At 54.7% G+C, this 57671-nt stretch carries 56 protein-coding genes, 2 tRNA genes, 2 rRNA genes, 1 pseudogene and 1 riboswitch (1 of these 62 running past the window's edge); of the genes and pseudogenes, 21 read left to right on the top strand and 40 right to left on the bottom strand.

All coding sequences use genetic code 11. The features are described from left to right. The 6 genes from H650_RS14880 to btuB all read right to left on the bottom strand — a co-directional run. A 23S ribosomal RNA gene (locus H650_RS14880) occupies window positions 1–51 on the bottom strand (it extends 2856 nt beyond the left edge of the window). A gap of 178 nt (window positions 52–229) precedes the next feature. Next, window positions 230–305 (bottom strand) — tRNA-Ala (locus H650_RS14875). Window positions 306–415: 110 nt separating this feature from the next. Next, a tRNA-Ile gene (locus tag H650_RS14870) sits at window positions 416–492 on the bottom strand. A 70-nt stretch (window positions 493–562) separates the two neighbouring features. Further along, window positions 563–2102, bottom strand: a 16S ribosomal RNA gene (locus tag H650_RS14865). The 16S and 23S rRNA genes sit together here with 2 tRNA genes alongside, the layout of an rRNA operon. A 359-nt stretch (window positions 2103–2461) precedes the next feature. Beyond that, entirely contained in the window at window positions 2462–3313 is an 852-nt protein-coding gene (murI, locus tag H650_RS14860; protein WP_044489540.1) for a glutamate racemase, read from the bottom strand. Continuing rightward, window positions 3258–5108 (bottom strand): TonB-dependent vitamin B12 receptor BtuB, encoded by a 1851-nt coding sequence (btuB, locus tag H650_RS14855; RefSeq protein WP_020455981.1) that lies wholly within the window; start codon window positions 5106–5108, stop codon window positions 3258–3260. The genes murI and btuB overlap by 56 nt, the downstream gene beginning before the upstream one ends. A 65-nt stretch (window positions 5109–5173) precedes the next feature. After that, a riboswitch (cobalamin riboswitch) is annotated at window positions 5174–5345 on the bottom strand. Window positions 5346–5462: 117 nt separating this feature from the next. Between btuB and trmA the strand changes: the two genes are divergently transcribed. After that, window positions 5463–6569, top strand: coding sequence for a tRNA (uridine(54)-C5)-methyltransferase TrmA (gene trmA, locus H650_RS14850; protein ID WP_020455980.1), 1107 nt, complete (start codon window positions 5463–5465; stop codon window positions 6567–6569). Window positions 6570–6835: 266 nt separating this feature from the next. Here trmA and H650_RS14845 read toward each other — a convergent pair whose 3' ends face one another. From H650_RS14845 to fabR, 3 genes are all read right to left on the bottom strand, one after another. Continuing rightward, entirely contained in the window at window positions 6836–7285 is a 450-nt protein-coding gene (locus H650_RS14845; RefSeq protein WP_020455979.1) for a cupin domain-containing protein, read from the bottom strand. 242 nt (window positions 7286–7527) lie between these two features. Beyond that, window positions 7528–7887: a YijD family membrane protein gene (locus H650_RS14840; protein ID WP_020455977.1), complete on the bottom strand. Its 360-nt coding sequence runs from the start codon at window positions 7885–7887 to the stop codon at window positions 7528–7530. A 3-nt stretch (window positions 7888–7890) separates the two neighbouring features. Next, entirely contained in the window at window positions 7891–8535 is a 645-nt protein-coding gene (gene fabR, locus H650_RS14835; RefSeq protein ID WP_017459617.1) for an HTH-type transcriptional repressor FabR, read from the bottom strand. 196 nt (window positions 8536–8731) lie between these two features. Between fabR and sthA the strand changes: the two genes are divergently transcribed. Continuing rightward, window positions 8732–10132, top strand: coding sequence for a Si-specific NAD(P)(+) transhydrogenase (sthA, locus tag H650_RS14830; protein ID WP_044489539.1), 1401 nt, complete (start codon window positions 8732–8734; stop codon window positions 10130–10132). Here the strand turns inward: sthA and oxyR are convergent. The 4 genes from oxyR to argC all read right to left on the bottom strand — a co-directional run bounded on the left by oxyR (window position 10115) and on the right by argC (window position 14543). Then, on the bottom strand, window positions 10115–11032 hold the full coding sequence (oxyR, locus tag H650_RS14825; RefSeq protein ID WP_017459619.1) for a DNA-binding transcriptional regulator OxyR: 918 nt from the start codon (window positions 11030–11032) through the stop codon (window positions 10115–10117). The two genes, sthA and oxyR, sit on opposite strands and share 18 nt — an antisense overlap. Before the next feature lie 261 nt (window positions 11033–11293). Continuing rightward, window positions 11294–12667, bottom strand: coding sequence for an argininosuccinate lyase (gene argH, locus H650_RS14820; protein ID WP_020455973.1), 1374 nt, complete (start codon window positions 12665–12667; stop codon window positions 11294–11296). Between the two features lie 74 nt (window positions 12668–12741). Beyond that, window positions 12742–13518 (bottom strand): acetylglutamate kinase, encoded by a 777-nt coding sequence (argB, locus tag H650_RS14815; protein WP_020455972.1) that lies wholly within the window; start codon window positions 13516–13518, stop codon window positions 12742–12744. Window positions 13519–13538: 20 nt separating this feature from the next. After that, window positions 13539–14543, bottom strand: coding sequence for an N-acetyl-gamma-glutamyl-phosphate reductase (argC, locus tag H650_RS14810; RefSeq protein WP_020455971.1), 1005 nt, complete (start codon window positions 14541–14543; stop codon window positions 13539–13541). 169 nt (window positions 14544–14712) lie between these two features. On the opposite strand from argC, the gene argE reads away from it, so the two are divergent. The 5 genes from argE to gldA all read left to right on the top strand — a co-directional run bounded on the left by argE (window position 14713) and on the right by gldA (window position 21722). Then, entirely contained in the window at window positions 14713–15864 is a 1152-nt protein-coding gene (gene argE / locus H650_RS14805) for an acetylornithine deacetylase (protein ID WP_020455970.1), read from the top strand. 262 nt (window positions 15865–16126) lie between these two features. Beyond that, a complete protein-coding gene (gene ppc, locus H650_RS14800; protein WP_020455969.1) occupies window positions 16127–18778 on the top strand; it encodes a phosphoenolpyruvate carboxylase in 2652 nt (883 codons plus the stop codon). 92 nt (window positions 18779–18870) lie between these two features. After that, window positions 18871–19731, top strand: a complete 861-nt coding sequence (locus H650_RS14795; protein ID WP_020455968.1) for an AraC family transcriptional regulator — start codon at window positions 18871–18873, stop codon at window positions 19729–19731. A gap of 213 nt (window positions 19732–19944) precedes the next feature. After that, window positions 19945–20607: a fructose-6-phosphate aldolase gene (gene fsa, locus H650_RS14790; RefSeq protein ID WP_020455967.1), complete on the top strand. Its 663-nt coding sequence runs from the start codon at window positions 19945–19947 to the stop codon at window positions 20605–20607. Between the two features lie 11 nt (window positions 20608–20618). Further along, on the top strand, window positions 20619–21722 hold the full coding sequence (gene gldA, locus H650_RS14785; RefSeq protein ID WP_020455966.1) for a bifunctional L-1,2-propanediol dehydrogenase/glycerol dehydrogenase: 1104 nt from the start codon (window positions 20619–20621) through the stop codon (window positions 21720–21722). A 214-nt stretch (window positions 21723–21936) separates the two neighbouring features. Here the strand turns inward: gldA and metF are convergent, their stop codons facing one another. The 3 genes from metF to metB form a co-directional block, all read right to left on the bottom strand. Continuing rightward, window positions 21937–22827, bottom strand: a complete 891-nt coding sequence (gene metF, locus H650_RS14780; protein ID WP_017459628.1) for a methylenetetrahydrofolate reductase — start codon at window positions 22825–22827, stop codon at window positions 21937–21939. Window positions 22828–23034: 207 nt separating this feature from the next. After that, complete coding sequence (locus H650_RS14775) at window positions 23035–25467, bottom strand: bifunctional aspartate kinase/homoserine dehydrogenase II (protein WP_020455965.1); 2433 nt, start codon at window positions 25465–25467, stop codon at window positions 23035–23037. Between the two features lie 2 nt (window positions 25468–25469). Beyond that, entirely contained in the window at window positions 25470–26630 is a 1161-nt protein-coding gene (metB, locus tag H650_RS14770) for a cystathionine gamma-synthase (RefSeq protein ID WP_020455964.1), read from the bottom strand. Between the two features lie 262 nt (window positions 26631–26892). Here metB and metJ point away from each other — a divergent pair, with 262 nt between their 5' ends. After that, window positions 26893–27210 (top strand): met regulon transcriptional regulator MetJ, encoded by a 318-nt coding sequence (gene metJ / locus H650_RS14765; RefSeq protein ID WP_007369220.1) that lies wholly within the window; start codon window positions 26893–26895, stop codon window positions 27208–27210. A gap of 313 nt (window positions 27211–27523) precedes the next feature. Here metJ and rpmE read toward each other — a convergent pair whose 3' ends face one another. Then, entirely contained in the window at window positions 27524–27736 is a 213-nt protein-coding gene (rpmE, locus tag H650_RS14760) for a 50S ribosomal protein L31 (RefSeq protein ID WP_007369223.1), read from the bottom strand. A 207-nt stretch (window positions 27737–27943) separates the two neighbouring features. Between rpmE and priA the strand changes: the two genes are divergently transcribed. The 7 genes from priA (at window position 27944) to rraA (ending at window position 35932) form a co-directional block, all read left to right on the top strand. Beyond that, window positions 27944–30136, top strand: coding sequence for a primosomal protein N' (gene priA, locus H650_RS14755; protein WP_020455962.1), 2193 nt, complete (start codon window positions 27944–27946; stop codon window positions 30134–30136). Window positions 30137–30260: 124 nt separating this feature from the next. Continuing rightward, window positions 30261–31286 carry a DNA-binding transcriptional regulator CytR gene (gene cytR / locus H650_RS14750; protein WP_020455961.1) on the top strand — a complete coding sequence of 342 codons (1026 nt, stop codon included), beginning with the start codon at window positions 30261–30263 and terminating at the stop codon, window positions 31284–31286. Window positions 31287–31380: 94 nt separating this feature from the next. Continuing rightward, window positions 31381–32394, top strand: coding sequence for a cell division protein FtsN (gene ftsN, locus H650_RS14745; RefSeq protein WP_071925248.1), 1014 nt, complete (start codon window positions 31381–31383; stop codon window positions 32392–32394). A gap of 92 nt (window positions 32395–32486) precedes the next feature. Beyond that, window positions 32487–33017 (top strand): ATP-dependent protease subunit HslV, encoded by a 531-nt coding sequence (hslV, locus tag H650_RS14740; protein ID WP_020455959.1) that lies wholly within the window; start codon window positions 32487–32489, stop codon window positions 33015–33017. A 9-nt stretch (window positions 33018–33026) separates the two neighbouring features. After that, the gene (gene hslU, locus H650_RS14735) at window positions 33027–34358 is read left to right on the top strand and encodes an ATP-dependent protease ATPase subunit HslU (protein WP_020455958.1); all 1332 of its coding nucleotides are present in this window, start codon (window positions 33027–33029) and stop codon (window positions 34356–34358) included. A 66-nt stretch (window positions 34359–34424) separates the two neighbouring features. Further along, window positions 34425–35354, top strand: a complete 930-nt coding sequence (gene menA / locus H650_RS14730) for a 1,4-dihydroxy-2-naphthoate polyprenyltransferase (protein WP_020455957.1) — start codon at window positions 34425–34427, stop codon at window positions 35352–35354. A 92-nt stretch (window positions 35355–35446) separates the two neighbouring features. Next, window positions 35447–35932 (top strand): ribonuclease E activity regulator RraA, encoded by a 486-nt coding sequence (gene rraA, locus H650_RS14725; RefSeq protein ID WP_020455956.1) that lies wholly within the window; start codon window positions 35447–35449, stop codon window positions 35930–35932. A 172-nt stretch (window positions 35933–36104) separates the two neighbouring features. Here the strand turns inward: rraA and zapB are convergent, their stop codons facing one another. Next, on the bottom strand, window positions 36105–36350 hold the full coding sequence (gene zapB, locus H650_RS14720; protein ID WP_086873298.1) for a septal ring assembly protein ZapB: 246 nt from the start codon (window positions 36348–36350) through the stop codon (window positions 36105–36107). A 495-nt stretch (window positions 36351–36845) separates the two neighbouring features. Here zapB and H650_RS14715 point away from each other — a divergent pair, with 495 nt between their 5' ends. The 4 genes from H650_RS14715 (at window position 36846) to fpr (ending at window position 41184) form a co-directional block, all read left to right on the top strand. After that, the gene (locus tag H650_RS14715) at window positions 36846–37694 is read left to right on the top strand and encodes an MIP/aquaporin family protein (protein WP_017459641.1); all 849 of its coding nucleotides are present in this window, start codon (window positions 36846–36848) and stop codon (window positions 37692–37694) included. Window positions 37695–37715: 21 nt separating this feature from the next. Then, window positions 37716–39224 (top strand): glycerol kinase GlpK, encoded by a 1509-nt coding sequence (glpK, locus tag H650_RS14710; RefSeq protein WP_020455954.1) that lies wholly within the window; start codon window positions 37716–37718, stop codon window positions 39222–39224. Between the two features lie 106 nt (window positions 39225–39330). Continuing rightward, window positions 39331–40341 (top strand): class II fructose-bisphosphatase, encoded by a 1011-nt coding sequence (glpX, locus tag H650_RS14705; protein WP_017459643.1) that lies wholly within the window; start codon window positions 39331–39333, stop codon window positions 40339–40341. Window positions 40342–40437: 96 nt separating this feature from the next. Beyond that, window positions 40438–41184: a ferredoxin--NADP(+) reductase gene (fpr, locus tag H650_RS14700; RefSeq protein WP_020455953.1), complete on the top strand. Its 747-nt coding sequence runs from the start codon at window positions 40438–40440 to the stop codon at window positions 41182–41184. Here the strand turns inward: fpr and H650_RS14695 are convergent, their stop codons facing one another. Beyond that, entirely contained in the window at window positions 41185–41604 is a 420-nt protein-coding gene (locus H650_RS14695; RefSeq protein WP_020455952.1) for a DUF805 domain-containing protein, read from the bottom strand. Window positions 41605–41717: 113 nt separating this feature from the next. On the opposite strand from H650_RS14695, the gene H650_RS14690 reads away from it, so the two are divergent. After that, the gene (locus H650_RS14690) at window positions 41718–42317 is read left to right on the top strand and encodes a YiiQ family protein (RefSeq protein WP_020455951.1); all 600 of its coding nucleotides are present in this window, start codon (window positions 41718–41720) and stop codon (window positions 42315–42317) included. A 107-nt stretch (window positions 42318–42424) separates the two neighbouring features. After that, window positions 42425–43192 carry a triose-phosphate isomerase gene (gene tpiA, locus H650_RS14685; protein ID WP_017459647.1) on the top strand — a complete coding sequence of 256 codons (768 nt, stop codon included), beginning with the start codon at window positions 42425–42427 and terminating at the stop codon, window positions 43190–43192. A 40-nt stretch (window positions 43193–43232) separates the two neighbouring features. On the opposite strand, the gene H650_RS14680 is transcribed toward tpiA, so the two are convergent. The 21 genes and pseudogenes from H650_RS14680 to H650_RS24680 form a co-directional block, all read right to left on the bottom strand. Next, a complete protein-coding gene (locus tag H650_RS14680; protein WP_020455949.1) occupies window positions 43233–44537 on the bottom strand; it encodes an SLC13 family permease in 1305 nt (434 codons plus the stop codon). Between the two features lie 73 nt (window positions 44538–44610). Then, window positions 44611–45369: a CDP-diacylglycerol diphosphatase gene (locus H650_RS14675; RefSeq protein ID WP_020455948.1), complete on the bottom strand. Its 759-nt coding sequence runs from the start codon at window positions 45367–45369 to the stop codon at window positions 44611–44613. Between the two features lie 121 nt (window positions 45370–45490). Next, window positions 45491–46480, bottom strand: coding sequence for a sulfate ABC transporter substrate-binding protein (locus tag H650_RS14670; RefSeq protein WP_020455947.1), 990 nt, complete (start codon window positions 46478–46480; stop codon window positions 45491–45493). Between the two features lie 147 nt (window positions 46481–46627). After that, window positions 46628–47590 carry a 6-phosphofructokinase gene (pfkA, locus tag H650_RS14665; RefSeq protein WP_017459651.1) on the bottom strand — a complete coding sequence of 321 codons (963 nt, stop codon included), beginning with the start codon at window positions 47588–47590 and terminating at the stop codon, window positions 46628–46630. A gap of 202 nt (window positions 47591–47792) precedes the next feature. Further along, a complete protein-coding gene (gene fieF, locus H650_RS14660) occupies window positions 47793–48677 on the bottom strand; it encodes a CDF family cation-efflux transporter FieF (RefSeq protein ID WP_020455946.1) in 885 nt (294 codons plus the stop codon). Between the two features lie 246 nt (window positions 48678–48923). Further along, window positions 48924–49544 (bottom strand): type VI secretion system-associated protein TagO, encoded by a 621-nt coding sequence (locus H650_RS14655; RefSeq protein ID WP_020455945.1) that lies wholly within the window; start codon window positions 49542–49544, stop codon window positions 48924–48926. Window positions 49545–49554: 10 nt separating this feature from the next. After that, entirely contained in the window at window positions 49555–49887 is a 333-nt protein-coding gene (locus H650_RS14650) for a TFIIB-type zinc ribbon-containing protein (protein ID WP_044489538.1), read from the bottom strand. Between the two features lie 98 nt (window positions 49888–49985). Then, entirely contained in the window at window positions 49986–50225 is a 240-nt protein-coding gene (locus H650_RS24700; protein ID WP_071925247.1) for an Ogr/Delta-like zinc finger protein, read from the bottom strand. A 294-nt stretch (window positions 50226–50519) separates the two neighbouring features. After that, window positions 50520–50705 carry a hypothetical protein gene (locus H650_RS14645; RefSeq protein WP_020455942.1) on the bottom strand — a complete coding sequence of 62 codons (186 nt, stop codon included), beginning with the start codon at window positions 50703–50705 and terminating at the stop codon, window positions 50520–50522. Between the two features lie 9 nt (window positions 50706–50714). Continuing rightward, window positions 50715–51248, bottom strand: a complete 534-nt coding sequence (locus tag H650_RS14640) for a DUF2514 family protein (RefSeq protein ID WP_020455941.1) — start codon at window positions 51246–51248, stop codon at window positions 50715–50717. Continuing rightward, a complete protein-coding gene (locus tag H650_RS14635; protein ID WP_020455940.1) occupies window positions 51248–51640 on the bottom strand; it encodes a M15 family metallopeptidase in 393 nt (130 codons plus the stop codon). Before H650_RS14635 ends, H650_RS14640 begins: the two co-directional genes overlap by 1 nt. Then, entirely contained in the window at window positions 51630–51953 is a 324-nt protein-coding gene (locus H650_RS14630) for a phage holin family protein (RefSeq protein WP_020455939.1), read from the bottom strand. Before H650_RS14630 ends, H650_RS14635 begins: the two co-directional genes overlap by 11 nt. A 749-nt stretch (window positions 51954–52702) precedes the next feature. Then, complete coding sequence (locus H650_RS14625; protein WP_044489769.1) at window positions 52703–53113, bottom strand: type II toxin-antitoxin system HicB family antitoxin; 411 nt, start codon at window positions 53111–53113, stop codon at window positions 52703–52705. A gap of 12 nt (window positions 53114–53125) precedes the next feature. Next, the gene (locus H650_RS24690) at window positions 53126–53317 is read right to left on the bottom strand and encodes a type II toxin-antitoxin system HicA family toxin (protein ID WP_071925246.1); all 192 of its coding nucleotides are present in this window, start codon (window positions 53315–53317) and stop codon (window positions 53126–53128) included. An 87-nt stretch (window positions 53318–53404) separates the two neighbouring features. Continuing rightward, window positions 53405–53671, bottom strand: a pseudogene (locus H650_RS25340) (ASCH domain-containing protein); the annotation flags it as partial. A 32-nt stretch (window positions 53672–53703) separates the two neighbouring features. Continuing rightward, window positions 53704–56082: a replication endonuclease gene (locus H650_RS14615; protein WP_020455938.1), complete on the bottom strand. Its 2379-nt coding sequence runs from the start codon at window positions 56080–56082 to the stop codon at window positions 53704–53706. 2 nt (window positions 56083–56084) lie between these two features. Further along, complete coding sequence (locus H650_RS14610; protein WP_020455937.1) at window positions 56085–56327, bottom strand: hypothetical protein; 243 nt, start codon at window positions 56325–56327, stop codon at window positions 56085–56087. Between the two features lie 187 nt (window positions 56328–56514). Further along, window positions 56515–56742 (bottom strand): DUF2732 family protein, encoded by a 228-nt coding sequence (locus H650_RS14605; RefSeq protein WP_286141484.1) that lies wholly within the window; start codon window positions 56740–56742, stop codon window positions 56515–56517. A gap of 10 nt (window positions 56743–56752) precedes the next feature. Then, complete coding sequence (locus tag H650_RS14600; RefSeq protein ID WP_020455935.1) at window positions 56753–56971, bottom strand: hypothetical protein; 219 nt, start codon at window positions 56969–56971, stop codon at window positions 56753–56755. Window positions 56972–57059: 88 nt separating this feature from the next. Continuing rightward, window positions 57060–57287, bottom strand: a complete 228-nt coding sequence (locus H650_RS14595; RefSeq protein WP_020455934.1) for a phage filamentation protein Fil family protein — start codon at window positions 57285–57287, stop codon at window positions 57060–57062. Beyond that, window positions 57277–57486: a DUF4761 family protein gene (locus tag H650_RS24680; protein ID WP_233500432.1), complete on the bottom strand. Its 210-nt coding sequence runs from the start codon at window positions 57484–57486 to the stop codon at window positions 57277–57279. Before H650_RS24680 ends, H650_RS14595 begins: the two co-directional genes overlap by 11 nt. Between the last annotated feature and the right edge of the window lie 185 nt (window positions 57487–57671).

Here is a 57671-nt window from a genome sequence, read left to right as displayed (position 1 = left end):
CATCGCCTCTGACTGCCAGGGCATCCACCGTGTACGCTTAGTCGCTTAACCTCACAACCCGAAGATGTTTCGTGAACATCCGCGTGTCGCGAAAATTTGAGAGACTCACAGAACAGTTCGCACTGTTCAGTGTTTCAATTTTCAGCTTGATCCAGATTTTTAAAGAGCAAAACTTCGCAGCACACACAGAATGTGTACTCTGAAGTTTTCTTGTGCCGAACAGTAAAGATGGTGGAGCTATGCGGGATCGAACCGCAGACCTCCTGCGTGCAAAGCAGGCGCTCTCCCAGCTGAGCTATAGCCCCATCGTAGTTAAATCCCGTATACCCGTAATTTTTCCTGAGACAAGGCGTCAAATGGCGAAGCATACAATCAGTATGCGAGTCATTTGACAACGCAGTATTCAGGGAAAATTTGGTAGGCCTGAGTGGACTTGAACCACCGACCTCACCCTTATCAGGGGTGCGCTCTAACCACCTGAGCTACAAGCCTGCAGAGATTTTTACTGCTCGTATTTCATCAGACAATCTGTGTGGACACTGCAGAGGCAGGTTCTTTAAGGTAAGGAGGTGATCCAACCGCAGGTTCCCCTACGGTTACCTTGTTACGACTTCACCCCAGTCATGAATCACAAAGTGGTAAGCGCCCTCCCGAAGGTTAAGCTACCTACTTCTTTTGCAACCCACTCCCATGGTGTGACGGGCGGTGTGTACAAGGCCCGGGAACGTATTCACCGTGGCATTCTGATCCACGATTACTAGCGATTCCGACTTCATGGAGTCGAGTTGCAGACTCCAATCCGGACTACGACGCACTTTATGAGGTCCGCTTGCTCTCGCGAGGTCGCTTCTCTTTGTATGCGCCATTGTAGCACGTGTGTAGCCCTGGTCGTAAGGGCCATGATGACTTGACGTCATCCCCACCTTCCTCCAGTTTATCACTGGCAGTCTCCTTTGAGTTCCCGGCCTAACCGCTGGCAACAAAGGATAAGGGTTGCGCTCGTTGCGGGACTTAACCCAACATTTCACAACACGAGCTGACGACAGCCATGCAGCACCTGTCTCACAGTTCCCGAAGGCACCAATCCATCTCTGGAAAGTTCTGTGGATGTCAAGACCAGGTAAGGTTCTTCGCGTTGCATCGAATTAAACCACATGCTCCACCGCTTGTGCGGGCCCCCGTCAATTCATTTGAGTTTTAACCTTGCGGCCGTACTCCCCAGGCGGTCTATTTAACGCGTTAGCTCCGGAAGCCACGCCTCAAGGGCACAACCTCCAAATAGACATCGTTTACGGCGTGGACTACCAGGGTATCTAATCCTGTTTGCTCCCCACGCTTTCGCACCTGAGCGTCAGTCTTCGTCCAGGAGGCCGCCTTCGCCACCGGTATTCCTCCAGATCTCTACGCATTTCACCGCTACACCTGGAATTCTACCTCCCTCTACGAGACTCAAGCCTGCCAGTTTCGGATGCAGTTCCCAGGTTGAGCCCGGGGATTTCACATCCGACTTGACAGACCGCCTGCGTGCGCTTTACGCCCAGTAATTCCGATTAACGCTTGCACCCTCCGTATTACCGCGGCTGCTGGCACGGAGTTAGCCGGTGCTTCTTCTGCGGGTAACGTCAATGAGCAAGGTTATTAACCTTACTCCCTTCCTCCCCGCTGAAAGTACTTTACAACCCGAAGGCCTTCTTCATACACGCGGCATGGCTGCATCAGGCTTGCGCCCATTGTGCAATATTCCCCACTGCTGCCTCCCGTAGGAGTCTGGACCGTGTCTCAGTTCCAGTGTGGCTGGTCATCCTCTCAGACCAGCTAGGGATCGTCGCCTAGGTGAGCCGTTACCCCACCTACTAGCTAATCCCATCTGGGCACATCTGATGGCAAGAGGCCCGAAGGTCCCCCTCTTTGGTCTTGCGACGTTATGCGGTATTAGCTACCGTTTCCAGTAGTTATCCCCCTCCATCAGGCAGTTTCCCAGACATTACTCACCCGTCCGCCACTCGTCACCCGAGAGCAAGCTCTCTGTGCTACCGTTCGACTTGCATGTGTTAGGCCTGCCGCCAGCGTTCAATCTGAGCCATGATCAAACTCTTCAATTTAAAAGTTTGATGCTCAATGAATTAAACTTCGTAATGAATTACGTGTTCACTCGTTGAGACTTGGTATTCATTTTTCGTCTTGCGACGTCAAGAATCCAGTCACCCTGAGTGCCCACACAGATTGTCTGATAAATTGTTAAAGAGCAGTGCCGCCTCGCTTTTTGCTGCGGCGCGGGTTGCGTATACTACGCTTTCCCGCTGTGAAGTCAACTGTTTATTTTCAGATTGCTTCACCTGACAGGCCGGTGTGTTTGCCGTTGTGCCGTGTCAGTGGAGGCGCATTATAGGGAGTTAATTCCCGCTGACAACCCCTAATTTCAAAAAACTTTTCAACCGTCTCTTTTTTGCGCAAAACTGCGCTAAAGCGCCAGTTTTTCGAGCTTTTTGAACCCATAGCGCTGCAAAACGGGCAATAATTGCGCAGTCTCTGGCGTTAATGCCATGCAATAGGCAATATTCTCATCGGAAGATTTCGCATCCGGCGCTTCGTGTTCAAGCAGCCAGGCAGTACGACGCGCAATTGCCGCGCCTGAATCAATCAAACGCGTTCCTTCCGGCAGCACTTGCAGCAACTCGTCTTGCAGTAAAGGAAAGTGCGTACATCCCAGCACCACCGTATCCGGCGGCTCTTTCATACGCAGCCAGGGGCGAAGGATATGGCGCAGTTCATCCAGCGAGACCGCTTCACCATGCAGTTTCGCTTCCGCCAATACAACCAGCTCCGCCGAACCCAGCATCTCAATCCGACACTCATTCGCGAAACGCGAAATCAGTTCGTGTGTATAAGGACGCTTCACCGTACCCCGCGTGGCCAGCAGCCCTACCACGCCGTTCGCCGTTAGACGCGCGGCGGGTTTGATGGCAGGCACTACGCCGACGACAGGGAAGGAAAACGTCTCCCGCAGCGCGGGCAAAGATACGGTGCTCGCCGTATTACAGGCAATAACGGCCAGTGCGAGGGGGTATTGGGCCTGAACGGCGGCGACGATTTCGACAACGCGCTCAACAATAAACGCTTCGCTTTTCTCACCATAGGGGAAAGCGACATTGTCAAACGCGTAGATGTAATGCAGATCCGGCAGGAGATGCCGGATCTCATCATAAACGGATAACCCACCGACGCCGGAGTCAAACACCAGCACGGTGGGACGTGCGTCAGAAGGTGTAGCTGCCAGACAAGGTGTATTCCCGTCCTGCAGTTTGGTAGCCATATGCTGTCTCGTACTCTTTATCGAACAGGTTGGCGATTTTACCACGAACTGTTAAATGAGAGGTCACAGGATATGAGGCAGAAAAATCAACCGTACTATAACTTGGCAAAATACGTTGCTCAGGATTATAGGTTGACGTGCGGTTGTCATAGCGCTTACCGAAGTACTCCCAGGCCAGATCCATATCGACATTCAATACGGACCAGTCAAGCTGGTACTTCGCCTGACGCTTCGCACGACGCGGCAGCACTTCATTGGTTTCATCATCACGCGGATCAATGTATTGCAGCGTCACGCGATGCGAGAAAATGCCGGTATCTACGCTGCCCGTCCACTCAACGCCTTTAATAGTGGCAGAGTTGATGTTGTAGTAAGCCGTATTGCTATAGGTGATCAGGTTTTCAATCTCATAGCGATAGGCAGACAAACGCCAGTCCAGCGGGCCGGTTAAGCCTTCAACACCCGCTTCCCACTGTCTGGACTCTTCCGGTTTCAGGTTCGGGTTGGAAGCAATGCCAAAACGCTTCGCACCAAACTGCTGGCCTAAAGAAGGCGCCAGGAAGCCAGTGCCATAAGAGACGGTCAGACGGTAGTTTTCAACGAACTCCCAGCCGGCAGCGGTCTGCCAGGTACCATGCCAGCCGAACTCGTCATCTTTATCTTCACGGCCCGAGGCTTCCAGCGTGACATCGCCGAACTGCTGCATCCCGTTCAGGTACAAGCCCGTATTCTCACGCTCATAAGCATCGCGCGTCGTTTTATTCGATGAAACCAGCCGCTCTTGTTTCCAGTCTACGCCCGCGCCAACAGAACCTTTGCCGACATCAACGTTGTTACCCCACTGAATGTATCGCTGCTCCATATCATCCAGCGTGGTGCCGTCGTTATAACGGCCATAAATGCTGCTGTAGTTGTAGTCTTTGCTTTTCTGGTAGCTGGCCAGCAACTGGGACGAATAGATCCCCTCGGCGAAATTCAGTCCGGTATCCCAACCCTGCACAAACAGTTGACGCTCATCGGCGCTATAGTCTGGCGCGAACGGTGGGCTGCCAAGATCGTAATCCACGTTATTGCTAAAGTTGTAGCCGCGAAAGAAACCGTCGACGTTATCGTTGAACTTGTGCTGCAGGCTGCCCCAGAACGTTTTGTTGCGATAACCATCGCGATCACTGTCATGATCCCAGGTTGAACCGGGCTGCACATTAAAACCGCGTGTGCTGGTATAAGAACCCGCCGCCGTCGCCACGGTGTCGCCAAAGCGCTGGCGCAGCGTACCGTCGTAGGTCTGATAGCCTTTCGAGCCTACGCCGGCATTGATTTGTGATTTCTCATTGCCGGTCATGGTAATGACGTTAACCACGCCGCCAATCGCCCCGGAGCCATACACGGCAGAGCGCGGCCCGCGAATATATTCAACACGTTGCACTAAAGAGAGCGGGATTTGATTCAGCTCGGGATCGTTGGAAATCCCTGAGCGCGCAACCGGTACGCCATCAATCAGCAGCAGCAGGTGTTTCGCTTCTGTACCCCGCACATAAACCGAAGCGGTCTGGCCTAATCCGCCGTTTTGCGCGATATCAACTCCAGGCAGGCGACGCAGCACATCAACCAGTGAGCGCGACTGCCAGCGATCGATGTCCTCACGCGTCACCACTTCAGTTGGTGCAAGCACCGTCTTAGCCGGTTGTTGAAAACGATTTGCTGTCACCACCAAAGTGTCTGAGCTGCTATCTTGCGCCCAGCCGGAAAAAGCTGTGACGGAGAGCGCCGTCAGCAGCGAAGCTTTTTTAATCATTGTGAAAGCATCCACAAAAGAGTAAGGATGCCGCAGGTTCCATCAATAGCACGCGATGATGTCACCAGATGCGACGTATACCGGCAGGTCTTCGGGCTTGGAGGTACATCAAGAAAGCGACTTCCCACCCAACAGGCAGTGTCTGCTCTCTCACCTTGATCCTTACCGCTGCGCGTCAGCCCCAGATTCTCACTGGGTTCCCTTTTAACTCACAGGACCGGAACAAGGATGCTACATTCTGTAACATATGGATGTCCAGACTGCTAACTGACTATTTAGCTCACATCCGGGGCTGGACATCGCCTGAGCAATGCCTACAATCCCCGCGTTATTCTTAATCACTCAGGAAGCATGATGACCCCCGAACACCTGCCGACAGAACAGTACGAAGCCCAGCTGGCCGAAAAAGTGGTGCGTCTGCAATCAATGATGACGCCTTTTTCCGCGCCGCTTCCGGAGGTGTTCCGCTCACCGGTCAGCCATTACCGTATGCGCGCCGAATTCCGCATCTGGCATGACGGCGACGATCTCTACCACATCATTTTCGATCAGCAGACGAAATCGCGGATCCGCGTGGACAGCTTCCCGGCGGCAAGCGAGCTGATTAACCAATTAATGACGGTGATGATCGAGGCGGTACGCGGCAATAAAACACTGCGTCATAAACTGTTCCAGATTGATTACCTGAGCACCATGAGCAACCAGGCGATTGTCACTCTGCTCTATCACAAAAAGCTGGATGATGAATGGCAGGCAGAAGCCGCGCACCTGCGTGACGCACTGCGCGCCCGGAATCTGAATGTGCAGTTAATTGGCCGTGCGACCAAAACTAAAATCGAGCTGGATCAGGATTTTGTCGATGAGCGTCTGCCGGTCGGTGGCAGAGAGATGATCTACCGCCAGGTAGAGAACAGCTTTACGCAGCCTAACGCCGCGATGAATATCCAAATGCTGGAATGGGCGCTTGATGTCACGCGCGATTCAACGGGCGATCTGCTGGAGCTGTATTGCGGCAATGGCAACTTCTCGCTGGCGCTGGCACGCAATTTCGATCGCGTGCTGGCAACCGAAATCGCCAAACCGTCCGTGGCGGCAGCGCAATACAATATCGCGGCTAACCACATTGATAACGTGCAGATTATCCGCATGTCCGCCGAAGAATTTACGCAGGCGATGAATGGCGTGCGCGCTTTTAACCGCTTGCAGGGTATCGATCTTGCGAGCTACCAGTGCGAAACGATTTTCGTCGATCCACCGCGCAGCGGGCTGGATGCGGAAACCGAGAAAATGGTGCAGGCCTATCCGCGTATTCTGTATATCTCCTGCAACCCGGAAACGCTGTGTAAAAACCTGGAAGCATTGAGCCAGACACACGATATTTCACGTCTGGCGCTGTTCGATCAATTCCCGTATACGCACCATATGGAGTGCGGCGTACTGCTTACGCGTAAAAATAAATAGCGCTATATAAAACCCGGCAATTCCGTTTAACGGCTGGCCTGTCAATCAGGCCAGCCGAATAATAGCGGTGAGACGCAAATGACTGCTGCATGCAACTATTTATTTATCAGAACAATGACCATTGCGGAACGTGATCGCGCTAACATTCTTTTATAATGGCTTGTGAATGTTCTGATGCGGTATTTATATCACCAGGGATATTTGTTCCTAGTATTAAGCGATCAGCCCCGCACGAAACAGGGCTGATAAATAATGCAGTTCACTGGTTATTTATCGGCAATAAAGTGGTCATCATCGCCCACCGGAATATAAACGCGAACCCACTCTTTACCGTCGACAATATCCCAGCTGTGACCTTCGCCCGTCGTGTCTGCCGCAAGCAGAACCGTGCCGGGTTCGATGATGAAGGTTGAGCCATCGCTTACCCTGAACTTAAGTTTGCCTTTCATCGTCACCACGTATTGCTTCTTCGGTGCCGGATGTACCCCTTTCTGCCACTCTTCGAATGTATTGCTGAAGTAGAGATTTTGCGAAGAGAGCTTCGCCAGCGAGGGAACAGAACCTTTAATAAACGCCGAGTGGTTATCCGGCGTATTAATGAGCTTTATCGCCGGAATACGGTGCTCGCTCTCATTCGTTTTTATTGTATCCGCGAAAGCGGCGACCGAAATAACTAAACCGGCCGTGGCTAACAGAAGTTGTGTTATTTTTTTCATGAGGATGTCCAGAGTTAATTTTAACCTGCCACCTGGATCAAGCGATCGTCAGGCAACCGAATAAAATGCCGGATTAGTACATCAGATGAAATGCGTTTTACCGTAGATTTTTTTAATTAATAAATTATTGATGGATTCTGGCAGGGAATTATTTCGCAAGCGCAGAAAAAAGGAATGAATAATTCCCAACGCTTGATTCATTGGGGATGAAAATCCCCTCTCGCAGGGAGAAGGGATAATGCTTATTCAGAGGCTTCGTGTTTGCGATCGCGCAGACGAAAACCAATCCAGAAAACCAGCACCACCGACAAAACGGCAGGCAGGAAGTTAGAACCGATATCCGGATACTCGGCGCGCACCACCGTACTGTAAATCAGCACACCGAGGATAAAACACGCGGCGGCAAGGCCAGGCAGACCCACCGGCATCGTGCGATTTTGATAGCGCTGATGCAGACAATACACCGTCAGCACCAGCGAGATAATCGGGAATATTGAAAACGGTACAATCGAGCTGAACACGGCGGAGAACGTACCGTTAATCGATAAGCCAGCGATGAGCGCCAGCAGCAACGTACCTTTATCTTGACCAGACTGTTTCATTACTCATCCTTCACTCGTCGGTTGATGCGCCAGTTTTTCCTGTTCACGGCGATACCAGTAATACGCGCCTTTTGAAATCATGCGCAATTGTAGTACCAGTCGCTCTTCTAGTTGCCTGCGTTGTTCCGCCCCCACATCCAGCGCTTCAGCGCCGGCGTTGAAGACAATCGTCACCATCGCTTCGGCTTGCGCTTCAGTGAACGCTCGCGGCATATGGTTTTCGAGTTCAAGGTAGTCGGCAAGTTCCGCAATAAAATGTTGGATCTCACGCGCCACCGCCGCACGAAAGGCTGCGGACGTTCCGGAGCGTTCCCGCAACAGGAGCTGAAAAGCGTTGGGATTATTGCCGATAAATTCCATAAATGTGGAAACTGATGTGCGGATAACGCTACCGCCTTTCGCAATACGCTGACGCGCCTGGCGCATCAACTGGCGCAGCATTAACCCGCTTTCATCCACCATGGTCAGACCGAGTTCATCCACATCCCGGAAATGACGATAAAAAGACGTTGGCGCAATACCTGCCTCACGGGCGACTTCCCGCAGGCTCAGGCTGGCGAAGCTGCGCTCCGCGCTGAGTTGGCTAAATGCGGCTTCGATCAGCGAACGCCGCGTTCTCTCTTTTTGTTGCGCTCTTACACCCATCACGATGTTTGAATCCTTCCAGGGGCCCGCTGGCACTATACCAGAGAATAAATCCGATCCGATTGTACTGGATTGTGACTGATTGTTTACGCGCAGTTTCTTCTTTTTCGTGGCAAAAGAGCACAACGATAATTGGGTTACCGCCGCTTTGATGTTAGTATTATGTTGCTTTTATGTATAAGAACAGGTAAGCCTTACCATGCCACATTCCTACGATTATGATGCAATAGTAATAGGCTCCGGCCCCGGCGGCGAAGGCGCAGCCATGGGCCTGGTTAAACAAGGAGCACGGGTCGCGGTTATTGAGCGTTACCACAATGTCGGCGGCGGCTGTACGCACTGGGGCACTATCCCCTCAAAAGCGTTGCGCCACGCCGTTAGCCGTATTATCGAATTCAACCAAAACCCGCTCTACAGTGACCACACCCGCCTTCTCCGCTCCTCTTTCGCCGATATCCTGAACCATGCTGAAAGCGTGATTAATCAGCAAACGCGCATGCGTCAGGGCTTTTATGAGCGTAACCGCTGCGAAATTTTAGAAGGCAACGCCCATTTTATTGATGACCACACACTGGCGCTGGAGTGCCACGACGGCACTGTCGAAACCATCACCGCCGAAAAATTTGTTATCGCCTGCGGCTCACGCCCCTACCGTCCGGCCGATGTCGATTTTGCCCATCCCCGTGTTTACGACAGCGACTCGATCCTCGATATGCACCACGAGCCCCGCCATGTGATCATCTACGGCGCGGGGGTGATCGGTTGCGAATATGCGTCGATCTTCCGCGGTATGAACGTCAAAGTGGATCTGATTAACACCCGCGATCGCCTGCTGGCGTTCCTTGATCAGGAGATGTCGGACTCACTCTCTTATCACTTCTGGAATAGCGGCGTCGTTATCCGCCATAACGAAGAGTACGAGCGCATCGAGCCGCTGGATGACGGGGTGATTATGCACCTGAAATCCGGCAAAAAACTGAAAGCCGACTGCCTGCTCTACGCCAACGGCCGTACCGGGAACACCGACAGCCTGCAACTGGCGAATATTGGCCTTGAAGCGGACGGACGCGGTCAGTTGAAGGTTAACAGCATGTACCAGACCGCGCTGCCGCACGTCTATGCGGTAGGCGATGTGATTGGCTACCCCAGCCTGGCATCAGCGGCTTACGATCAGGGGCGCATTGCCGCGCAGGCGATGGTCAAAGGCGAAGCCACGGCGCATCTGATTGAAGATATTCCGACCGGGATTTATACCATTCCGGAGATCAGTTCCGTGGGCAAAACCGAACAGCAGCTCACGGCCATGAAAGTGCCGTATGAAGTGGGTCGCGCGCAGTTTAAACACCTGGCGCGGGCGCAGATTGTCGGCATGAATGTCGGTACGCTGAAGATCCTGTTCCACCGCGAAACGAAAGAGATTTTGGGAATTCACTGCTTTGGCGAGCGCGCGGCCGAAATTATTCATATCGGCCAGGCGATTATGGAGCAGAAAGGTGGCGGTAACACCATTGAGTACTTCGTTAACACCACTTTTAACTACCCGACAATGGCGGAAGCCTACCGGGTAGCGGCATTAAACGGCTTAAACCGCCTGTTTTAACGCTGTGTCGAAATGGCCATCCATCGCACCACGGATGGCCTCTGCCAGCTGCTCATAGCGGCTGCGCAGCGGCGAACCCGGGCGATACACCAGCCCAACCGTGCGTTTCGGTTCAGGTTTGATGCACGGCAGATACACCACGCCATCGCGTTTACGCTCGCGCGGAACGGAAAGCGCAGGCAGCAACGTGATGCCACTCCCGGCGGCGACCATATTGCGCAGCGTTTCCAGGCTGGTCGCACGGAAATGGGTATCTTCGTCCGCACCCGCCTCAAAGCAGAAGCCCATCGCCTGGTCGCGCAGGCAGTGCCCGTCTTCCAGCATCAGCAGCTTTTCGCCCGCCAGGTCAGCCATCGGCACACATTCGCGGTTCGCCCACGGATGATCTTCATAAATCGCCAGCATCATTGGCTCATCGTACAGCGGCACCTCAATAAAGGCTTCGCTCTCTTTCACCAGCGCGAGGATCGCGCAGTCGAGCTTGCCGCTGTCCAGTTGCGCCAGAAGTTGATGCGTCTGCGCTTCATGCAGATACATTTCCAGTTTCGGGAAAGTCTGGTGCAACAGCGGAATGATGTGCGGCAACAGGTAAGGTCCAACGGTTGGGATCAGGCCAATATGCAGCGGGCCGGACATCGTTTCCCCCTGCTGGCTTGCCATTTCCTTCAGCACTTTGACCTCGCGCAGCACAGTGCGCGCCTGATCTACCAGCAACAAACCCGCCTGGGTGAACAGCACTTTGCGGCTGGTACGCTCCAGCAGCATTACGCCAAGTTCATCTTCCAGTTTACGGATCTGCCCGCTCAGCGTGGGCTGGCTGACGTGGCAAGAATCGGCTGCACGGCGAAAATGGCGGTGTTCGGCTAACGCCACCAGGTACTCAAGATCACGAATATTCATTATTCATCCTCCGTCGCCACGATAGTTCATGGCGATAGATAGCATAGCAACGAACGATTATCCCTATCAAGCATTCTGTTCAATAATTAGCACCAGAAACGAAGCGGCACCTCAGCTTGACCCGTGATGAGGCAACTATCCTCTGTTTCTCTCTGAACAACTAAAGCCAACGTGAACGTTTTGCGGACCTTAGCGTCCGCATTTTTTTGCATAAAAAAGCCCGGCGTAACGCCAGGCTCCTGTTTGCAAACTGTAACGTGCTTACACCAACCGCGCCTTCGCATCCGCAATGGCCTGCGCGACCTGCACCGGTGACACGCCGCCTTTCGCCGCACGTTTATCAAGGCAGGATTGCAGTGACAGAATGGGATAAACATCATCGCCAATCACATCGCTGAATTTTTGCAGATCGGCAAGTGGCAGATCTTCCAGCGGTTTGCCCTGGCGAATCGCTTCCACCACCGCTTCACCAACGATGTGGTGCGCTTCGCGAAACGGTACACCTTTCGCGACAAGGTAATCCGCCAGTTCGGTGGCATTGGCGTACCCCTGCTGCGCCGCTTCCTGACAACGCGGGCGTTTCACCTGAATGCCGTCCAGCACCAGCGCCGCCATGTGCAGGCAGTCAAGCCAGGTGTCGAGCGCATCGAACAGCCCTTCTTTGTCTTCCTGCATGTCTTTGTTGTACGCCAGCGGCAGGCCTTTAAGCGTCATCATCATGCCGGTTAACGCGCCCTGCACACGGCCGCATTTACCACGGATCAGCTCCAGCGCATCCGGGTTTTTCTTTTGCGGCATCAGTGAAGAACCAGAGGTTACGCGGTCAGAAAGCTCAACAAACGCCGCTTCGCCGGAGTTAAAGAAAATCAGATCTTCGGCAAAGCGCGACAGATGCACCATGCCGATTGAAGCGTCAGAGAGCAGTTCCAGCACGTGGTCGCGGTCGGATACGCTGTCCAGGCTGTTGCGGGTTGCCGAGGCAAAACCCAGCCAGCCCGCTAACTGCTCACGGTCGATTTCATAAGCCGTTCCCGCCAGCGCGCCGCTGCCCAGCGGGCTGACATCCAGGCGTTTTAGCGTATCCTGCAAGCGGCTTTCATCACGCGCCAGCATCTCAACATAGGCCAGCGACCAGTGCGCGAACGACACCGGCTGCGCACGTTGCAGGTGCGTGTAACCTGGCATGACTGCGTCCTGGTTATTTTCCGCCGTCACCACCAGCGCGCTCTGCAGCTGGCGATTCGCCAGCAGCAATTCACTGATGGTGTCTTTACACCACAGTTTCAGATCGGTCGCTACCTGGTCATTACGGCTGCGCCCGGTATGCAGTTTTTTGCCCAGTTGACCCACTTTATCGATCAACTTGCCTTCCACCCAACTGTGAATATCTTCCGCGTCGCTTTGCAGGATCTGCTGCGGATTAGCGCGCACCTCTTCCAGCAGATTATTCAACGCTTCTTCCAGTTGCTGCTGCTCAGCCGCAGTCAGCACGCCAACGGTTACCAGCGCTTTAGACCAGGCCACAGAGCCAACGATATCCTGCTCCGCCAGGCGATAGTCAAAGCGCAAAGAGTCGTTGAACTGTTTGAACCGTTGATCCGCTGCCTGAGTAAAACGCCCGCCCCAAAGTGCCATAGTTTGCTTCCTTCTCTTTATCCGTTTTGCCGGACGGCGCAACGCCTGCCCGGCCTACATAAATTGTTGTGTCGTTACGCCAGAATACGGGTGCCGATCGGCGTGCCGTTAAACAGCGCGGGTAGCTGCTCGGCATGACGCCAGGAGGCGATATCCACCGGGCGACCCAGCGTGCGCGCCGCGTCCAGCGCCGCGTTTACTTTTACGATCATGCCATCGGTAATGATGCCCTGGGCAATCAGTTGCTCCGCTTTCGCCGCTGTCATCTCGGCAATACGCTGGCCTTTGCCATCCAGAATACCGCTTACATCGGAGAGCAGAATCAGATCTGCGCCCAATGTTGCAGCCAGTGCGGTTGCTGCCTGGTCGGCGTTGACGTTCATCAGCTCACCTTCATCGGTGACGCCGATGGAGCTGATCACCGGCAAAAAGCCGCCATCAAGCAGCGCATTGATCAGTTTCGGTGAACCCGGTTGTGCCAGGCCGACATGCCCCAGTTCTTCATCCAGTTGCGTTACTTTCACGCTGTCGCCATCACCGAGGAACAGGCCGACAGAGGCGATATGGTGTTTCTTCGCCCACGCCAGCAGGGTTTTGTTGGCCGTACCGGCCAGCGCACCGGTGATGATGTCAATCTGATCCGCCGGGGTTACGCGCAGGCCATTTTTCTTTTTAACCGGCAGGTTAAGCTGTTTCATCAGCTCATCCACCACGCAGCCGCCGCCGTGGACAATCACTAACGGGCGCTGATGAGATTCACGATAGTGCACCAGTGCCGTAAACAAACGCTCCAGCGCTTCCTCGCTATCCAGCAGTACGCCACCGAGCTTAATAATTAATGGATTCATCATCACGATCACGCCTGTTCAATTTAAATAAGTGACTGAGTTTCAGCATAGCCAAAACGAATATTCGCGCACTGTACTGCCTGCGCCGCCGCGCCTTTCAACAGGTTATCTTCCGTGGCGACGACAATCAGGTGCTCATCCTGTACCGCAAAACCGATATCGCAGAACGGCAGGCCAACCACGTTTTTCAACGCCGGAACGCCTTTGTCATACAGACGCACCAGCGGTTTATCGCCATACGCTTGTTTGAATACATCCGCCACCTGTGCGTGGGTAACGCCCGGTTGCAAACGGCAGGTGATGGTTTCAAGGATCCCACGCGGGAAGCTCGCCAGGTGCGGGGTGAAGATCACACTCGCGCCAAGGTGAGTGGCGATTTCCGGATGGTGGCGATGGTTGAAAACACCGTACGGTTGCAGGCTCACTTCGCAGAAACTGTTAGAAAGCGCCGCTTTGCGCCCCGCGCCGCTTACGCCGCTGGTGGCGTTGATCACCGGCCATTGGTTCAGATCCAGCAGCCCGGCGTCGATCAACGGTTTTAATGACAACTGCGCCGCCGTCGGATAGCACCCCGGCACGGCAATTAATTGCGCTTCTTTCAGTTTGTCATGGTTCCACTCCGCCAGCCCATACACCGCCTGTGCCAGCAGATCGGTATGCTGATGGGTGAAGCCGTAGAATTTTTCGTAAAACGCGGGATCGTTAACGCGGAACGCACCAGAGAGATCGAACACCACACATCCCGCCGCCAGGCAGGTTGGCGCCAGATCGTGGCTCACTTCATGGGCAGTGGCGAGGAAGACAATATCAACGCCCTCCAGGAAATCGCCAATATCGGACATCGGTTGTAACGGGAGATCAACAATGCCTTTCAACTGCGGATGTAAATCAGAGATACATTTTCCTGCATCATTACTTTGCGCAGAAACCGTCAACGCGGTTATGTTCATATGAGGATGGCGATTTACATAGGTCACTAGCTCTGCACCAGCATAACCGCTGGCACCCACAATTAATGTGTTCAACATTGGGGCGGTTTACCTTCTTACGTCATGTGTGCCAGGGAAAGACTCGGCATCAATCCCGCGTCGCTGAGCAAAGTCGCCGCATGGGTTCCTTTACGCTCAACATTAATGTATTTTTATTCACATTTAGTGCATGAATATTGATACTATCACGAACTCAGGTATGTCAACAATGAAAATGAATTTGCCACCATTTATCGAGATCTACCGCGCCCTGATAGCCACGCCGTCGATCAGCGCGACGGAAGAAGCGCTGGATCAGAGCAATGCGTCTTTAATCAATTTGCTGGCTGGATGGTTTGGCGATCTCGGTTTCAAGGTTGAAGTGCAGCCGGTTCCCGGCACCCGTAACAAATTCAATATGCTTGCCAGTGCCGGAACCGGCGCGGGCGGCCTGTTGCTGACCGGTCACACCGACACAGTGCCGTTCGATGATGGTCGCTGGACGCGCGACCCGTTCACGCTGACCGAGCATGACAACAAGCTCTACGGTCTGGGCACCGCCGACATGAAAGGCTTTTTCGCCTTTATTCTTGATGCGCTGCGTGACGTCGATGTGACAAAACTGAGCAAGCCGCTGTATGTGCTCGCCACCGCCGATGAAGAGACCAGCATGGCCGGTGCGCGCTATTTCTCCGAGAACACGCAGCTGCGCCCGGACTGCGCCATCATTGGCGAACCGACCTCTTTGCAGCCGGTGCGTGCGCATAAAGGCCATATCTCCAATGCGATTCGCATTCTTGGTCAATCCGGCCACTCCAGCGATCCGGCGCGCGGCGTCAACGCCATCGAACTGATGCACGATGCCATCGGCCATATTCTGCAACTACGCGACAGCCTGAAAGAACGTTATCACTACGACGCGTTCACCGTGCCGTATCCAACATTGAACCTTGGGCATATTCACGGTGGTGATGCGGCAAACCGTATCTGCGCCTGTTGCGAACTGCATATGGATATTCGTCCGCTACCGGGCATGACACTTAACGATCTCAATGGGCTGTTAAACGATGCGCTGGAGCCGGTAAGTTCCCGCTGGCCGGGTCGTTTAACCGTTTCTGAACTGCACCCGCCGATCCCGGGATACGAATGCCCGCCGGATCACCAACTGGTGGAAGTGGTAGAAAAACTGCTCGGCGTCGAAACCGAGGTAGTGAACTACTGCACCGAAGCGCCCTTTATTCAGACACTTTGCCCGACGCTGGTGCTGGGGCCGGGGTCTATTAACCAGGCGCATCAGCCGGATGAATATCTGGAAACCCGCTTTATTAAACCAACACGCGAACTCATCACCCAGGTCGTTCATCATTTCTGCTGGCACTGAAGTGATTTTCGCTTTTTTACCCCCTCGTATGAGGGGGTTTTTATGTGCGAAAAAGCGTGACAATTGTCACGATCCCATAAGCAATACTTATTGGACACGATGCGAATTAAATTTCGTAAATTGCCGACATTTATTCGTTTGCTGAAGCGATTTCGCAACAATTGACGCGGTGGGTTTTACGTGGCTTTATAAAAGACGGTGTCTTATATCTGCGCAACGGCAGGTATAACAAAATAAAATGAGATGGGGTGTCTGGGGTAACATGAACGAACAATATTCCGCTTTGCGTAGTAATGTCAGTATGCTCGGCAAACTGCTGGGAGATACCATTAAGGATGCTCTCGGCGAGAACATTCTCGACCGGGTAGAAACAATCCGTAAGCTGTCCAAGTCCTCCCGCGCCGGGAATGAAGCCAGCCGTCAGGAACTGCTCACCACCTTGCAGAATCTGTCCAATGACGAACTGCTGCCGGTAGCCCGCGCGTTTAGCCAGTTCCTGAACCTTGCTAACACCGCCGAGCAATACCATAGCATTTCAGCGAAAGGCGAAGCGGCCAGCAACCCGGAAGTGATTGCCCAGACCATCAGAAAGCTGAAAGACCAACCCAATCTCAACGAAGCCACAATTATTAAAGCGATTGAATCACTGTCGCTGGAGCTGGTGCTGACTGCGCACCCGACCGAAATTACTCGCCGTACGCTGATCCACAAAATGGTGGAAGTGAATAACTGCTTAAAGCAGCTAGATAACAGCGATATCGCCGATTATGAACGCCACCAGCTGATGCGCCGCCTGCGCCAGTTGATTGCCCAGTCCTGGCACACCGATGAAATCCGCAGAAACCGTCCAAGCCCGGTAGATGAAGCCAAATGGGGCTTTGCGGTGGTGGAAAACAGCCTGTGGGAAGGCGTGCCAAATTACCTGCGCGAGCTGAACGAACAGCTGGAAGAGAACCTCAATTACAAACTGCCGGTGGACTTTGTTCCGGTGCGTTTTACCTCGTGGATGGGCGGCGACCGTGACGGCAACCCGAACGTTACCGCTGATATCACCCGTCATGTCCTGCTGCTCAGCCGCTGGAAAGCAACCGATCTGTTCCTGAAGGACATTCAGTTGCTGATTTCCGAACTGTCGATGGTGGAGTGTACCGACGAGTTGCGCGAACTGGCGGGCGCAGAAGGCGCGCGTGAACCGTATCGTTACCTGATGAAGAAGCTGCGCGGCGATCTGATGGCCACCCAGGCCTGGCTGGAAGCGCGCCTGAAAGGCCAGAAATTACCGAAACCGGCCGGACTGCTGGTGCAAAACGAGCAACTGTGGGAACCGCTCTACGCCTGTTATAAATCGTTGCAGGCCTGCGGCATGGGCATTATCGCCAACGGGGAACTGCTCGATACATTACGCCGCGTGAAGAGTTTTGGCGTGCCGCTGGTACGCATCGACATTCGCCAGGAGAGCACCCGTCATACGGAAGCGCTGGGCGAATTAACGCGTTACCTGGGTATTGGCGACTACGAAAGCTGGTCGGAAGCGGACAAACAGGCATTCCTGATCCGCGAACTGAACTCTAAACGTCCGCTGTTGCCGCGCCAGTGGGAGCCAAGCGAAGAGACCCGCGAAGTGCTGGACACCTGCCGGGTGATCGCCGAAGCGCCGCGCGGATCTATCGCCGCGTATGTGATCTCAATGGCGAAGACGCCTTCAGACGTGCTGGCAGTTCACCTGCTGCTGAAAGAAGCCGGTATCGGTTTTGCGCTGCCGGTCGCGCCGCTGTTTGAAACCCTTGATGACCTGAATAACGCCGACGACGTGATGACCCAGTTGCTGAATATCGACTGGTATCGCGGCTTTATCCAGGGCAAACAGATGGTGATGATTGGCTACTCCGACTCGGCGAAAGACGCGGGCGTGATGGCCGCTTCCTGGGCGCAGTACCAGGCGCAGGACGCATTAATCAAAACCTGCGAAAAAGCAGGAATCGAACTGACACTGTTCCACGGTCGCGGCGGCTCGATTGGCCGTGGCGGCGCGCCGGCTCATGCCGCACTGCTTTCGCAACCGCCAGGCAGCCTGAAAGGGGGTTTGCGCGTGACCGAACAGGGCGAAATGATCCGCTTCAAATACGGTCTGCCGGAAGTCACCATCAGCAGCTTGTCGCTCTATACCAGCGCGATCATGGAAGCCAACCTGCTGCCGCCGCCGGAGCCGAAAACCGAGTGGCGCCATATTATGGACGAGCTCTCAACCATCTCCTGCGATATGTACCGCGGCTATGTGCGCGAAAACAAAGATTTCGTACCGTACTTCCGTTCCGCCACGCCGGAGCAGGAACTGGGTAAACTGCCGCTGGGTTCTCGCCCGGCGAAACGTCGCCCGACCGGCGGCGTTGAATCGCTGCGCGCGATCCCATGGATCTTCGCCTGGACGCAAAACCGCCTGATGCTGCCAGCCTGGCTGGGCGCGGGCGCGGCGTTGCAGAAAGTGGTGGAAGACGGCAAACAGAGCGAGCTGGAAGCCATGTGCCGCGACTGGCCCTTCTTCTCCACTCGTCTGGGCATGCTGGAGATGGTGTTCTCAAAAGCCGACCTGTGGCTGGCGGAATACTACGATCAGCGTCTGGTGAAACCTGAACTGTGGGCGCTGGGTAGTGAGCTGCGCAAACTGCTGGAAGCGGATATCAAAGTGGTGCTGGCAATCGCCAACGACTCGCACTTAATGGCCGATCTGCCGTGGATCGCCGAATCCATCCAGTTGCGTAACATCTATACCGACCCGCTGAACGTGTTGCAGGCCGAGCTGCTGCACCGCTCGCGCCTTGCGGAAGAAGAAGGCAAAGAGCCGGATCACCGCGTTGAGCAAGCGCTGATGGTCACGATCGCCGGGGTGGCGGCGGGTATGCGTAATACCGGTTAATTTCGCTATCATCGCAAAAGGCCACACTGGTTGTGGCCTTTTTTGATCCTGCCAGTTAAGGTTGTCCCTTCGCCAGCAACCAAAGGGACATTATGAGTCTCGATGTCAGCCATCTTATCTCGCGCCTGATAAACGGCCCGGCCCCGCTACGGCAGATATACTTTGTAGGCGTGACCGGAACCGCGCCTGCGCAGGCCTGCCAGGTAGATTTCCCGCGTCTGGAAATTGTGCTGGAAGGAACGGTGACCGATACGGGGATCAACGGTGAAACCGCGCGGATGTCGCAGCACGACGTGCTGTATGTTCCCGCAGGTAGCTGGAATCACCCACAATGGCAGCTACCGGCCACCACATTAAGCGTGCTGTTTGGCAAGCAACAGCTCAGTTTTAACGTCACGCAGTGGGATGGCGCAATGCTGCAAAACCTGGCGAAACAACATGTTGCGCGTCGCGGCCCGCGCGTCGGCTCTTTCTTGCTGCAAACGCTGCATGAAATGCAGATGCAGCCGCACGAACAGCAAACCGCACGTCTGATTGTCACCAGCCTGCTCAGCCACTGTCATGACTTGCTTGGTAGCCAGATCCAAACCGCATCGCGCAGTCAGGCGCTGTTCGAAGCTGTTCGCGACTATATCGACGAAAATTACGCTTTGCCGCTCACGCGTGAATCGGTGGCGCAGGCGTTTTATATCTCACCCAATTACCTGTCGCATCTGTTTCAGAAAACCGGTTCTGTTGGCTTCAACGAATATCTGACTCATACCCGGCTGGAGCACGCTAAAACGCTGCTCAAAGGGTACGATTTAAAAGTGAAAGAAGTGGCGCACAGTTGCGGGTTTGTTGACAGTAATTACTTCTGCCGCCTGTTTCGTAAAAACACGGAACGCTCCCCCTCGGAATACCGCCAGCAGTATCACAGCCATCTCAGCGAAAAGTCCCCGCTGGACGAATAATGCCATCACTGGATTTTTGTACGTTAAAAAAACCACTTTTGTTTCAAGATCACTCTACAACGCCTCTTTTCATCTGCTATCACACAACTTGTGAGCCAGCTCGCACTTTGCCCTCTCGATCACATTTGTCCAGTGTTTGGCAGATTTGTTATATGGCGAGCACACAACCCGCGCTCTTATGCTGTGTGCAGAAACGCTATATGAGGAAGCATGATGGAACTGTATCTCGACACCGCAAACGTAGCGGAAGTGGAGCGCCTGGCGCGGATTTACCCGCTGGCGGGTGTAACCACCAATCCGAGCATTATCGCCGCCGGTAAAGACTCCCTCTGGGACGTATTGCCACGCCTGCAGCGCGTTATTGGCCCACAAGGAACGCTGTTTGCCCAGGTGATGAGCCGCGAAGCGGATGGCATGGTGGCAGAGGCCAAACGCCTCAATAACGCCGTGCCGGATATTGTGGTCAAAATTCCGGTCACTGCTGAAGGCCTAGCCGCCATCAAACAACTGAAAAAAGAGGGCATTGTCACGCTGGGTACGGCAGTTTACAGCGCCGCGCAGGGGCTGCTTGCCGCGCTGGCTGGCGCAAAATATGTCGCCCCGTATGTTAACCGCGTCGATGCACAGGGCGGAGACGGGATCCGCATGGTGCAGGAGCTGCAAACCCTGCTGAAACTCCATGCGCCAGAGAGCAAAGTGCTGGCCGCGAGTTTTAAAACGCCGCGCCAGGCACTGGAGTGTTTGTTGGTCGGATGCGAAGCGATCACGCTCCCATTAGATGTAGCGCAACAAATGCTCAATACACCCGCAGTAGAGTCAGCCATTGAGAAGTTTGAACAGGACTGGAAAACAGCTTTTGGCAACCTCAACCTGTAAGGAGGTAGTATATGGACCGCATCATTCAGTCGCCGGGCAAGTATATCCAGGGTGCAGACGTTATCACCCGCCTCGGTGACTATCTCAAACCGCTGGCCGATCGCTGGCTGGTGGTCGGTGACAAATTTGTTCTCGGTTTTGCGCAGGAAACGCTGCAAAAAAGCCTGGTGGATGCCGGGCTGGCCTGCGAAATCGCGCCGTTCGGCGGCGAATGTTCACAAAACGAAATTGACCGGCTGCGCGGTGTGGCAGAAAGCGCCCGCTGCGGCGCGGTACTCGGCATCGGTGGCGGTAAAACGCTGGATACTGCCAAAGCACTGGCGCATTTCATGCACGTGCCGGTGGCGATTGCCCCCACTATCGCATCGACCGATGCGCCCTGTAGCGCGCTGTCGGTTATCTACACCGACAGTGGTGAGTTCGACCGTTATTTGCTGCTGCCCAACAACCCGGATCGGGTGATTGTCGACACCAAAATTGTCGCCGGAGCCCCTGCGCGTTTGCTGGCAGCCGGGATCGGTGATGCACTCTCGACCTGGTTTGAAGCGCGTGCTTGTTCACGCAGCGGCGCAAAAACCATGGCGGGCGGTCAATGTACGCAATCCGCCCTCGCGCTGGCGGAGCTGTGTTACAACACGCTACTTGAAGAGGGTGAAAAAGCGATGTTCGCCGCCGAACAGCATGTGGTGACGCCTGCGCTGGAGCGCGTGGTGGAAGCCAATACCTACCTCAGCGGTGTCGGTTTTGAGAGTGGCGGTCTGGCGGCAGCACACGCCATTCATAACGGCATCACGGCAATTCCGGAAGCGCATCATTACTACCATGGCGAAAAAGTGGCGTTTGGCACCTTAACTCAACTGGTACTGGAAAACGCGCCGCTGGAAGAGATCGAAACCGTCGCCGCCCTGTGTCATACCGTGGGTTTGCCAATTACGCTGGCGCAACTGGGGATTAAAACTGACATTCCAGAGAAAATGCGCATCGTGGCGCAGGCTGCCTGTGCACAAGGGGAAACCATTCACAATATGCCGGGCGGTGCGACAGCGGATCAGGTCTATGCCGCGCTACTGGTAGCCGATCAGTACGGGCAGCGTTTTCTTGAAGAGTGGGAATAGCGCTCAGGTTTACAGTGGGTGGCTCTGATTGCGCCCTCACGGGGAGTATCAAGCGCCTAAAAAGCGTCTCTGCCAACCCTGTGAGATGTAAATCCAAAACAAGGCAGAGCTAAAATCGGTTGATGACCACGCGCATAAGGCGTGGTTTTCAGTCAGCCATAAAAAAGCCGGATCGCAATCCGGCTTTTCTTTAATTTTTCCACTGCAAGGATTCTTACACTGCCGGGCGAACGCCCAGCGTGTGGCAAATGGCGTAACTCATTTCGGCGCGGTTCAGCGTATAGAAGTGGAAATCTTTCACCCCTTCGCGGCTTAAAATTTTCACCATATCCATGGCGATATTCGCCCCCACCAGCTTGCGGGTTTCCGCGTCGTCATCCAGGCCGTCGAACATCTGCGACATCCACGCCGGGATACGCACATTGGTCATATCGGCGAATTTTTTCGCCTGCTTAAAGTTGGAGACCGGCAGGATGCCCGGCACGATCTCAACATCAATACCGGTTGCTGCACAGCGATCGCGAAAGCGCAGATAGCTTTCCACATCGAAGAAGAACTGCGTAATCGCGCGGCTCGCGCCCGCATCCACTTTACGTTTCAGGTTCAGCAGATCGGCCTGCGCGCTTTTCGCTTCCGGGTGAACTTCCGGGTAAGCGGCGACGGAGATATCAAAATCGGCGACCTCTTTTAACAACGTCACCAGATCGGCGGCGTACATATCCGGCTTACCGCCGCCCGGGGGTAAATCACCGCGTAATGCCACAATGTGGCGGATGCCGTTGTTCCAGTAATCCTGTGCGATAGTGCGCAACTCGTCACGTGTGGCATCGATGCAGGTCAAATGCGGCACCGCTTCCAGCCCGGTGCGATCTTTGATGCCTTTAATGATGCTGTGTGTGCGATCGCGCTCGCCCGAATTTGCACCGTAAGTTACCGAAACAAATTTCGGCTTCAGGCTGCTTAAACGATCGATGGAGTGCCATAAGGTCTGTTCCATTTCACTGGTGCGCGGCGGGAAAAATTCAAAGGAAACATTAATCTGGCCGTGAACTTCCGCCAGGCTCTGATTCAGGGCTTCCCGCTGGTTGGCGTGAAAAAAGCTCATACCTTACCTCATCAATCGCGTGTCATTGTCTGTTGTTTTGTGAACTTCTATACGTTTAGACGTCCAGATGTAAAAATGACGGAAAACGATCGGGGCGTCAACAGGAAAATCACTATTCTGTGTGAGGAATGTTCAGCGAAGATGAAAAAAGTTCATGATGCCGCACAGCATCCTCTCCCTGTCCCGGGAGAGGATAAAAGAAAGGAATTACAGTAACTGTGCGAGGCGATTGATATCCGACTGGATAGCGCCAGCGGTCACATCGCGCCCCGCGCCCGGCCCGCGGATCACCAGCGGGTTATCGCGGTACCAGCGGCTTTCAATGGCAAAAACATTATCCCCCGGCAAAACCGCCGCCAGCGGGTGTTCCGGCCGAACGGCCTCGACGCCGACGCGCGCTTTACCGTTGGCATCAAAACGCGCCACATAACGCAGCACCAGCCCCATTTCACGGGCGGCTTCCAGGCGCTGCACCATCTGTTCATTCAGCTCATCGCCATTTTCAAAGAAGTGATCGACCGATCCCTCTTCGCAACCCGCAGGCACTAAAGACTCTACGCGCACCTGGTCTGGTTCGATATCGTAGCCCGCCTCGCGGGCGAGGATCACCAGCTTGCGCATCACATCTTTGCCGGAAAGGTCAACGCGCGGATCCGGCTCGGTCAACCCTTGCTGCCAGGCCTGATCCACTAAATCGGTAAACGGCACGGTGCCGTCGAATTGCAGGAACAGCCAGGAGAGCGTACCGGAGAAAATTCCGCTGATCGCCAGAATCGAATCACCGCTTTCACGCAGATCGCGCACGGTATGATTCACCGGCAGACCGGCGCCAACAGTGGCGTTATACAACCAGCGGCGACCGGTTTTTTCGAACGCATCGTGGATCTGACGATAGGTATCGGTTGTGCTGGCTCCGGCCAGTTTGTTGGCGCTGATCACATGGAAGCCGTGGCTGGCGAAATCCAGATACTGCTCCGCCAGCTGCGAGCTTGCGGTGACATCCAGCACCACCAGATCGTCGTACGGATGGGCGCGCATCCACAAAAACAGCGACTCCTCATCCTGCTCTACCGCTTCATCATTAAAGAACGCCAGCGCACGGCTGGCATCCAGCCCTTCATAGCTCAGCAAACTGCGGCGGCTATCCACCACGCCCGCCAGCACAAATTCAAAACCGGTACGCGCCGACAACGCGCTCTGCTCGCGCGAGAACAGCTCCAGCCAGCGGGAACCAATATTGCCTTTACCAAACAGCACCAGACCTATGCGTTTCTCCGCGCGGAACAGCGACTGGTGCAGCCCCTGAATAAGGCTTTCCGTTGGGCCAACGCGCAGCACGGCGACCAGGCTAATACCTTCGTCAGATTGCCAGATAAACTCCACTGGCTGGCCTTTAAGCTGCTGCCAGAAACGGTGGCTGTGCAACGGATTGCGACAAACACCCGCACCAACCATCGCTACCAGCGCCAGCCCCTGACGCAAACGCAATTCGCCCGGCAAACCGGCTTCATCAAGCAGTTTAAAGACGCTATCAACCACTTCCGAGGTGTAGCAAAGCTGCAGCAGGTTGCGGTCAGCATGTGCGCCAACCGCCAGCGGGCGTACCTGCGCACGTTTAAGGATCAGGTCAATCTCTTTGTGCGCCAGTTTGAAGTCCTGCCCGGACGGTACAACGAATTCAATCAGGCAGACGTCATCATGGCTGGTGACAATCCGCGCCCCGGTGCCGGAAGCCAGCACACGTTCAATGCGTGTCGACCCCTGTTCCGGGTGGTAACTACAGCGCAATTGCAGATCGATATTGCTGCCGGAGACCGGTTGTAGCGTGCGCGCATGCAGCACCGGTGCCGCCAGACGTGCCAGCTCGCTGGCTTCATCAAGGCGCAGCAGCGGTAACAGGCAGGCATCTTTCACCTTACGCGGGTCCGCGCTGTAAACACCGGCCACGTCACTCCAGATGGTTACGCGGGTAACATCGCCCAGCGCGCCAATTTGCGTGGCCGAGTAGTCCGAACCGTTACGTCCCAACAACACAGTTTCACCGGCTTCGTTGCGGCTGATAAAGCCCGTCACCACAATACGTTTGCCCGGATACTGCGCCAGCTGTTGTTGCAGCAGCGGATAAGACGCACCTTCATTTACCTGCGGCTGTGCCGCGCGTTCGGCACGCAGGAAATCGCGGGCATCCAGCCAGGCGGCATCCAGACCTTGCTGGTTCAGCACGGCGGCCATTAAACGCGCTGACCAGATTTCACCATGGCCAACTACTTCGGCGTAAACCGCGTCGGTGATGCCGCCATCCAGCAGCACCGCCAAATGTTCAAGGTCGTGAATAAACTCGCTGGTCAGACCGTCAGCGATAGCGGCGGGCAACAGCCCGCTGATTAAATCACTCTGGTAACGACGCAGCGATTGTTGAACCTGATGCGCAGAAAGCCTGTCAGTCTGGCTCAATTTCAGCCAGTTGATCAGCTGGTTGGTGGTGCTGCCTGCGGCCGAGACAACCATCATGTCGCCCGGTTGTGAATACTCCGCCATGATCCCTGCGACACGCAGGTAACATTTCACATCCGCCAGACTACTCCCACCAAATTTGTGCAGCTGACGAGCCTTCGTCCCTGCCTGCGCAATCACACTCATGTTTACCCCTCAGCTGCGACCCGGAAGCCATTTTCCAGATCGGCAATTAGATCTTCACTGTCTTCAATACCGGTTGAGATACGCAATAGCGTCTCAGAAATTCCCGCTGCGGCGCGCGCTTCCGGCGCCATGCCTGCGTGGGTCATTGTCGCGGCGTGGGAGATTAAACTTTCAACCCCGCCTAATGATTCCGCCAGCGTAAACAACGATAGACCACTTAAGAAACGACGCAGCGTTTGTTCGTCGCCATCCAGCTCAAAACTTAACATCGCGCCAAAGCCTTTTTGTTGACGCGCAGCAATCTCATGCCCCTGATTATCCGGCAGAGACGGGTGGTACAGTTTTTTCACCAACGGCTGTTTTTGCAGGAAATCGACGATCGCCTGAGCATTACGCTGCGCCACTTCCATGCGCGGCGACAACGTACGCAGACCGCGCAACAGCAGATAGCTGTCGAAGGCGCTGCCGGTGACGCCAATGTTATTCGCCCACCATGCCAGTTCGGTGACAGTCGCCTCATCTTTCGCAATCACCACGCCCGCCACTACATCGGAATGGCCGTTGAGATATTTGGTGCAGGAGTGCAGCACCAAATCCGCGCCCAGCGCCAGCGGGTTTTGCAGGGCCGGGCTCAGGAACGTATTATCCACCACGCTGATTGCGCCAGCTTCACGCGCAAGCTGGCAGATTTTCGCGATATCCACAACGCGCAACAGCGGGTTGCTTGGGCTTTCGACCAGCACCAGCTTCGGTTGTTCCGCCAGCGCCGCTTTCAATGCCTGCTCATCGCCCTGATCAACAAATTTCACCCGGTAGCAACCGCGTTTCGCCAGACTATCGAACAGGCGATAGCTACCGCCATAGCAGTCGTGCGGCGCAACCAGCAGATCGCCTGGTTTGAGAAAGACGGTCGTCACCAGATGAATTGCCGACATGCCGGTATTGGTCAATACCGCGCCCGCGCCACCTTCCAGTTCTGCCAGCGCACGCTGTACCACATCACGCGTTGGGTTGCCGCGACGCGAATAGTCATGCGCACGGGGTTCGTTAAAGCCGGTGAAATTATAAGTACTGGAGAGATGAATAGGCGGGACAACGCAACCGTACTGCTCGTCATCGTTCAATCCGCTACGCACTGCGATGGTGGCCTGTTTACGCGTCATGGTGAAGGCTTCCTGGCTTAATGGATGAAAAGTCTCACGACAGAGTAAACATTGCGACAATAGACGTCAATACATCTGGACATCTAAACTTCTTTGCGTATAGATTGAGCAAAAGTACAATAGCCGTTAAAATTATACGCTTTAGTACCGGTAGCTGAGCGATACACCGTGTCACCATGTTGACTCTACGGTAAACTACGCGGAATTACGGCCCGGCGCTGTCCGGGTTTAGACTAATGACTGAGAGGATTAAAGGTATCTCATGGCTGAATGGAGCGGCGAATATATCAGCCCATACGCTGAGCACGGCAAGAAGAGTGAGCAAGTAAAAAAAATTACGGTTTCCATTCCTCTTAAGGTGTTAAAAATCCTCACCGATGAACGTACCCGTCGTCAGGTGAACAACTTGCGTCACGCCACCAACAGCGAGCTGTTGTGTGAAGCGTTTTTGCATGCGTTTACCGGTCAACCCCTGCCGAACGATGAAGACCTGCGTAAAGAGCGCAGCGACGAAATCCCGGAAGAGGCGAAAGTGATTATGCGTGAACTGGGGATCGACCCGGATACGTGGGAATACTGATCGCAACAAAAAAGGGCGGAAGATATCTTCCGCCCTTTTTGTTTCAATCTGTTTATCTTATCGGCTCACTCAGAAGCGCGTCACTTCCGGGTGCACTTCCGCCAGCGAGAGCAGGTAAGACATAAATACGTTTTTCACAGCCGTCAGCAAATCGCTCATTTTTCCGCCCAATGTCACAGGAATGGATGGCGAAAAGCATATGCTCGCTTTTTAAGCAGAGCAATATTTTTGTGACTTTTATCACAAAAAAGCACCCCTTCGGCAAAACGCAGAGACAAAAAAAGCGCCTTTCGGCGCTTTTTTCTTTGGCAACTTATTTGCTGCCCGGGATGCTGAAGCGTTTGTTGAAACGCTCAACACGACCACCGGTATCAACAACACGTTGTTTACCAGTAAAGAACGGGTGGCATTTGCCGCATACGTCCAGGTTCAGGTCGTGACCCACGGTGGAGTGGGTTTTGATCACGTTACCGCAAGAACAGGTTGCAGTAATCGCTACATAATTCGGGTGAATACCTTTTTTCATGGGAAACCTCAGTTTAAGGCCGCGTCGCTCTTCCAGCCCTAACGCCAGACACCACGCGAGTTAATATGTAAGTGTATCTTTGGCACGTTCAAAACGCATCAAAGGCGGCGAATCATACAGAAATTAGCCAGCACATGCAAACTGATCCGCTCGCCGGTAGCAACAATGTGTATACTATCCCGCCAGTTTTCAAGTCAGGATGATGAGATGCCCGTCGCCCGCGTTGCGCTATCTGTACCGTTGCCCCGCACGTTCGATTACCTGTTGCCGGATGAGATGTCCGCGCGCGCGGGTTGTCGCGTGCGTGTGCCGTTTGGTAACCAGCACCGCGTCGGCATTGTGCTTTCAGTGGGCGACGAAAGCGAGCTGCCGCTGGCCGATCTCAAGAGCGTGGAAGAGGTACTCGACAGCGAACCGGTTTTTTCCCCGGCGGTCTGGCGGTTATTACTGTGGGCTGCGGATTATTACCACCATCCGATCGGGGATGTGTTGTTTAACGCCCTTCCCGTTCTGCTGCGCCAGACTAAGCCCGCCAGCGCGGAGTTCCAGGGCTACTGGTTTGCGACCGAGCAGGGCCAGGCGATGGACATCAACCGCGTCAAGTCAGCCAAACAACAACAGGCGCTCTCGGCGCTGCGAAAAGGCAAAATCTGGCAGCATCAACTGGCAGCGCTGGATCTGAAAAGCGTTACCCTGCAAGCGCTGCGCGCCAAAGGGCTGGCGGAGATGAACAGCGAAACACCAGCCTTTAATGACTGGCGCACGACATTTTCCGTAAGCGGCGACCGACTGCGCCTGAACACAGAGCAAGCCACCGCCGTTGGCGCTATTCACAGCGCAGCGGATCGCTTTTCCGCCTGGTTACTGGCGGGCGTGACCGGTTCCGGTAAAACAGAAGTCTATTTAAGCGTGCTGGAAAACGTGCTGGCGCAGGGAAAGCAGGCGCTGGTGATGGTGCCGGAAATTGGTCTGACACCGCAAACTATCGCCCGTTTTCGCGAGCGCTTTAACGCGCCAGTTGAAGTGCTTCACTCCGGGCTGAACGACAGCGAACGCCTGATCACATGGCAAAAAGCAAAGAGCGGTGAAGCGGCGATTGTGATCGGTACGCGCTCATCGCTGTTTACCCCGTTTAAGAACCTTGGCGTGATCGTCATCGACGAAGAGCATGACAGCTCCTATAAACAGCAGGAAGGCTGGCGTTATCACGCCCGCGATCTGGCGGTTTACCGCGCTCACAGTGAGCAGATCCCGATCATTCTTGGCTCGGCAACGCCTGCGCTGGAAACCCTGCACAACGTGCGGTCACGCAAATACCATCTGCTGCGCCTGACCCGCCGGGCTGGCCACGCGCGACCGGCGATGCAGCATGTGCTGGATCTGAAAGGCCAGCCGTTACAGGCCGGTCTGGCTCCGGCGCTCATCAACCGTATGCGCCAGCATTTACAGGCGGGAAACCAGGTTATTTTGTTCCTTAACCGCCGTGGTTTTTCGCCTGCATTGCTGTGTCATGACTGCGGCTGGATAGCGGAATGCCCGCGCTGCGACCACTATTACACCTTCCACCAGGCGCAGCAGCATTTGCGCTGTCACCACTGCGACAGCCAGCGCCCGGTGCCGCGCCAGTGTCCGTCCTGCGGTTCTACACATTTATTGCCTGTTGGCCTTGGCACTGAACAGCTGGAACACGCGTTAACGCCGATGTTTCCCGGTGTACCGCTATCACGCATTGACCGCGATACCACCAGCCGCAAAGGCGCGCTGGAGCAACACCTTGCCGAAGTACATCGCGGCGGCGCGCGCATTCTGATTGGCACCCAAATGCTGGCAAAAGGCCACCACTTCCCGGATGTTACGCTGGTTGCGCTGCTGGATGTCGACGGCGCGTTATTTTCGGCAGATTTCCGCGCTGCCGAGCGTTTCGCCCAGCTTTATACCCAAGTTTCCGGCCGTGCCGGGCGCGCAGGCAAACAGGGCGAAGTGGTACTGCAAACGCACCACCCGGAACATCCGCTTCTGCAAACGCTGCTGCATAAAGGCTATGACACCTTCGCGGAACAGGCGCTGGCGGAGCGGCAAACCATGCAATTGCCGCCGTGGACCAGCCATGTGCTGATCCGCGCGGAAGATCAGAACAACCAGCACGCGCCGCTGTTTCTGCAACAGCTTAAAAATCTGCTGCAAGCCAGCCCACTGGCGGACAACCAGCTCTGGATCCTGGGCCCGGTTCCGGCGCTGGCGGCCAAACGCGCCGGCCGTTACCGCTGGCAGTTGCTGCTACAACATCCTTCCCGTATTCGCCTGCAGCATATCGTCACCGGCGCGCTGGCCCTGATTAACACCCTGCCGGACGCTCGGCGGGTGAAATGGGTGCTGGATGTCGACCCGATTGAAAGTTAACGCTGCGAGCCGGCGTATAAAATTCAACTTTCATCACACTTTTCATGAAAATTCTGTAACCGGTGCGCTTAACTATCTGATAAAAATGTGACAACGCCTGCGCCGTGCAAGCGAGGAGAACAAGGTGAAACCCAAAAATCAGGTTGCGGCAGCGACCATGAAAGATGTTGCCATGAAAGCAAAGGTTTCGACGGCAACTGTGTCACGTGCATTAATGAACCCGGAAAAAGTGTCGCAGGCTACCCGCAATCGGGTGGAACAAGCGGCAATGGAAGTGGGTTATTTGCCTCAATCGATGGGACGCAACGTCAAACGCAATGAATCACGCACACTGCTGGTGATTGTGCCGGATATTTGCGATCCCTTTTTCAGCGAGATTATTCGCGGCATTGAAGTGACCGCCGCGGAACACGGCTATCTGGTGCTGATTGGCGACTGCGCCCATCAAAATCAGCAGGAAAAAACCTTTATCGACCTGATTATCACCAAGCAAATCGACGGCATGCTGCTGCTCGGCTCGCGTTTGCCGTTTGACGCCAGCATTGAAGAGCAACGCAATTTGCCGCCAATGGTGATGGCTAACGAATTCGCGCCGGAGCTGGAGTTGCCGACGGTGCATATTGATAACCTGACCGCCGCCTTTAATGCCGTCAATTATTTGCAGGAACAGGGTCACCAGCGAATCGGTTGTATCGCCGGTCCGGAAGAGATGCCGCTGTGCCATTACCGCTTGCAGGGCTATGTTCAGGCGCTGCGCCGCTCTGGCGTGACCGTTGATCCGCATTACATCACGCGCGGCGATTTCACTTTTGAGGCGGGCGCGCGGGCGTTGGATCATTTATTGATGCTACCGAAGCCGCCAACGGCCGTGTTCTGTCACAGCGATGTGATGGCGCTTGGCGCCCTGTCGCAAGCTAAACGCCGGGGTTTGAAAGTACCGGACGACTTATCGATCATCGGCTTTGATAACATTTCCCTGGCTGAATTCAGCGACCCGCCGTTGACCACCGTTTCGCAACCGCGTTATCAGATTGGTCGCGAAGCCATGTTATTGCTGCTGGAGCAGTTGCAGGGGCATAACGTAAGCAGCGGTTCGCGCTTGCTGGAGTGTGAATTAATCCTGCGCGGCAGCACCCGGGCGCTGAAGTAAAGGCGCGGCCTTTCAGACGCCCTCTTCTGGTCAAAACCCCGTCGCTTAAGTAACATGGCGGGCTGATAAACGAAATAAATACAGCGAAACGATAGTGGCACAACGAGATTATGTACGCCGCAGCCAGTCGGCTCCTGCGCGGCGAAAGACGAGTAACTCAAGGAAAAAACAGCGCAGCAAGTCTGCGGTCTCTCCAGCTATGGTCGCCATTGCGGCCGCCGTGCTGGTCGCCTTTATCGGTGGTTTGTACTTTATTACGCACCACAAAAAAGAAGAATCCGAGTCACTGCAAAACCAGAAAATGACCGGCAACGGCCTGCCGCCGAAACCGGAAGAGCGCTGGCGCTACATTAAAGAGCTGGAAAGCCGCCAGCCTGGCGTACGAGCGCCAACCGAGCCGACGGCCGGTGGTGAAGTGCAAAAACCGGAGCAGTTGACCGACGAACAGCGTCAGCTTTTAGCGCAGATGCAGGCCGACATGCGCCAGCAGCCGACGCAGCTCAACGAAGTGCCGTGGAACGAACAAACGCCGGAGCAGCGCCAGCAAACGCTGCAACGTCAGCGACAGGCGCAGCAACAGGTGCAGATGCAACAGCAGCAACAGCAGTGGACGCAGTCGCAGCCGGTACAAGCACAGCAGCCGCGCACGCAACCGCGCGTGACGGAGCAGCAGCAGGCGCGTACTACGCAAACCACGCCACCGCCGCGCCAGACGCAAAGCACAACGCAGCAAAAACCGGCCACCTCGCAACCGTATCAGGATCTGCTGCAAACGCCGCCGCATACCGCTGCGTCACAGCCGAAAACGCAACAAGCCGCGCCGGTAACGCGTGAAGTGGAAACGCCGAAGGCGCAACCGCAAACGGCTGAGAAAAAGGACGATCGCCGCTGGCTTATCCAGTGCGGTTCGTTTAAAGGCCAGGATCAGGCAGAAACCGTGCGTGCACAGCTGGCATTTGAAGGTTTCGACTCGCGTATTACCAGCAACAACGGCTGGAATCGCGTGGTGATGGGCCCGGTGAAAGGCAAAGAGAGCGCCGATGCCACCATCAGCCGCCTGAAAATGGCCGGTCACGCAAACTGCATCCGTCTTGCCGCCGGGGGTTGAAACCCCTAAAACACCCCCCATTTATAATTGCATTCTGCCCCGTACACCGTGCGGGGCGCTGTATTGTGCATTTGTAACCAAGGGGTCTGCTCGTGACAACAATCGTAAGCGTACGCCGTAACGGCCATGTCGTTATCGCCGGTGATGGCCAGGCCACACTGGGCAACACCGTAATGAAAGGCAACGTGAAAAAAGTTCGCCGCCTGTATAACGACAAAGTCATTGCGGGCTTTGCCGGCGGCACGGCCGATGCCTTCACTCTGTTTGAATTATTCGAACGCAAACTGGAAATGCACCAGGGTCATCTGGTGAAAGCGGCTGTCGAGCTGGCAAAGGACTGGCGCACCGATCGCATGCTGCGCAAGCTGGAAGCACTGTTGGCGGTTGCCGACGAAACCGCGTCGCTGATCATCACCGGTAACGGCGATGTGATCCAGCCGGAAAATGACCTGATCGCCATCGGTTCCGGCGGGCCATACGCCCAGGCCGCTGCCCGCGCGTTGCTGGAAAACACCGAGCTTGGCGCACGCGAAATTGCTGAGAAGGCGTTGGGGATTGCAGGCGATATCTGCATCTACACCAACCACTTCCACACCATCGAAGAATTAGCCTATAAAGCGTAAGGATCTCCCATGTCTGAAATGACCCCACGCGAAATTGTCAGCGAACTGGACAAACACATTATCGGCCAGGACGCGGCGAAGCGTTCTGTGGCGATTGCCCTGCGTAACCGCTGGCGCCGCATGCAGCTTGATGAAGAGCTGCGCCATGAAGTCACGCCGAAAAACATTCTGATGATCGGCCCAACCGGCGTCGGTAAAACCGAAATCGCCCGCCGCCTGGCAAAACTGGCCAACGCGCCATTTATCAAAGTTGAAGCGACCAAGTTCACCGAAGTCGGCTACGTTGGGAAAGAAGTGGATTCTATCATCCGCGATCTGACCGATGCGGCAGTGAAAATGGTGCGTAGTCAGTCGATCGAGAAAAACCGCTACCGCGCGGAAGAGATGGCCGAAGAGCGCATTCTCGACGTGCTGATCCCACCAGCGAAAAACAACTGGGGCCAGCCGGAACAAGCCGCTGAACCATCCGCTGCGCGCCAGTCTTTCCGCAAAAAACTGCGCGAAGGCCAGCTCGACGACAAAGAGATTGAAATCGATCTCGCTGCCGCGCCGATGGGCGTAGAAATTATGGCACCCCCGGGCATGGAGGAGATGACCAATCAGCTCCAGTCCATGTTCCAGAACCTGGGCGGCCAGAAGCAGAAACCGCGTAAGCTGAAAATCAAAGACGCGATGAAGCTGCTGATTGAAGAAGAAGCGGCGAAACTGGTGAACCCGGAAGAGCTGAAACAGGACGCTATCGAAGCCGTTGAGCAGCACGGGATCGTGTTTATCGATGAGATCGACAAAATCTGTAAACGCGGTAACACTTCGGGCCCGGATGTTTCCCGCGAGGGTGTGCAGCGCGATCTGCTGCCGCTGGTGGAAGGCTGCACCGTATCGACCAAACACGGCATGGTGAAAACCGACCACATTCTGTTTATTGCCTCTGGCGCGTTCCAGATTGCCAGCCCGTCGGATCTGATCCCGGAACTGCAAGGCCGTTTGCCAATCCGCGTTGAGCTGAAAGCGTTAACCACGGAAGATTTCGAACGCATCCTGACCGAGCCAAACGCGTCTGTCACCGTACAGTACAAAGCGCTGATGGCGACCGAAGGCGTAAACATTGATTTCACCGAAGACGGCATCAAACGTATTGCTCAGGCCGCATGGCAGGTGAACGAAACCACCGAAAACATCGGTGCGCGTCGTTTGCATACGGTGCTGGAACGTCTGATGGAAGATATCTCCTATGACGCCAGCGATCTGGGCGGCGAGACGATCACCATTGATGCAGACTATGTGAGTAAGCACCTTGATGCTTTAGTGGCAGATGAAGATCTGAGCCGTTTTATCTTATAATCCCGGCCACAACGTTTTCATCACACTCGATGGGGGCTTTTGCCCCCATTTTTGTTGGCTGACCTTATGAACGAAACGCAATCTCTTAGCCTCACCCAGGCCTGGCTGGAAAGCCTGCGACCGAAAACATTACCGCTGGCTTTCGCCGCGATTGTCGTTGGCACAGTGCTGGCCTGGTGGCAGGGCTATTTTGATCCGCTGGTGGCGGTGCTCGCACTTATCACCGCCGGATTGCTGCAAATCCTCTCCAACCTCGCCAATGATTACGGCGATGCGGTCAAAGGCAGCGATAAACCGGATCGCATTGGTCCGTTGCGCGGCATGCAAAAAGGCGCCATTTCCCTTGCGCAGATGAAGCGCGCGCTGATGATTGTCATCGTGCTGAGTTGTATCTCCGGGCTGCTGCTGGTAACCGCGGCGACACAAACGATGGCGGATTTCATCGGTTTCCTTGCGCTCGGTGTGCTGTCGATTATTGCCGCCATTACCTACACCGTCGGCAAGCGTCCATACGGTTATCTTGGCCTTGGCGATATCTCCGTGCTGCTTTTCTTCGGCTGGATAAGCGTAATGGGTAGCTGGTATTTGCAGACGCATATGCTGATCCCGGCCGTTATTCTGCCCGCGACCGCCTGTGGTCTGCTGGCGACGGCGGTATTGAATATCAACAATCTGCGCGATATCGAAAGTGACCGCGAAAACGGCAAAAATACGCTTGTCGTCCGTTTAGGACCAATTAACGCACGCCGTTACCATGCTGGCCTGCTGGTTGGCGCGCTGTTATGCCTTGCGCTGTTTAACCTGTTTTCGCTGCAAAGCCTGTGGGGCTGGCTGTTTGTGCTGGCAGCACCACTGCTTATCAAACAGGCGCGCTTTGTGCTGCGCGAGCTCGACCCGCGCGCTATGCCGCCGATGCTGGAACGCACGGTAAAAGGTGCACTGTTAACTAATCTCTTGTTTGTATTAGGAATAATCCTCAGTCAAACGCATCTTTAACTGATAAATGTCAACGAACAATTGATGATTTTGCCAACAGCGCGTGATGCGCGATATACTGACGGTTCTCGCAGCAACTGAACGCTAATCCTATGAAATACGATACTTCTGAGCTTTGTGATATTTACCAGGAAGAGATCAACGTCGTGGAACCGCTGTTCTCCAATTTTGGCGGACGGTCGTCGTTTGGCGGACAAATCATCACGGTGAAATGTTTCGAGGATAACGGGTTGCTGTACGATCTGCTCGAACAAAACGGCCGTGGTCGCGTCCTGCTGGTCGACGGCGGTGGTTCAATGCGTCGTGCGTTAATCGACGCGGATCTCGCCCGCACTGCGGTGCAAAACGAGTGGGAAGGAATTGTAGTCTATGGCTCAGTACGCCAGGTAGACGATCTTGAAGAGCTGGATATTGGGATTCAGGCGATTGCCGCCATTCCGGTTGGCGCAGCGGGTGAAGGTATCGGCGAAAGCGACGTACGTGTCAATTTCGGCGGCGTGACCTTCTTCTCCGGCGACCATCTTTATGCCGATAGCACTGGCATTATCCTTTCCGAAGATCCCCTCGATATCGAGTAAAAAAAGGGCACCGTCAGGTGCCCTTTTTCTTTTTGCCGGATGGCGCTTCACTTATCCGACATCGCAGTACTTTCCCTGCCAGTTTCGCGCTGTAGCTAAGCCCGTTTCTCCGGCAACGCCGTTACCGGGGTGAATACGCGCAGCCAGTGCCGCGACAGCACGAAAAGCGTAATCAGACTTCTTCCATACGCCCCAGCAGCGCCTGCAAGCGTTCCTGCCAGCCGTGCTGCTGCTCTCTCAGCTGGTGGTTTTCACGCTCCAGCTCTTCACGGCTCTGCTGAGCAGACTGTACGTCCTGCGCCAGGCTATTGTTTTTCTCTTTCAGCTCTTCGATTTCCATCTGCAGCAGCGTGATGGTATCAATCGCCTGCTGCACCTTCGCTTCCAGTTTTTCAAACACTTCTAATGACATTGTCATACCTCTCCTGAGTTGCAAGGCGCTGATGGATATACACTTAATATCTTCGCGTTGCAGGTGCGTCACCGCTTTCTTGCAACCCGAATGATGCGTGTCTTTAAAAATCCCCGTCCCGAAAATCGGCGACGCCTTATGATATTGAGCGGATCTCGCTTGTCCCCGATTGTATGAAGCCCACCAGCCCCTGTCCAGCGCAGAGCCGCGCTGTTTGCGCTTTGCAACACTTTTCGTCCTCATCCTGGTGCAACGCGCACGCCTACCACTAAATTGTTAAGGCCTGGGTTACAAAAATGATTCAGCTCACATTTCGCTATGGTGCAAAAACGCGCTTCAGCGCTCGAAAACGCTCATTTTATTGACGCAGTACACACATTTTAATTTCGATATTTCTCGTTTTTGCTCGTTAACGATAAATTAACACTATGTCTACACGACATCATGGGGGAGCGATCGCCCGTGCTAACAATAACCATTACTCTTTTGCAGGATCCGATTATGAGTCAGACATCAACCTTAAAAGGCCAGTGCATCGCCGAGTTTCTCGGCACCGGGTTGTTGATTTTCTTCGGTGTCGGCTGTGTCGCGGCGTTGAAAGTGGCTGGTGCCACCTTCGGCCAATGGGAAATCAGTATCATCTGGGGTTTGGGTGTGGCGATGGCCATCTACCTGACTGCAGGGGTTTCCGGCGCACATCTGAACCCGGCTGTGACTATTGCATTATGGCTCTTCGCTAGTTTTGATGGGCGCAAAGTTGTTCCCTTCATCATTTCTCAGTTTGCCGGCGCGTTTTGCGCGGCTGCACTTGTTTACGGGCTTTACTACAATCTTTTCCTCGATTTCGAACACACGCACAATATGGTGCGCGGCAGTGTTGAAAGTCTTGATCTGGCTGGTATTTTCTCTACCTACCCGAACCCGCACATCAACTTTGTGCAGGCCTTCGCCGTTGAAATGGTGATTACCGCTGTGCTGATGGGCGTCATCATGGCGTTGGGTGACGACGGTAACGGTATTCCGCGCGGCCCGCTGGCACCCTTGCTCATCGGTTTGTTGATTGCGGTTATCGGTGCATCCATGGGGCCACTGACGGGATTCGCCATGAACCCGGCGCGTGACCTTGGACCGAAAACGTTCGCCTGGCTTGCTGGCTGGGGCAACGTTGCCTTTACCGGCGGCAAAGATATTCCCTACTTCCTCGTCCCGCTGTTCGGGCCGATCGTAGGCGCGGCGCTCGGCGCATTCGGTTATCGTAAACTGATTGGTCGCCATCTGCCGTCTGGAACCAGTGAGGCGGCAGAAGAAAAAGGCACCGCCTCCACGACTCAACAAAAAGCTTCGCTGTAATGTGACTACGGGAACATAACCATGACTGACAAAAAATATATCGTTGCGCTCGACCAGGGCACTACCAGCTCCCGCGCCGTCGTGATGGATCATGACGCCAACATCATCAGCGTCTCACAGCGCGAGTTTGAACAAATTTATCCGAAGCCAGGCTGGGTTGAGCACGACCCGATGGAGATCTGGGCATCGCAGAGCTCAACGCTGGTCGAAGTGTTAGCGAAAGCGGATATCAATTCCGACGAGATCGCCGCTATCGGTATCACTAACCAGCGTGAAACCGCGATCGTCTGGGAACGTGAAACCGGCAAGCCAATTTATAACGCCATCGTCTGGCAGTGTCGCCGCACCGCCGATATTTGCGAAAAACTGAAGCGCGACGGCATGGAAGAGTATGTGCGCAACGCCACGGGTCTGGTGGTTGACCCGTATTTTTCTGGCACCAAAGTGAAATGGATCCTCGACCACGTTGAAGGCTCCCGCGAACGTGCGAAACGCGGCGAATTGCTGTTCGGTACTGTTGATACCTGGCTTATCTGGAAAATGACCCAGGGCCGCGTTCACGTGACGGATTACACCAACGCCTCGCGTACCATGCTGTTCAACATCCACGAGCTGGACTGGGATGACAAAATGCTGGAGGCGCTGGATATTCCGCGCGCCATGCTGCCGGAAGTACGTAAATCGTCTGAAGTTTACGGTCAGACCAACATTGGTGGTAAAGGCGGTACACGTATTCCTATCGCCGGGATCGCGGGCGACCAGCAGGCGGCGCTGTTTGGCCAGCTATGCGTGAAAGAAGGGATGGCGAAAAACACCTATGGTACCGGCTGCTTTATGCTGATGAACACCGGCGAGAAAGCGGTGAAATCTGAGCATGGTCTGCTGACCACCATCGGCTGCGGTCCGAAAGGTGAAGTGAACTACGCGCTGGAAGGTGCGGTGTTTATGGCGGGTGCGTCAATTCAATGGTTGCGCGACGAGATGAAACTTATCAGCGACGCGTTCGACTCCGAATATTTCGCCACCAAAGTGAAAGATACCAACGGTGTGTACGTAGTACCGGCCTTTACCGGTCTGGGCGCACCGTACTGGGATCCGTATGCGCGCGGTGCTATTTTCGGTCTGACCCGTGGCGTCAATGCGAACCACATCATTCGCGCTACGCTTGAGTCTATCGCCTTCCAGACACGCGATGTACTGGAAGCGATGCAGGCGGATTCCGGCATTCGTTTACACGCGCTGCGCGTGGATGGTGGCGCAGTTGCCAACAACTTCCTGATGCAGTTCCAGTCTGACATTCTCGGCACGCGCGTAGAGCGTCCGGAAGTACGTGAAGTTACGGCGCTGGGCGCGGCGTACCTGGCGGGTCTTGCGGTTGGTTTCTGGCAGAATCTGGATGAGCTGCAGGAAAAAGCGGTTATCGAACGCGAATTCCGCCCGGGTATCGAAACCACCGAGCGTAACTTCCGCTACGACGGCTGGAAAAAAGCCGTCAAACGCGCGATGGCGTGGGAAGAGCGTGACGAGTAATTAGCCTCAACCTTGCCCTCTCTCCCCGGAGAGAGGGCTGCTCTACCAACCCTCCTCTTCTCGCTGTGATAAACTTCGCTCAATTTCTTTCACTATAGAGTTTGTTATGAGACGAGAACTTGCCATCGAATTCTCCCGCGTGACCGAAGCCGCAGCGCTGGCTGGCTACAAATGGCTGGGGCGTGGCGATAAGAACACCGCGGATGGCGCGGCGGTTAACGCTATGCGCATCATGCTCAACAATGTCGACATAGACGGCACCATCGTGATTGGCGAAGGCGAGATCGACGAAGCGCCGATGCTGTTTATTGGTGAAAAAGTCGGCACCGGTAAAGGCGATGCGGTCGACATTGCCGTTGACCCGATCGAAGGGACGCGCATGACGGCGATGGGCCAGGCCAACGCGCTGGCGGTGCTGGCGGTCGGCGATAAGGGCTGTTTCCTGAATGCGCCGGATATGTACATGGAAAAACTGATTGTCGGTCCTGGTGCGAAAGGCGCTATCGATCTCAATCTGCCGCTGGCCGATAACCTGCGTAATGTCGCCGCTGCGCTCGGCAAACCGCTGAGTGAACTGACGGTCACCATTCTGGCTAAACCACGCCACGACGCGACTATTGCCGAAATGCAGGCGCTGGGCGTCCGTGTTTTCGCGATTCCCGATGGCGATGTTGCCGCCTCCATCCTCACTTGTATGCCGGATAGCGAAGTGGACGTCCTGTACGGTATTGGCGGTGCGCCGGAAGGTGTGGTTTCCGCGGCGGTCATCCGCGCGCTTGATGGCGATATGCAGGGCCGCCTGCTGGCGCGCCATCAGGTGAAAGGCGATAACGAAGAGAACCGTCGTATTGGCGAATATGAATTAAAACGCTGCCGCGGCATGGGCATTGAAGCGGGCAATGTGCTGCGTCTGGATGAAATGGCGCGCAGCGACAATGTTATTTTCGCCGCTACCGGCATTACCAAAGGCGACCTGCTGGACGGCATCACCCGTAAGGGCAATATCGCCACCACCGAAACGCTGCTGATCCGCGGCAAATCGCGCACCATTCGCCGTATTCAGTCTATTCACTATCTGGATCGTAAAGACCCGGAAGTGCAGCGTCATATACTGTAAGGGTATTTGTTCAATTGAGCTTTCCGGCCTTCACGGGCTGGAAATCTCGCACGACAGACACGAAGATAAGGCAACGCTACAGAACAGGAGAAAACCATGGCGGACTGGGTAACAGGAAAAGTCACAAAGGTGCAGTTCTGGACCGATGCGCTATTCAGCCTCACCGTTCATGCCCCCGTTCACCCCTTCACTGCCGGACAATTCGCCAAACTTGGGCTGGAAATTGACGGCGAGCGCGTCCAGCGCGCCTACTCATACGTGAACGCCCCGAGCAATCCCGATCTGGAGTTCTACCTTGTCACCGTGCCGGAAGGGAAACTTAGCCCGCGCCTGGCCGCACTCCAGCCGGGAGACGAGGTGTTACTGGTGAGCGAAGCGGCGGGGTTCTTCGTGCTGGAAGAAGTGCCGGACTGCGACACTTTGTGGATGCTGGCAACCGGCACCGCGATTGGGCCGTACTTGTCGATGTTGCAGGAAGGCAAAGATCTGGAGCGTTTCAAAAACCTGGTGCTGGTACATGCGGTGCGCTACGCGGCGGATTTAAGTTATTTACCGCTAATGCTGGAGCTGCAAAAACGCTATGAAGGGAAACTGCGGATTCAGACGGTGGTCAGCCGGGAAACCCTTTCCGGTTCGCTGACCGGGCGCGTTCCGGCGCTGATTGAAAGCGGTGCGCTGGAAGAAGCGGTCGGGCTGCCGATGACAGCGGAGACCAGCCATGTGATGCTGTGCGGCAACCCGCAGATGGTGCGCGATACCACACAGTTACTGAAAGATACCCGCCAGATGGCGAAACATCTGCGCCGCCGCCCCGGGCATATCACCGCCGAACACTACTGGTGATCAGCGGTATTTCACATCCAGCGTCTCTTTGCCGTACTTATTTTCCCCCTGGGTGCCCACAAATGCGCCCAGGTCGATGACCATCATGACGATAATCACCACCGGGATCAGACGCCCCACCGTCCACTCCAGCGTACCGCCCAGTACCTGCCAGTTGCCCGACAGCAGCATCCACGCCAGCACCAGCAAAAAACCCCACGCGCCGTGACGCCCCCGGTCATGCAGACGTTTTACCATCACGCAGGTTGTCGGCCAGATCAGGCACACAAGGATAAATGCCGCCATCTGAAAATCGAGCATGCCGCCGTTGGCGAGCGTGAACAGCACCGTCATACTCAATAGCCAGAGGATCATCCAGACCCAAAAATCGCGACGCCCAATGCGCCCTTTAAAAGAGAACAACCACTGCTGTATGCCCATGTAAGGTTCCTTATTATCGTAGTGCCGCGTAGTTTACCCTGGCGGCGGGAGTTTTTGACAAGCCAGCCCGATATCGTTTTAATCGTGAGCAAACTCAACAGAGGGCGATGTGAATGAAAGCATGGCGTTATCCCATTTGGCTGCTCTTTTCCGCGCTGGTTTTCAGCATACCGGCTCATGCAGAAGAGCCGTCGACCGCCACCACTGCGCCCTATTTATTGCCGGGCGCGCCGACATTTGATCAGTCGATTAGTCAGTTTCGCGAAAAATTCAACACCGATAACCCGACGCTGGCGCTCAGTGAATTTCGCGCGGTAGATAGCCGGGGCGATCAGGCGAACCTGACGCGCGCAGCCACGAAAATCAATGATTACCTCTACGCCTCGACGGCGCTGGAGCGCGGTACGCTGAAAATCAAATCGATGCAGATAACCTGGCTGCCAGTGCAAGGTCCGGAGCAAAAAGCGGCGAAAGCAAAAGCTCAGGAGTATATGGCGGCGTTTATCCGCGCCTTTTCACCGACGTTAACCGCCGCACAAAGTACGCAAAAGCTGCAAAAGTTGCTGACTAACGGCAAAAACAAACCTTACTACGCCGAAACGGAAGGCGCGATTCGCTATGTGGTAGCAGACAACGGTGAAAAAGGGCTGACCTTCGCTGTTGAACCGATTAAGCTGACGCTATCTGATTCGCTGGAAGAGAACAATAAATGACAAAAAGCAAAGCCTTTCAGGGGATGAATCTCTATACTGTTTCACAGACCATGCTGCCCTGAGGGGCGGCCATATTCCTTAATTCGCCAAGCGCGTGGAGAGTAAAAATGCGACATCCTTTAGTGATGGGTAACTGGAAACTGAACGGCAGCCGCCACATGGTAAACGAACTGGTTGCAAACCTGCGTACCGAGCTGGCTGGCGTAACGGGTTGTGCTGTCTCAATCGCTCCGCCGGAAATGTACCTCGATCTGGCCAAACACGCCGCTGACGGCAGCCACATTGTACTGGGCGCGCAAAACGTTGACGTTAACCTGTCTGGCGCATTCACCGGCGAAACCTCTGCCGAAATGCTGAAAGATATTGGCGCGAAATACATCATCATCGGCCACTCTGAGCGCCGTACTTACCACAAAGAATCCGACGAGTTGATCGCGAAGAAATTCGCCGTGCTGAAAGCGCAGGGTCTGACGCCGGTTCTGTGCATCGGTGAAACCGAAGCAGAAAACGAAGCCGGTAAAACCGAAGAAGTATGCGCACGTCAGATCGACGCCGTGCTGAAAACGCAGGGTGCTGCGGCATTCGAAGGCGCGGTAATTGCCTACGAACCGGTTTGGGCTATCGGTACCGGCAAATCCGCGACCCCGGCACAGGCACAGGCTGTTCACAAATTTATCCGTGACCACATTGCAAAAGCCGACGCGAAAGTGGCTGAACAAGTGATCATTCAGTACGGCGGTTCCGTTAACGCTGGCAACGCAGCTGAGCTGTTCACCCAGCCGGATATCGACGGCGCACTGGTTGGCGGCGCATCCCTGAAAGCTGACGCTTTTGCGGTGATCGTTAAAGCGGCAGAAGCTGCAAAACAGGCGTAATTCTGTTTTACCCTCTCCCGACCCGGGAGAGGGTTTTACCTCACAATTTCCCCAGCACGCTAAACCACGCGTAATCCAGCGGTAACAACACCAGATACGTCACCACTGCCAGTGCCAGACAGAGCAGCATCCCCGATCTCGCCGGGACTTTGCCGAGCGCCATCGCCACCACAATCGGCGACGCCTGATACGGCAACAGCGGCGTGGAATATCCCAGCACCTGAATCATGATCACTGACAACAACGGAAAACCGGTGGCGTCGGCAAAACTCTGCGCAAGCGTAGTAAACAGCGCCGGTACGCCGTTAGCGGTCATAATAAAATTCAGGGCGGTGGTAATGCCGGTCAGCGCCAGGAAACTGGTGAACGGCCGCGCCGGATCGAGCGGCATCACATGCAGCAGCGCATCACCAACGGCGCTACCGATCCCGGTTTGCGTCACCGTAATCGCCAGGCCAAGAATTCCCGCCACATAGATACAGGTGCGAATATTCACGCCGCTGGAAAATTCATCACCCGTGATAAACCCCACACGCGGCAGCAGCGTCACGCAGGCGGCAGCCAGTCCCGTCCACGCAGGTCCGATGCCGTGCCAGCTTTCGGTAACCCACAACGTCAGCACCACCGCCAGCATCCACGCCAGCCGTTTTTCTGCCCGGCTCATCGGTTCAGAAGGGGCTTGCTCGCGGGGCGCACGTGGCTGACCGGGAAAAAGCCAGCAAATAAGGCCAATCAAGATCAGCCCTTTTAAAATGCCAAGCACCGGCGTATGTAGCAGCAGATAAGGCACATAGTTAAGATGAATGCCGTAAGAGCCTTCTGCCGCGCCGCTCATCACCAGGTTTGGTACGTTAGCGGGCAAAATAGTTGCCGATAACTGGAAAGTGCCAAAACCGACCGCCAGCGCCAGCCCGTACCACGAACGGGTGCCTTCGTGAATACCCGCGCGCGCCGCCATTGCCGCGACGATCGGCATCAACAGCGCAATGCGCCCCATGTTCGAAGGCATCACAAACGCCAGTGCGTAACTGAGCAGTACGACGCTTGCGACCATTTGCAGCCATGAGTCGGTCAGCTTTGCCGATAACGCTCTCGCCGCCCGATCCGCCAGCCCGGTTTTGCGTATTGCCACACCGAGCACGAACCCGCTGAACACCAGCCAGAAAGCCGATGACGCGAAGCCACCAAAGATCACCTCCGGCGGAGCAATTTTCGCCACCATCGCCGCCGTAAAAAACAGCAGCGCGGTGATAAATTCCGGCAATAACGAGGTGGCCCACAACACAATAGTGATGCCGACAATGACAGAGGGGAGGAACAGAGGGTGAGAAAACCAGAGCGACATGCCTGTCTCCTGTAGTTTTTTTCAGCAAGTCTACGGTGACAGGCAGGCGGAGTAAACGTGAATTATGGTGGGGTTATTTCAGGATATCGCATTGATGATCCTGAATTTCCTCTGCCGATGCGCGATTAAGCGCTAACAGATTACGCTCGGTGGCCAGCAGCACAAACGAGCCATCGGCCTGCTGCGCCAATGCCAGCGCGAAGCGGCCCATATGCGCTTTTGCTTCCGGCACTTCTTCTGCCAGCATCAAAAACGGACTGCGTTGCACCAGCTCCGCTTCCGTCACGCGGCGCGCTAAATATTGATGACCGAGCAGCCCCCCCGGAAATGCCAGCCACTGGCTGCTGATACGTGCGGCATTATCATTCAGTTGCGTGCGCACATCAGGACGCAGACAGGAGATATGAATATGAAAATGGTTCTGTGTGCGCCCGGAGCGTGAATTAATGGTTAAGGAGATGGCGTTGTCCGGCACCGTGCTGCCACGCAGTTTGCTCATCACATCGCGGGATTGCCACGCCTGCCAGAAGAAGTTGGGCGTTGTCGGTTGCAGCAGCAACGGGCTTTCCGTGCCGTTGATGCGGTACGTTGGCATCAACAAAAACTGCAGCGGCCCATTGCGATCTTTCATCAGCACATAGCCGCCTTTCAGGTTCACCTGGGCGCAGGGTTTTGGCGAGTTATGCTCACGCATGTTTGGTAAACATTGTTCGGTAACGATATGGCGCAGCGCATCCGGGTTACCGCTGTTTTTAAACCACAACCACGCTCCCGCCGCTGCCAGTAAGGCCAGCACCAACAGAACAATGACGACGCGACGCACTGTTTTCATTTTTTCCGCTTCCTTTGCTGAAAGAACCGGAATGATAGCGCAAATTGCCCGGCAAGTTGAAAATCCTGGATTTTACGCAGACAGAAAAGAAGACGCCCTCTTACGAGGGCGTTTGGGGAGATTAACGTTTACTGATTTGGTCGAACGTACCGCCGTTGGAGAAGTGCTCTTTTTGCGCCTTCGTCCAGCCACCGAACACATCATCAATGGTGAAGAGTTTCAGTTTCGGGAACGCGCTGGCGTATTTCGCCGCCACCTGCGCATCACGGGGGCGATAGAAGTTCTTCGCGGCGATTTCCTGACCTTCCGGCGAGTAGAGATATTTCAGGTAGGCTTCCGCTACTTTCTCAGTGCCTTTCTTCTCTGCCACTTTGTCGACAACGGAGACGGTCGGCTCTGCGAGAATAGATTCGCTCGGGGTGACAATTTCAAATTTGTCTTTGCCCAGTTCGTTGGTTGCCAGCAGCGCTTCGTTTTCCCACGCAATCAGTACATCACCGATACCGCGCTCAACGAAAGTATTGGTCGCACCGCGCGCACCGGAATCCAGCACTTCTACATTTTTAAACAGCGCTTTGACGAACTCCTGAGCTTTTGCCTGATCGCCGCCGTTCTGATGCAGCGCATAACCCCAGGCCGCCAGGTAGTTCCAGCGCGCACCACCGGAGCTTTTCGGGTTCGGCGTGATCACCGAAACGCCCGGTTTAATCAGGTCGTTCCAGTCATGAATCTGTTTCGGATTGCCTTTACGCACCAGGAAAACGATGGTCGAGGTGTACGGAGCGGAGTTGTCCGGCAGGCGTTTGATCCAGTTTTTATCGATACGGCCACGTTCTGCAATCGCGTCAACATCGTAGGCCAGCGCCAGAGTTACCACATCGGCGTCGATACCGTTGATAACCGATGTTGCCTGTTTGCCGGAGCCGCCATGGGACTGACGAATCACAACGTTGTCGCCAGTCTCTTGTTTCCAGTGCGCGCTGAAGGCTTTGTTGTATTGCTCATACAGCTCACGCGTTGGATCGTAAGAGACGTTTAGTAACTGGATATCCTTTGCCAGAACGCTGGTGGAAGCCAGCAGTAATGTAATCCCCAAGCCCCATTTATTCATCGCCCGCTCTCTTAAAGTTATCGATTTTGATGTCGTCAGACTGCCAGAAAGGCATCCAATGATTAAAGAATAAAAAAAGATTGGCTATAACTTTGCGGAATAAATGGGGATAAAAAAACGCCCTCGCTATTGAGGGCGTTTTTGCACTTAGTAGAGTTTTTTCGCGCAGTCGAGCCAGTCGCCTTTGAACGGGCGTTTCATGTTCTCGATAGCGTCGATGATGTCGTGATGTACCATTTTTTCGTTCTGAATACCGACACAGCGACCGCCGTAGCCCTGCAACAGCAGCTCGATCGCATAAGAACCCATACGGGAAGCCAGAATGCGGTCGTAAGGTACCGGAGAGCCGCCGCGCTGAATATGGCCAAGAACGGTAGCGCGAGTTTCACGCTGGGTTTCGCTTTCAATGTATTTCGCCAGCTCGTCGATATCGCAGATATGCTCGGTAATCGCCACGATGGCGTGTTTTTTACCTTTGGCGATACCCGCTTTGATCTCTGCGACCAGGTCTTCACGGTTGAATTCCACTTCCGGCAGTACGATAAACTCGCAACCGCCCGCAATCGCCGCTGCCAGCGTCAGGTCGCCACAGTAGCGCCCCATGACTTCAACGATGGAGATACGCTGGTGAGAAGAAGAGGTGTCACGCAGGCGGTCGATGGCTTCAACCACGGTTTGCAGCGCGGTGAAGTAACCGATGGTGTAGTCAGTACCGGCAACGTCGTTATCGATGGTGCCCGGCAGACCGATGCACGGGAAACCCATTTCAGTCAGGCGCTTAGCACCCATGTAAGAACCGTCGCCGCCGATAACCACCAGCGCATCGATACCGCGTTTTTTCATGTTCTCAATAGCCACGGCGCGGATATGCTCTTCACGGAATTCCGGGAAGCGGGCGGAGCCGAGGAATGTGCCGCCGCGGTTGATCATGTCGGACACGCTGTAGCGGTCAAGTTGGATCATGCGGTCTTCGTACAGGCCGAGGTAACCGTCATAGATACCTGCCACTTCCAGACCTTCTGTCAATGCTGCGCGGACGACACCGCGGATCGCGGCATTCATGCCTGGCGCATCACCGCCACTTGTCAACACACCGATTTTTTTAATCATGACTACCTCTGAACTTAGGAATGCAAAATAAAATTCTGTGGCCCGAAGCGACTCCCCTGTGGGAGCGAACAACTATGCTGCAAATAGTATATCAATCCCAGCTTGCTGAATTGATTCAGGTCAGACCAAATGGCGGTAATTTATACACAAAAAGTTGGTCTGGCTCACTTTTTTACAACGAAATACGAAAGCCTCTACGTGCTTATCGTCCTTGAGGTACTACCGAACAAGGATCCTGATGGATTATCACATCAGAACCCGGGAAACGTTGCAGAATCGCCTGTTCTACCTGCTCAGCAATAAGATGCGCCTGAACGAGCGGCAGGTTATCTTCCATTTCCAGATGTATTTGAATAAAGCGGGTCGGCCCTGACTGCCGCGTGCGAAGATCGTGAGCGCCGCTGACGCCCGGCCAGGAGGTGACAATGGTGAAAATTTCCTGTCGCTCTTCGTCGGGTAAGGCTCTGTCCAGCAATGCCTGAACGGCGTCATACCCCATGTGTAACGCGCTATACAAAATATAGCTGCCAATACCCAGCGCAAACAATGCATCTGCACGATGCCATCCATACCAGGAGAGACCCAGCGCGATGAGAATTGCGCCGTTCATCATAACATCAGACTGATAATGAAGCATATCCGCCCGCACCGCCTGGCTGTGGGTTTTCCGCACGACCCAGCGCTGAAAAGTGACAAGGATCACAGTACTAAACAGCGCGATCAGCGTGACCGTAATACCAATGCCAGCATCACGAAGCGGTTCAGGTTTAGCAAGGTGCTGAATACCGGTCAAAAACAGGAACAACGCCGAACCAGAAATAAACATACTTTGTGCCAGCGCCGCCAGCGATTCCGCCTTTCCGTGGCCGAAGGTATGTTCTTCATCGGCGGGTTGCAGCGAATAGCGTACCACTAACAAGTTGGTTAGCGACGCGGCGATATCTACCAGCGAATCAACCAGCGCCGCCAAAATACTGACCGAACCGGTAAACCACCACGCGAATATTTTGATGATCAACAATGACGACGCCATGACGGTCGCCGCAACTGCTGCCCGGGTAACCAAACGCCCATAGGATTGATTCATAAACGCTCCTGCCTGGATCCAGCAGGGATTATAACGAAAGGCAGGCAACAGCAATGGGGAAATTAAGCAGTGGAATTGCGGGCAAAAAACCCCCACATCGTGTGGGGGAAGACAGGGATGGGAAGGAACTATCTCTTTAATCAATTGTAATAAATGGATTTATTGCAAAAGCTGTCTACCAGTTGACTACATATCGACAAAGCGGCCGGGCATCTGCCCGGTGGTCTGTTTAAAAATCTGCGCAAATTATTTCCAGCCGCAGGCTTCCTGAAGCGGCTTAATGGCTTGCGGCAGACCGGCAAGATCAAACGTTGCGCTCACCGTGTTTTCACCATATGGGGTGACCTGAAGAAATAAGCGGGCAGATGTTGCGAGCTCTTTGGCAAGCTCGATCGTGTTGCCCCGGTAAAAGGCTGCCTTGTTGTCAGCAGAGATCCCCCATGAATTGGTTTGTGCTTTCGCCTTATCCAACCTGTACAGCACCTCTGTATCCCCCATACCGAGATATACGCCCCAATTGATAAATAGCTCGGTTTTATTCTCCCGGCATATAACATACAAACCCGGTGTAACCGTCTCGCCAAATTGGGAGCGAATTGGCTGATTAGCAGACAAGCTGAGAGTGACGTTTTTTGAATCATCGACCGGTGATAGTTCTGAATCTATCTGCCATTTTCCGGCGCCTTCCGCTGTTTTATTATGAGCAGTTGCCGCAGGTGGCATAATTTTATCGTAACAAGCCAGACGCCTGTCACTGTTTGTTTCAGACTGGCACGTTGTCAGACCTTCCTTATCAATATTATCCGCAGCATATATTTTCGAAAAAGCCGAAAACAAAAACACCATGAATATAATTATTTTATTCATAATGTATTCCTTATGCTTTCGGCCTGGTCAGAAAAACAATCATGCCGATAATAATATCGCCGATAACCCATATCACCCCCAGGAGCATCACGCCGATGCCCGCACCAATCGTCGCGCCTGCGCGTTCCGCTTCTGTCGTTGCGGCATCGATCACTTCACCACTCCCACCCGCACCGGCAAATAGGCAATAAATCATAAATATGTTGAATATAATAAATATCCATTTTACCGCTTTCCCGAATAATGTTCGTTTCGGTTTTCTTATTTGCTGCCCGCAGGATGGACATTTTAATGCAGAATCACTGACTTCTTTTCCACATTCCGGGCAATGAATTAACGCCATTTTATTTCTCTCCATAGAAATAGTTATTTAACCGGCGTAAAACATAGCAGGTGAAAAAGTTTCGATAAATAAAAAACCCGCCGAAAGGCGGGTTATTTTTATAGCGCTAACGATATCTGATCGTCCCCCTTGTGACTTCGCGGGAAAACATCCGGAACCGTTGCGCCGGGTACGGTTTTGACTTCATTTAGCGGGCCATCAATATGGGTCATGCTTGTGAAGCAGTAACCGCACGTCAGATTCTGGCACTGGTGATAGCTGCGCCGCACTAATGGGCTTAGTTCGGTGCTGGTTCGGGTCTTTGCCGCTGCGCGGCAACGAGGGCAGCGTAATGCCATACGTGCGCCTCCTTTCTTGCGGGTTAATATCGCCGCAAGTATAACGTCTACGCTGTTGAATCGTCACTTTCTGCCGCCCCGTTGGCGCTCTTCACTTCCGGCGCTGGCGATGTGGTAAACCCGCTGCCGGCCATATAATGAACGCCGCGCGTAATCGTCCAGTTCCCGCTGTCGATCAGGGCCTTAAATCCGCTTTTGCCGGCCGCCAAGCACCGTAAACCGGCGTTTACGATGTGCCGGTTCCTTAATGAATACGCACTGTCGCGGGCACTCTGCGAATGCCCGCTGCACTGGTTATTCAATTGTTTCCAGGATCATATACACCGTTTCTTTGCTTACCCCCGCCGGGAAACCGAAGTTTTTAATAAGCAGCGGCAGGTTATCCATCGCTTCCTGATAGTCGAGAAAGCGTGTCGCGCTTGGCCCGGCGGTTACAACGTAGGTGTCTTTTACTACTTTACTGATTTGTGCTTTTTCCATGATGTTTCCTCACTTTTTGACCGTCTTCACGCCGGTCACTGCGTCATATGTCCGTTCACAACTGCGCCCGGCGGTGTAAGCCCGGTCAGCCTCTTTTGCATACTCTCCCGCTGCTGCGTCAGATTCGCGGAGCAAGTCGGCAAGCAATATGCCGGCCTTTTCCCTTGCCGCGCGTTCTGCTGCAAGTGCGGATAGTTTGCCGGTTTCACTTCTGGCGAGGCTGTTTCGAAGTTCGGCGACTGATTTGTGCAGCTTGTCGCCAGCACGCTTAGCAGCATCAGCATCGGCCTGCGCACTTGCCCGTTCCTCATCGGCTTGTTTCCTTTCTGCATCGGCTGCACGCTGTCGCCGGTGCTCTTCTGCTCTTTCCTGCGCCTGCCGTTGCGCCAGCGCGTTTGCGTCATCCCGATCGCGCTGCGCCCACTTTATCCGCCAGGCGTTATTTGCCTGCATTGCCCCGTGGTGATCTCCCACCCAGAACAGCGCGATACTTATCAGCACCGTGATGACCTTCAGCCAGTATTGACCGATAAACGACACCATCAGGCCGGGTAACTCGCGTGTGGCAACTGAAAGTGCGGGCCGTCTTTTAGCGTCTGCCAGTCGCCGCCCCACTCGACCGGGATGCCCATTGCTTCGCTTGCCTGCTTAAAGGCGGCGGCGATCGTCTCATAGTATTTCCACTCCCAGGATCCGCCGTTTGTCGGGTATGCAAACACGTCGATCGCATGACCAGTGATATGCCTGCTTTTCATGGTCTGGCTTGCGCCGCTGGCTACCAGTTGCTTTTGACGCTCCAGAGTTCGCAGCCCTTCGGTCACGCCAAAATCGACCGGCGAAAGCTGCAGCGCTGCCCGCGCCAGCCGCGCCAGATCGGGGTGAACGCCGCGCAGGTTGCTATCGCTGCGCTGGCTGAATGAAAAGTTATTCCCCACTTTTTACTCTCCGATTCCGGCTATCGACGAAACTGGTAATTTTGTCCCGAATTTTTTCCGCGCCCATAAATCCTACGGATGCGCCAACGAGTGTTGCGGAGGTGATCGGCAGGCCAAAGAAATCCAGAGACGTGGCCAGAACCGCCGTCATGACGCCGCAGGCCAGTGCGCCCGTGACGGTCTTCACAACTGGCTGGCCGTCATAAAGGCTCATCAGCGAAGAGAGGCTGACAGCGGCCAAAACCGCATAAATAATGGGCAGATGGGTAGCGATCCATTTCACTGTTTTTTTCTCGCTGTTTGAATTGTTCATATCGCGCTGAGTCCCACAGTTGCACAATCTCTCGCTGCGCTGGCGGCCGGATATCAGGCAGATAAACCAACGGCCCTGCCTGTAATTCAGTTGCAGCCGAAATCCCTTTATTTACGTCTCACACCGCCTCAGTTACGCGCGCCGATCTGATCGAGGGGGCATTTTGTTGCGCCCCAACCGCCACGCGGAAAAATTCATCACTGGCATGTGACAAAGCGCCGGTGATAAGCGGTTGATATTAACCAGTTGGCTTATCATCCCCCCCGATGGCCGCCCGGCGCAAAGCGTTGCTTTTGTCAGAGGCGTGCCACAATCAAAGCCGGGATGGTGGTACCTGCGGGCGCGTTAGTCTGCCGCCATGAATATCGTCGAAGACCTCAGTACCCGCGAAAAATCAGGTGGATAGCGTCATTCAGATTTTGAACAAATCGGGGTGGGCATCAACCCGATCTATCGCTGGCGACGTCGCTCTGAGTGGGGACGGGCGCGCGCTCGCACGCTTGTGCAGTATCTTTGCCCGGTCGGAAAGCCGGAGAAGATGACGAAAGACGCGCGCCTGTCCTCCCGCCTCGTCACTAACTGTTCCTTATTCTTGTGCAGTTTTGCCGACCAGCCGAAGTCGCGCTCCGCCGGGTGTTACCGGCTAAAACGTGTGCGTGTTAAGACGTCGTTTTTGCGGCTAGTTTTCAGGCGTATTTCACCCATAAAAAAGCCGCCCTGCTGGCGGCTTTCTGCTTGTTTTCCTGCGTTTATCTGATGCCTGCGATTCTCTCTAAAGCCGCCTGCGCCAGAAACCCGCTGCGGGTTTTGTACTCCGGATGTGTCGCAACGTACCGATCAATTCTGTCGATCAGAAAGCGCGGCAGCGTCACGTTGATTTTTTCGGAACCGCCCAGCAGGCGAGTCACATCAATATCGACAAGCGCCCACGTATACCCGGCAAACGCTGGATTTTTTGACCACTTTTCCGCGGTGGAAACCGATGGAACATCGTGACCCAGCTCGACCAGCGTTTCTATATGCCCGATGATCGCCTCTTTCGCGTTCTTGATCGCCTCATCAAGCGTATCGCCCGCGCTAAAGCAGCCAGGCAGATCCGGCACTGTCACACCGTAAGCGTGACTTTCGTCGCCGGCCTCGATTGCGATTGGATAATACATAAACATCCTCGCTCATGCGGCGGGCTGGATGCCCGCCTGTTTTCGTATGCTTTTTACCGTGCCAATCGGTAAATCTTTTTTAGGATGGGGTATCGTCACAAGCCCCGGTTTTGTTGGATGGACGAAGTGGTGATGACTGCCTGTTACTCTTACCAGCACCCACCCATCCGCCTGAATTTCTGCTATCAGCTTCCTGCTGTTCATCTCCTGCTCCGTTGTTCTCAACAAGGTAACCCCAATAACCCCAACATGCAATTTATTAGGGTTACTGGAGTTATTTTTTGCTGCGGTTACGTTGATCGAAAACACGTTTTCCGGTACGCCGCCGAAGTGCTTATGCGTGATTGTCTTTATCCCGTAGCCGCGATACGGCATCGCCAACCGGCGTTCGGCGTCATCGCGGCGCGGATACCCCTTCGTGATAATCAGCTTTTCGTACTGGTGGCCAATAAGACGCCGCGACCAGTACGGATTTACCAGGCGATACTCTTCCGGCTTATCGCCGCGTTTCATCGCATCGACGTATTCCCCACACACGGCCAGATGCAGATCAGCCACTAATGCCTCCCCCTTATTCCGCTCCTGCGGTGTCATTTTTTCTGCGAAAATGCGGCCTTCATCCTGCTGATCAGGCTGCTGGTCTGCTGCTTTGCCGCCATCACCCGCGCCGGTGATTTCTCTTCACCGCGCCGGCGTGAAACCAGCCGCCCGTCCACCACGCTGTAAACCAGATCACCGCAGGCGATAGCCGCGCCAGCCATCACCGATTTCACCAGCGCCGGGCTGCTCTCCAGCCCTTTGGCTGCCAGCAATTCCGCGATAATCGTTTCGCGTCCTTCTAATATCGGCGGCGGTGTCGGCGTTCCCCGTTTCCCCCTTTTCCGCTTAACGTCACTGGTTAAACGTTGCGCAATTTCCCGCTTCTCTTTGCGCGTCAGCGCATCAACATTCACCGTCGCGCCATCGTCAGCTGACACCGCTATTTCTGCTGGTGCTGCTGCGTCGCTGTCGGCATGTAAATCTCCGTCAAACCCTTGTGCGGCCTGCCGCGTACAGTTATTGACAGAACTCCGAGGGGCGGCGATGCCGCCTGAAAAGCCCAACTTTTCGCCAGTGTCGTCGGCCTTCAGCTTCGGCACGATTTTGTAAGCGCTGGTGCGGGTAAAAATTAAAGAATCTTTTCCCGCCTGCGGCGAATAGACGCCGGAGATCCGCGACACGTCATCGCCGAAGTCATTACCGTTTTCCGTGGTTTCATAACTCAGGCGCACGCGCAGCGCGTCACGGGTGACCAGCGGCCCGCCCTGCGCCGTGATATACCCGGCCCAGTCGCCGCTATCGGCCGCAACGTGGGCCGGTGAAATGTCCGGGTGAAGCGTGAGATCGCGATCGCGCAGGCGGCGAAGCTCGCGATACACCGTGACCGGCGCGCCGCCGATTTGCTGAAACTGGCGAATCGCCCAGCGTGAAGCCCAGGCGCTGACGCGGCGTGACATCGCTTTCAGATCTTCGCCGGTTTCGTCGTCCTTCTCATCGTCCAGCGCGAAGCCATCGATATTCTTTGCAATGTATTTGGCTATGTAGCCCGTCGCGCCGCCGCGCGCGTTGTCGATCGGCACGACTTTAAAGCGGTTCTCTTCTGCGCCCGGCTCGTTGCCGTCTTCCTCCAGCGCGTACTGGCGGAAAGTGGCGCGCGCCAGCCCGACGTGATCGGGGCGCATGAACAGCAATAAGTGCCAGTGTGGTGTCGCGTCGTGGTGCGGCTCCGCAACGCGGAAACCGAAAACGCGAATGCCGTGGCGCTTCCACGCGGCGCGCACTTTCGCCCACACGTTGCAAAGGTATTTCTGGGTTTTCCGTGGTGATGCGCCGGTGTATTTGTTGTTGCGCTTGCCGTCATGCTGCATCGCGTGAAACTTTGACGGCGCGGTCAGCGTATAGAAATCACCGGCCAGCCCTTGTAGCTGCGCCAGATCTTCAAACCCGCGCATTCTGGTCATCAGTTCCCGGCGGCGGTTCGCCGGGTTCGCCACGCTCCCGGCAACGTTATCGACCAGGGATGTGCGTTCGCCGGTGTCCTGGTCTTCCAGCTCCATCGCTTGCAAAAATCTGGTGTTCGCCTTTTTTTGCGCGTGCCACTCGCTGACGCACGGCGCGCTGGCATATGGCGTGGATTTTTTCTGCACGTAACCGGCGGCGATCAGCAAATGTTCGCGCCAGCGCGCGTGAATACGGCGCAGGCGGTTGAGCCACCATTTGGGCGACTCAAGACGCAGCACAATGCGTAATGCGTCTTCCGCTTCCAGCTCTTCTTTGCAGTAAGCAGACCATCCGGGGATCGGCGTATTCAGATGACGCGCCAGCGAAGCAATGCGGCCATAACCGGAAAGCGCAGCGAACGCCGGATCACCAGTGCGGGAAAGCTGGTAATTCGACTCGCGTATAAACTCGCTGGTAAAGATATCGACAAGCGTATACGCGAGGCGTTTTAGCTCTTTTTTCCTCGCCCATAACAACCGCAAAAGCTGCTCGCGCACCGGCAGCAGTGCGCCGGGTGTTACGCCCACCGGCAAATAACGTTCGTTAACGGTGTCGATACGGGAAAGGATGTGGCGTTCGAAGGTGTTAATCAGCCAGCGGTCGCCAGCCCGGCGATCGCGCGCGTCCAGCGTTTCCAGCTTGCGGGCATAGTGGTGGCGGAGGTACTGCGGCAAAGCCGCCAGGCGGCGGCGCAGGAATTTGCAGCGATCGGGCTTTTCGTCTTCTTCGGCCAGATCGGCAAAGGTGAGCTGTTTTCGCGTGCCGTTGGGCGTGAGATAGCCGAAGCCATCACGCCTGGTGTCTGTTTCCCGCCCTACCGCTGGCCGTGGCTGATTCCACGCGTAAGCGTAACGGGTAGCGTCTTCCGCACTACCCGTAAACGGTGGCGGATCAGATGGCGCGTAACGCCCGCGATTTACTGCGGTCACGACTAATCAGCCTTATTCTGAAGACTCAGCAGCGCGGCATCGAATTTGTCAGCGTCCATCCACACAATGACCGCGGTTTTTTTCAGGCGGTCATACAGATCCCCCGGCCTGATGCCGGTGGCGACGAATTTCACTTCAGTGTCACCGTTACGTTTTTTCGCTTCACCAGTTACAGACTGGTGAAGCGTCTGAAACGACAAATTTTCATCACCGATTTCTTTTAAAAGCTCGGTTAATCCGGCCATCAAAAACCTCCTTGTTATCCATCACGCCGATCACTTCCCCGGCTTTTTTGCGCGTCTCTTCTGCCCGCGTTGTTGCACTAAGTCGATGGCGTCCGGCATGGTCAGCCCCTGTGTTTTTCCATCCAGCAGATCAGCGCGATGCTGATGCCGCACAGGAGCACGCCAGCCAGCAAAACGGCGATTTCCATCAGATCGGCTCCCTGACTTCGTTGCGGATAGCCTCAGCCGTGGCGCGCAGCAGCTCGCCGGCTTCTGTGCTGTTCAGCGCGCTGTCGCTGGTATGCGTTGCAAGAAGCGCCAGCGAGTTGGCAGTCACATCGCCGCAGCGCAGGCGCTCTTCTTTGCGTGTGTGCTCCGGCAGGCGGCTGAGGGATGGACTCGCCACCTGAAATTTCCGCTTTTCGCTATTTCTCATTTGCATGTCGTCATGCTCCATATGGCGAGGAAGGCGCGGCAGCGCGTTGCAACTGGTTGCTGATGCGTGTGCGGGTTGCGTCGATAAATTCCATGACGGCGGGATCGGTGGCTTTAAAAGTCACTTCGCCATCGTGCCGGGTTTTGATGGTCATCCCCTCTTCGACGATGGCCGGAATTAATTTATGCAAAATAAAATTAAGCTGGTCGCGTTTTGACAGTACGGTCACGGTGCATCCCTCTTAATCAGATGAGTTTAACCGCCGTCATATTTAAAAATGACGGTAATACAAAAATGATGGTTAAAAATCGAATGGGTTAGATCGCCTTTTTAAATAATTCGAGCAACATGCGTAAAGCCCCCTTTTTTATTTTCCCGGCATAAATAAACGGCTTATTCCTTTCCTTGATAAATTGCACGCGCGTCGGTTCGGGTTTAAAAAATCTTCCGTCTGGCGTTTCAATCCAGCCGCGTGAGTTTTTGAAGTGCGTCACTTTGCAGCCGTGGCGCAGCAGGCTTGCCATCGACGGGCATTCACTTTGCATAGCTGCCACCCCGGCAAATGTTATCAACGGTTCTGATCGCGTCGGCAAGCGCGAAATCACGCCCGTAGTGATTCCCGCCGCTGGAAATAGTGTAAGACGCTCTCTGCGTGAAAGGATTGCGCGGACATTCCTGAATCGTGAACCCGCGATATAAATAAGCGTGGCGACCTAACTTAATTAACTTAGAAGATATAGTCATTCCTATTTCCCCTCTTTTAATTGCTGGCTATCAACATCGTGTGAAATAGATTTAATTGCTTTATTGATAAGTTTTTTATTCGTTATTATAAATACACCGCGTTCGGTTTTAATAACGAGCCCTTTTTGCATATCGACTAAATAATTATTTTCGATATTTCCCGGATGGTGAAGCCGGTGACGTCT

This window comes from Enterobacter sp. R4-368 (genome assembly GCF_000410515.1).
Lineage (GTDB): Bacteria > Pseudomonadota > Gammaproteobacteria > Enterobacterales > Enterobacteriaceae > Kosakonia.
The sequence above is the reverse complement of the archived record's forward strand: the minus strand, read 5'-3'. Positions and strand labels throughout refer to the sequence as shown.

Excerpts from the sequence above, each read along its gene's own strand:
- fpr (WP_020455953.1), top strand. The coding sequence starts at position 40,438 with ATGGCGGACTGGGTAACAGGAAAAGTCACAAAGGTGCAGTTCTGGACC.
- glpX (WP_017459643.1), top strand. The coding sequence starts at position 39,331 with ATGAGACGAGAACTTGCCATCGAATTCTCCCGCGTGACCGAAGCCGCA.
- fieF (WP_020455946.1), bottom strand. The coding sequence starts at position 48,677 with ATGAATCAATCCTATGGGCGTTTGGTTACCCGGGCAGCAGTTGCGGCG.
- H650_RS14715 (WP_017459641.1), top strand. The coding sequence starts at position 36,846 with ATGAGTCAGACATCAACCTTAAAAGGCCAGTGCATCGCCGAGTTTCTC.
- zapB (WP_086873298.1), bottom strand. The coding sequence starts at position 36,350 with ATGACAATGTCATTAGAAGTGTTTGAAAAACTGGAAGCGAAGGTGCAG.
- pfkA (WP_017459651.1), bottom strand. The coding sequence starts at position 47,590 with ATGATTAAAAAAATCGGTGTGTTGACAAGTGGCGGTGATGCGCCAGGC.
- H650_RS24700 (WP_071925247.1), bottom strand. The coding sequence starts at position 50,225 with ATGGCATTACGCTGCCCTCGTTGCCGCGCAGCGGCAAAGACCCGAACC.
- ppc (WP_020455969.1), top strand. The coding sequence starts at position 16,127 with ATGAACGAACAATATTCCGCTTTGCGTAGTAATGTCAGTATGCTCGGC.
- H650_RS14675 (WP_020455948.1), bottom strand. The coding sequence starts at position 45,369 with ATGAAAACAGTGCGTCGCGTCGTCATTGTTCTGTTGGTGCTGGCCTTA.
- H650_RS14775 (WP_020455965.1), bottom strand. The coding sequence starts at position 25,467 with ATGAGTGTGATTGCGCAGGCAGGGACGAAGGCTCGTCAGCTGCACAAA.
- argC (WP_020455971.1), bottom strand. The coding sequence starts at position 14,543 with ATGTTGAACACATTAATTGTGGGTGCCAGCGGTTATGCTGGTGCAGAG.
- argB (WP_020455972.1), bottom strand. The coding sequence starts at position 13,518 with ATGATGAATCCATTAATTATTAAGCTCGGTGGCGTACTGCTGGATAGC.
- H650_RS14625 (WP_044489769.1), bottom strand. The coding sequence starts at position 53,113 with ATGTATTATCCAATCGCAATCGAGGCCGGCGACGAAAGTCACGCTTAC.
- glpK (WP_020455954.1), top strand. The coding sequence starts at position 37,716 with ATGACTGACAAAAAATATATCGTTGCGCTCGACCAGGGCACTACCAGC.
- murI (WP_044489540.1), bottom strand. The coding sequence starts at position 3,313 with ATGGCTACCAAACTGCAGGACGGGAATACACCTTGTCTGGCAGCTACA.
- H650_RS14845 (WP_020455979.1), bottom strand. The coding sequence starts at position 7,285 with ATGAAAAAAATAACACAACTTCTGTTAGCCACGGCCGGTTTAGTTATT.
- metF (WP_017459628.1), bottom strand. The coding sequence starts at position 22,827 with ATGAGCTTTTTTCACGCCAACCAGCGGGAAGCCCTGAATCAGAGCCTG.
- argH (WP_020455973.1), bottom strand. The coding sequence starts at position 12,667 with ATGGCACTTTGGGGCGGGCGTTTTACTCAGGCAGCGGATCAACGGTTC.
- H650_RS14655 (WP_020455945.1), bottom strand. The coding sequence starts at position 49,544 with ATGAATAAAATAATTATATTCATGGTGTTTTTGTTTTCGGCTTTTTCG.
- rraA (WP_020455956.1), top strand. The coding sequence starts at position 35,447 with ATGAAATACGATACTTCTGAGCTTTGTGATATTTACCAGGAAGAGATC.
- H650_RS14645 (WP_020455942.1), bottom strand. The coding sequence starts at position 50,705 with ATGGAAAAAGCACAAATCAGTAAAGTAGTAAAAGACACCTACGTTGTA.
- tpiA (WP_017459647.1), top strand. The coding sequence starts at position 42,425 with ATGCGACATCCTTTAGTGATGGGTAACTGGAAACTGAACGGCAGCCGC.
- H650_RS14605 (WP_286141484.1), bottom strand. The coding sequence starts at position 56,742 with ATGAGAAATAGCGAAAAGCGGAAATTTCAGGTGGCGAGTCCATCCCTC.
- menA (WP_020455957.1), top strand. The coding sequence starts at position 34,425 with ATGAACGAAACGCAATCTCTTAGCCTCACCCAGGCCTGGCTGGAAAGC.
- H650_RS14690 (WP_020455951.1), top strand. The coding sequence starts at position 41,718 with ATGAAAGCATGGCGTTATCCCATTTGGCTGCTCTTTTCCGCGCTGGTT.
- H650_RS14680 (WP_020455949.1), bottom strand. The coding sequence starts at position 44,537 with ATGTCGCTCTGGTTTTCTCACCCTCTGTTCCTCCCCTCTGTCATTGTC.
- fsa (WP_020455967.1), top strand. The coding sequence starts at position 19,945 with ATGGAACTGTATCTCGACACCGCAAACGTAGCGGAAGTGGAGCGCCTG.
- H650_RS24680 (WP_233500432.1), bottom strand. The coding sequence starts at position 57,486 with ATGACTATATCTTCTAAGTTAATTAAGTTAGGTCGCCACGCTTATTTA.
- oxyR (WP_017459619.1), bottom strand. The coding sequence starts at position 11,032 with ATGAATATTCGTGATCTTGAGTACCTGGTGGCGTTAGCCGAACACCGC.
- H650_RS14650 (WP_044489538.1), bottom strand. The coding sequence starts at position 49,887 with ATGGCGTTAATTCATTGCCCGGAATGTGGAAAAGAAGTCAGTGATTCT.
- H650_RS14595 (WP_020455934.1), bottom strand. The coding sequence starts at position 57,287 with ATGCAAAGTGAATGCCCGTCGATGGCAAGCCTGCTGCGCCACGGCTGC.
- gldA (WP_020455966.1), top strand. The coding sequence starts at position 20,619 with ATGGACCGCATCATTCAGTCGCCGGGCAAGTATATCCAGGGTGCAGAC.
- trmA (WP_020455980.1), top strand. The coding sequence starts at position 5,463 with ATGACCCCCGAACACCTGCCGACAGAACAGTACGAAGCCCAGCTGGCC.
- H650_RS14640 (WP_020455941.1), bottom strand. The coding sequence starts at position 51,248 with ATGGTGTCGTTTATCGGTCAATACTGGCTGAAGGTCATCACGGTGCTG.
- H650_RS24690 (WP_071925246.1), bottom strand. The coding sequence starts at position 53,317 with ATGAACAGCAGGAAGCTGATAGCAGAAATTCAGGCGGATGGGTGGGTG.
- priA (WP_020455962.1), top strand. The coding sequence starts at position 27,944 with ATGCCCGTCGCCCGCGTTGCGCTATCTGTACCGTTGCCCCGCACGTTC.
- H650_RS14840 (WP_020455977.1), bottom strand. The coding sequence starts at position 7,887 with ATGAAACAGTCTGGTCAAGATAAAGGTACGTTGCTGCTGGCGCTCATC.
- H650_RS14695 (WP_020455952.1), bottom strand. The coding sequence starts at position 41,604 with ATGGGCATACAGCAGTGGTTGTTCTCTTTTAAAGGGCGCATTGGGCGT.
- btuB (WP_020455981.1), bottom strand. The coding sequence starts at position 5,108 with ATGATTAAAAAAGCTTCGCTGCTGACGGCGCTCTCCGTCACAGCTTTT.
- H650_RS14630 (WP_020455939.1), bottom strand. The coding sequence starts at position 51,953 with ATGAACAATTCAAACAGCGAGAAAAAAACAGTGAAATGGATCGCTACC.
- H650_RS14795 (WP_020455968.1), top strand. The coding sequence starts at position 18,871 with ATGAGTCTCGATGTCAGCCATCTTATCTCGCGCCTGATAAACGGCCCG.
- H650_RS14610 (WP_020455937.1), bottom strand. The coding sequence starts at position 56,327 with ATGGCCGGATTAACCGAGCTTTTAAAAGAAATCGGTGATGAAAATTTG.
- sthA (WP_044489539.1), top strand. The coding sequence starts at position 8,732 with ATGCCACATTCCTACGATTATGATGCAATAGTAATAGGCTCCGGCCCC.
- argE (WP_020455970.1), top strand. The coding sequence starts at position 14,713 with ATGAAAATGAATTTGCCACCATTTATCGAGATCTACCGCGCCCTGATA.
- metB (WP_020455964.1), bottom strand. The coding sequence starts at position 26,630 with ATGACGCGTAAACAGGCCACCATCGCAGTGCGTAGCGGATTGAACGAT.
- H650_RS14670 (WP_020455947.1), bottom strand. The coding sequence starts at position 46,480 with ATGAATAAATGGGGCTTGGGGATTACATTACTGCTGGCTTCCACCAGC.
- rpmE (WP_007369223.1), bottom strand. The coding sequence starts at position 27,736 with ATGAAAAAAGGTATTCACCCGAATTATGTAGCGATTACTGCAACCTGT.
- hslU (WP_020455958.1), top strand. The coding sequence starts at position 33,027 with ATGTCTGAAATGACCCCACGCGAAATTGTCAGCGAACTGGACAAACAC.
- metJ (WP_007369220.1), top strand. The coding sequence starts at position 26,893 with ATGGCTGAATGGAGCGGCGAATATATCAGCCCATACGCTGAGCACGGC.